The sequence below is a fragment of the Pseudomonas sp. TZ252 genome (assembly GCF_056110345.1).
In genome coordinates, this window is sequence record NZ_CM148566.1 from 4,947,538 (window position 1) to 5,003,403 (window position 55,866).

Genomic DNA, 55,866 nt, shown 5'->3' on the forward strand with positions numbered 1-55,866 from the left:
GCGAAGGCCTGGTGGCGGTCGAGCAGGCGGTCCACCACCTGCAACTCGACGAAGTGATTGCCGGAACCGGTGGTACCCAGGCCGGGATCGCGGATCAGGCTGCGGCGGCGATCGCGCAAGGCCTCGGGGGCATACTCGAGACGCCCGCCGAATTCATCCAGGCCGATGCAGCCCTGTAACTCGCGGAACAGCCGCGCCTGGTCGACCTCGGCCCACAGGCCGTCTTCGCTGAGACGCTCCAGGCAGTGCCCGGGGCTTTCGGCGAACAGCGCTTCGAACGCCTGGACCCGCAATGGTACGTCGCGACCGTTACGCAGCAGGACGTGGGTCAGGCCGGCGACCAGGGCTTGCCTGTGCTCCTCGGCGCTGGACAGGGTCAGGCCGGTACGCAGCAGGCGCATGCCGCAATTGATGTCGGTGCCGATGGCAGCGGGAATGACGAAGTCCGCCGTACTGGCGACGATGGAGCCGACCGGGGCGATGCTGCCGGGATGGAAGTCCGGCGTGGCGCAGGCCTTGCAGACGTGCCCGGTGTCGCCGGGTGCCTGGACCGAGGCGAAGTCGAGCAACTGGCGCACGGCCTTTTCCTCCAGCGCGAAGCTGGCGGGCAGCAGGACCTGGGCCGAAGTACCGTCGTGACGACGGGTGAGGGTGACGATGTCCTGCTGGCGGTCGACGAGGATGCCGCTGCGCAGGAAGGCTTTTTCAAGCCGGGAATGTTTGGACATGACAGTGCCGCTCTACAGACAATGCGAAGCCGTCCGGTGGAAACCGGAGGCTGGCGTCTTTCCGCTCAGCAGCACAGGCGGGAAGGGAGCGCGGACTCTAAGGTCCGCGCGCGCCGCTGTCAACCGGCGGCGGACCTCGGCTTGAGCGCGCAGGTGGCGAGGAAGGTCGGCATGAAGCGGTCGATGACGAAGCGCGGGTGCGGTTGCCAGTCTTCGTAGAAATCCTGCAGCAGCAGGCCGGCGGTGAGCTGGCCGGCGATCTGCTGGGTCAGGCTATGGCCGAACACCAGGGCTTCGCCTTTCTCGCGCTTTGCCGCGAGGGCTTCGGCGGAGAGGCTTTCCAGGTCGGAGTAGGGCAGGCGATGTCGCGGCCGGATCAGGCCCTGCTCTGCCAGTTCCGGCGAGCGGTCCTCGATGAACAGCGCCGGGTTGTAGAAGCTCGCCAGCAGCTTGCCGCCCGGCCGCAGCACCCGCGCGCATTCGCGCCAGACCGGCAGGACATCGTCGACGTAGAGATTGGAGATGGGATTGAAGACCAGGTCGAAGGAGGCATCGGCGAAGGTCGAGAGGTCGCGCATGTCGCCCTGCACGCAGGCCAGTTCGAGGCGGTCGCGGGCGGCGACCTGGCGGTCCTTGTCCAGCTGTCCCGCCGAGGCGTCGAACAGCGTGACCCGTGCGCCGGCGGCGGCAAGGATCGGCGCCTGCTGGCCGCCGGCCGAGGCCAGGCAGAGGATCTCGCGGCCGCGTACGTCGCCCAGCCAGTGAGCGGGTAACGCGCCCGGGGTCAGCTTCACCGCCCAGTCGCCGCGGCGTGCGGCGGCGACCTCTTCGGCGCTGACCGGTCGCGACCATTCGCAGTCCCGGGCGGCCTGGGCGTCCCAACTGGCGCTGTTGTGTCGCAGGACGTCGATATCGTGGAAGGTGGGCATGAGGCCTCCGGGTTCATCCATGGAGCGCGGAGCATGCCACGGCAGCGGGGCAGGGTGCGTGGGGCGGGCCAAAGAAAAACCCCGCCGAGGCGGGGTTTTCGTGGAGCGGGCGACTCAGCCGGCGAGGGCCAGGCCGGAATGCTGGAGGATTTCCAGCAGCGGCTGCGGGTAGACGCCGAGGAAGAACGCCAGCAGGGCGATGGCCACCAGCATGATGCCGCCGGCGCGCTGGCCCCAGTTGAACGGTGCGTCGTGCTGGCGGATGCCGGGCTCGACCAGGAACAGGGTGACCATGACCCGCAGGTAGTAGTACAGGCCGATGGCGCTGCCCAGCACCAGGGCGCCGATCAGCCACCACAGGTGCGACTCGACGCCGACCGCGATCACGTAGAACTTGCCGATGAAGCCGGCGGTCAGCGGGATGCCTGCCAGCGACAGCATCATCACGGTCATCACCGCGGTCAGTACCGGCCGGCGCCAGAACAGGCCGCGGTACTCGAACAGCGCATCGGCGTCGCGGCCGCTGTACGGGGTGGACATCAGGGTGATCACGCCGAACGCGCCGAGGGAGGTCAGTACGTAGGTGGCCAGGTAGACGCCGACCGCTTCCACGGCCATGCCCTTGCTGGCGATCAGGGCGACCAGCAGGTAGCCCAGGTGGGCGATGGACGAGTAGCCGAGCAGGCGCTTGATGTTGCTCTGGGTCAGTGCCAGCAGGTTGCCGAAGAGGATCGAGGCGACCGCGATGACGCTCAGGGAGATGTTCAGCAGTTGGTTGTCCAGGGCCGCAGGGGCGATCTGGAACAGCCGCAGCAGCACGGCGAACACCGCGACCTTGCTGGCGGTGGCGAGGAACGCCGAGACCGGCGCCGGGGCGCCTTCGTAGACATCCGGGGTCCACAGGTGGAAGGGCACCAGCGACAGCTTGAAGCCCAGGCCGACCAGCATCATGCCTACGCCAACGCTGACCAGCGGACCGCTCAGCACGTGCTCGGCGACCTTGGCGCCAAGGCCGGCGAAGCCCAGGGTACCGGACTCGGCGTAGAGCAGGGCCATGCCGAACAGCAGGAAGGCGGAGCCGGCGGCCGAGAGCACGGTGTACTTGATGCCGGCTTCCAGCGAGCGCTTGTTGAAGAAGGCGTAGGCGACCATCCCGTAGACCGGGACCGAGAGCAGCTCCAGGCCGATGAACAGGCTGGCCAGGTGCTGCGCGCTGACCAGCACCAGGCCGCCGGCGGTGGCCAGCAGCAGGAGCAGGTACAGCTCTTCGCGGTTACCCGGATAGCTTTCCATGTAGGCGTGGGCGAGGGTCACGCAGGCCAGGGCGGAGACCAGCACCAGGGCCATGTAGAAGCAGGCGTAGTTGTCCACCAGCACCAGCGGTGTCACCTCGATCGGGGTGACGCCGAGGACCGGCAGCAGCGACAGCAGGGCCAGGTTGAGGCCGATCACCGAGAGGGTGGCGGTGAACGAGTGATTGCGTTTCCAGGCTACCGCCAGCATCACCACCACCAGGGTGGCGCTGGTGATCAGCAGTGGCAGGAGCGCGATGAAGTGTTGGATCGTAAAGGTCATTTCGCGACTACCGTCCTGCAAGGGTGGAAAGGGCTGCGCCCAGCCATTGCTGCACGCCGTGCATGCTGGCCGCGGAGATGTCCAGCACTGGCTGCGGGTAGACCCCGAGCAGGACCAGCAGGACCGCCAGGCCGAGCACCATGCTCAGTTCGCGGGCATCGAGGCCGAGGATCGGCTCGTCGGACTGGCTGGGGCCGAAGTAGGCGCGGTGGATCATGATCAGCGAGTAGACCGAGGCGAAGACCAGGCCGAAGGTGGCGATCACGATGATCACCGGGACCACCTTGAAGGCGCCGATCAGGATCAGGAACTCCCCGACGAAGTTGCCGGTGCCGGGCAGGCCCAGCGACGCCGAGGCGAAGAACAGGCTGATCGCCGGCAGGTAGGGCATGCGCGACCACAGGCCGCCCATCTTGCGCATGTCGCGGGTATGCAGGCGCTCGTAGAGCTGGCCGCAGAGGATGAACAGCGCCGCGGCGGAGAGGCCGTGGGCGATCATCTGCACCACCACGCCCTGCAGCGCGACCTGGCTGCCGGAGTAGATGCCGATCATCACGAAGCCCATGTGCGAAACGCTGGAGTAGGCGACCAGGCGCTTGATGTCGGTCTGCGCGAAGGACAGCAGGGCACCGTAGAAGATGCCGATGATGCCGAGCCACATGGCGATCGGCGCGAATTCCGCCGAGGCGTTGGGGAACAGCGGCAGGGCGAAGCGGATCAGGCCGTAGGCGGCGGTCTTCAGGAGGATGCCAGCGAGGTCCACGGAGCCGGCGGTGGGCGCCTGGGCGTGGGCGTCCGGCAGCCAGGAATGCACCGGCACCACCGGCATCTTCACCGCGAAGGCGACGAAGAAGCCGAGCATCAGCAGCCATTCCACGTGGGGGCTCAGCTGGGTCTTCAGCAGGGTGGCGTAGTCGAAGGTGATCACGCCGGTGGCGTTGAAGTTGACGAACACCAGGCCGAGGATCGCCACCAGCATCACCAGGCCGCTGGCCTGGGTGAAGATGAAGAACTTGGTGGCGGCGTAGATGCGGGTCTTCTTGCCGTCATCGGAACTGTGTCCCCACAGCGCGATGAGGAAGTACATCGGCACCAGCATCATTTCCCAGAAGAAGAAGAACAGGAACAGGTCGATGGCGAGGAACACGCCGATCACACCGCCCAGGATCCACAGCAGGTTCAGATGGAAGAAGCCGATGCGGCGCTGGATCTCGTTCCAGGAGCAGAGGACCGAGAGCACGCCGAGCAGGCCGGTGAGGGCGACCATCAGCAGCGACAGGCCATCCATCGCCAGGTGGATGCTGATGCCGAGACGCTCGATCCACAGCACCTTGAATTGCAGGGTCCATTCCGGCTCGCCGCCGGGCGCGGGCGCCAGCTGGAAGTCGCCGGTGGCCCAGATCCACAGGCTCAGGATCAGGACCAGGGTCATCGAAAGCAGCGCGATCCAGCGGGGCAGGGTCTTGCTGCTGTGTTCGGCGATCCAGCAGAGGAAACCGCCGATGAAGGGGATCAGGATTAGCCAGGGCAGAATCATGACAGGCTCAGTCTCTCCGTGAATTCGTTAGGCCAGCAGCAGCGCGCCGAGCAGGATGGCGGCGCCACCCACCAGGGAAGCGGCGTACCAGCGCAGGCGGCCGTTCTCGGTGAGGCTGAGGAGGTTGTGTCCGCCGCGCACGCTGAACGGAACGACGCCCAGGGTACGGTCGATGGGGTCGCGCCCCAGCAGTTGGCAGAGCAGCAGGTAGGGTTTCACGAACAGCTTGTCGTACAGCCAGTCGAAGCCCCAGGCGTGGTACCACCAGGTACCGAAGAAGCGACCCGGGGCGCTCTTCGCCAGGGCGCTGACGAAGCGGCGCTGGCCGAGGAAGAGCAGGGCGGCCAGCAGGATACCGGCGATGGCGATGGCACCCGAGGCCAGTTCCAGGCTGTGCTTGGCTTCGCCACCGGCGTGGCCGACGCTTTCCGGCAGGACGCCAGCCAGCGGCGGGGTGATCAGGGCGCCGACGAAGGTCGACAGGACGATCAGCACGCTGAGCGGCAACCAGTGGGAAATCCCGTGGCCGGCGTGGGCTTCGGTCTTCGGCTCGCCGTGGAAGGCGACGAAGATCAGGCGGAAGGTGTAGATCGAGGTCAGGAACGCACCCACCAGGCCGGCGATCAGCAGTTCGCGATGGCCGCTGGCGAAGGCCTCCCAGAGGATCTCGTCCTTGGAGTAGAAGCCCGCGGTGAGGAAGGGCAGGGCGGCCAGCGCCGCACCGCCGACCACGAAGCTGGCGTAGGCCAGCGGCAGCTTCTTCCACAAGCCGCCCATCTTGAAGATGTTCTGCTCGTGGTGGCAGGCGACGATCACCGCGCCCGAGGCAAGGAACAGCAGGGCCTTGAAGAAGGCGTGGGTCATCAGGTGGAAGATCGCCGCGTCCCAGGCGCCGACGCCGAGGGCGAGGAACATGTAGCCGATCTGGCTCATGGTCGAGTAGGCGAGGATGCGCTTGATATCGGTCTGTACCAGGGCGGCGAAGCCGGCCAGGACCAAGGTCACCGCGCCGACGATGCCGACCAGTTCGAGGATGTCCGGGGCCAGGGTGAACAGGCCGTGGCAACGGGCGATCAGGTAGACGCCGGCGGTCACCATGGTGGCGGCGTGGATCAGCGCGGAGACCGGGGTCGGGCCGGCCATGGCGTCGGCCAGCCAGGTCTGCAGCGGCAGCTGGGCGGACTTGCCGACCGCGCCGCCGAGCAGGGCCAGGGTCGCCAGGGTCAGCCAGAGGTTGCCTTCCGGGAACTTCTGCGGCGCCAGCACCAGCAGCTCCTGGATGTTCAGGGTGCCGAACTGCTGGAACAGGATGAACAGGCCGAAAGCCATGAACACGTCGCCGACGCGGGTGACGATGAATGCCTTGAGCGCCGCGTTACCGTTGTTGCGATTGCTGTAGTAGAAGCCGATCAGCAGGTAGCTGCACAGGCCCACGCCTTCCCAGCCGAAGTAGAGGAACAGCAGGTTGTCGCCCAGCACCAGGAACAGCATGCTGGCGATGAACAGGTTGGTGTAGGCGAAGAAGCGCGAATAGCCGGTTTCGCCACGCATGTACCAGGAGGCGAACAGGTGGATCAGGAAGCCGACGCCGGTAACCACGCCGAGCATGGTTACCGAGAGGCCGTCCAGGTACAGGGTGAAGTTGGTGCTGAAGTCGCCGGCCGCCATCCACTGCCACAGCACCAGGCTGTAGGCACCGCCTTCCGGCGGACTGCTGTGGAAGCTGAAGATGGCCCAGGCCGCGCTTAGGGCGGAGAGGCCGACCGAGCCGACGCCGACCAGCGCCGAAAGGTTTTCCGACCACCTGCCGCGGGAGAACGACAGCAGCAGGAAGCCGACCAGGGGGAACAGGAAGGTAAGAGGTAGAAGGTTCATCCGCGCATCTCGCTGGCAGCGTCGATATCGAGGGTGTGGAAGCGGCGATACAGTTGCAGCAGGATCGCCAGGCCGATGCTCGCTTCGGCGGCCGCGAGGCTCAGCACCAGGATGAACATCACCTGGCCGTCGGGTTGGCCCCAGCGGCTGCCGGCGACCACGAAGGCGAGGGCGGCGGCGTTCATCATCACTTCCAGGCTCATCAGTACGAACAGGATGTTGCGTCGCACCATCAAGCCGACCAGTCCGAGGGCGAACAGGACGCTGGCGAGGGCCAGGCCGTGTTCCAGTGGTATTGCGTTCATAGCGTTACGTTCCCTTGGGGCGGGCGCAGGGCGCCCGCCGAACCTTTATTGTTTGGCGTCTTGACGACCCAGGTGATAGGCAGCGACCAGGGCCGCGAGCAACAGCATGGAGGCCAGTTCGACCACCAGCAGGTACGGGCCGTAGAGGCTGATGCCGACCGCCTTGGCGTCTACCGTGGTATGGCCGATGCCGGCACCGCTCGGGGTGCGGGCGAGGACCACCAGCAGTTCCACCAGCAGGACCAGGGCCAGGGCCGAAGGCCCGACCCAGATGCCGGGCGTGAGCCACTTGCGCTCCTGCTCGACCACGGCCGGGCCGAGGTTGAGCATCATCACCACGAAGACGAACAGAACCATGATGGCGCCAGCGTAGACGATGATCTCCAGGGCACCGGCGAAGGGTGCGCCGAGGCTGAAGAAGGTCATCGAGATGGCCAGCAGGGAAATGATCAGGTAGAGCAGGGCATGCACCGGGTTGCTGTTGGTGATGACCCGCAGCGTGGCCAGTACGGCGACGCCGGCAGCGAAATAGAAAGCGAATTCCACGCGACGTCTCCTTATGGCAGCAGGCTTTTCACGTTGATCGGTTCGGCTTCGTTCTGCGCGGCGCCTTTCGGCTTGCCGGCGATCGCCATCCCCGCAACGCGGTAGTAGTTGTAGTCCGGGTTCTTGCCCGGCCCGGAGATCAGCAGGTCGTGCTTCTCGTAGACCAGGTCCTGGCGCTTGAACTCGCCCATCTCGAAGTCCGGGGTGAGCTGGATCGCGGTGGTCGGGCAGGCTTCCTCGCACAGGCCGCAGAAGATGCAGCGCGAGAAGTTGATGCGGAAGAACTCCGGATACCAGCGACCGTCCTCGGTCTCGGCCTTCTGCAGGGAGATGCAGCCAACCGGACAGGCCACGGCGCACAGGTTGCAGGCTACGCAGCGTTCCTCGCCGTCGGGGTCGCGGGTCAGGACGATCCGGCCACGATAGCGCGGCGGCAGGTAGACCGGCTCTTCGGGGTATTGCAGGGTGTCGCGCTTGCGGAAGGCATGGCCGAAGATCATCACCAGGCTGCGAAGCTGGGTGAAGGTGCCATGCACGACGTTGATGATTTCTTTGATCACGGTGGTTCTCCTTACTGGGCCGCGGCCAGCACGAGCGCGCCGGTCACCAGCAGGTTGATCAGGGTCAGCGGCAGGCACACCTTCCAGCTGAACGCCATCACCTGGTCATAGCGCGGACGCGGCAGCGAGGCGCGGATCAGGATGAAGAGCATGATGAAGAAGCCGGTCTTGGCGGCGAAGTAGAAGAACGACAGCCAGGGCAGGGTGTCCAGGAACGGACCGTGCCAGCCGCCGAAGAACAGGGTCGCCAGCAGCGCCGAGACCAGTACGATGCCGATGTACTCGCCGACGAAGAACATGCCCCATTTCATCCCGGCGTACTCGATGTGGTAGCCGTCCGCCAGTTCCTGCTCCGCTTCCGGCTGGTCGAACGGGTGACGGTGGGTCACGGCGACGCCGGCGATGATGAAGGTGCAGAAGCCGAAGAACTGCGGAATGATGAACCAGACGTTGTCGATCTGGTACTGGACGATGTCGCGCATGTTGAACGAGCCGACCTGGGCGACGATGCCCATCAGCGACAGGGCCAGGAACACCTCGTAGGAGATGGTCTGGGCCGAGGCGCGCAGGCTGCCGAGCAGGGCGAACTTGTTGTTGCTCGACCAGCCGGCGAACAGCACGGCGTACACCGTCAGGCCGGCCATGGCGAAGAAGAACAGGATGCCGATGTTCAGGTCCGCCACGCCCCAGGTGGGGGTGATCGGCACGATGGCGAAGGCGACGAGCAGGGCGCCCATCGCGATTACCGGGGCCAGGGTGAAGATCATCTTGTCGGCGAAGGGCGGGGTCCAGTCCTCCTTGAAGAACATCTTGACCATGTCCGCGCCGAGCTGGAACGCACCGAACGGACCGACCCGGTTGGGGCCGTAGCGGTCCTGCCAGAGGCCGAGCAGGCGGCGCTCGACCCAGCTTAGCAGGGCGCCGCAGATGACCACGGCGAGCAGCACCACGATGGCCTTGACCACGGTGAGGATGATGGTGACCAGAGCGGGAGTCAGCCAACTCATTGTGCAGCCTCCTGCAGACCTTCCACGGAGCAGCCGGCGATCGCCGCCGGGATGCCGGCGAAGCCGACCGGCAGGCCGATCAGGCCGGCGCCGAGTTGTTCATCGATACGCAGCGGCAGGCGCAGGGCCTGGCCCTTGAGCTGGAAGCCGAGGGTCGCGCCGTCGTTGACGCCGAGGCGGTCCGCGTCTTCCTTGGACAGGGCGACGTAGGTCTCCGGGATGCGCTGCTGGATCGGCGCGGCCCGCGAGCTGTTTTCCTCGCTGCCGAACAGGTGGTACAGCGGCACTACCTTCCAGCTGTCGGCCTTGGCGCTGAACGGCACCGGCACGGCCTGGAACCAGTCGAGGCCTTCGCCCTTCGGTTCGATCAGGCGCACGCCGGGGTCGCCGGCGCGCAGGTGGCCGCCGACCTCGTCCTGGAACTTGTTCCAGGCCTGCGGCGAGTTCCAGCCCGGCGACCAGGCGAACGGGATCTGCTGACGGTCTTCCTGGCTGCCGGAGTAGCCTTCCATGGAGAAGGCGAACGCCGAGTCGATGTCCTGCGGGGTGCGCGGCTCGTGCACGCTGATATTGGCGCGCATGGCGGTACGCCCGCTGTAGCGGTGCGGTTCGCGGGCCAGCTTGAGGCCCTTGATGCGGAACGAGGCGGCCGGTGCGGCGTCGCGGATGCCGGCCAGGATCGGCTTGGCCTCGGCCACGGCTTCGGTGACGTGGTCCAACTGGGTCCAGTCGACGCGCTTGCCTTGCAGGGTGCTGTGGATCGCATGCAGCCAGCGCCAGCCCTCGCGGACCATGTTCCTGGCGTCGTAGTAGGTCGGGTCGAACACCTGGAAGAAGCGCTGGGCGCGACCTTCCTGGCTGACCAGGGTGCCGTCGCCTTCGGCGAAGCTGGCCGCCGGCAGCACCAGGTGCGCCTTGGCGGTGGTGGCGGTCTGCTGGTGATCGGCGACGATCACCACCTTGGCCGCCGCCAGGGCCGCGTCGACACGGGCGGCGTCGGTGCGGCGATAGAGATCGTTCTCCAGCACCACCACGGCGTCGGCCTGTCCGGAGGTCAGTCGCTCGAGCGCGGCTTCCACGGAGTCGCCGCCGAAGAGCGCCAGGCCGAGGCTGTTGGCTTCGCCGACCACCAGGCTGATGGAACCGTTCTTCTCGCGCTGCTTGAGGGCCTTGGCGATGTTCGCCGCGGCTTCGATCAATGCCTTGTTGCCCAGCGAGTTGCCGGACACTACCAGCGGACGCTTGGCCGCCAGCAGGGCATCGGCGATGCGCTGGGCGAAGGCCTGGGCCTGCGGGTCGAGGTCGGCCACGGACGGGGCGCTTGGGTCGATCGCGTGGGCCACGGCGAAGCCGAGGCGAGCGAGATCGTCCGGCGCGGCGTGGACGGTTTCCTCGGCCACGTCGTCGAGGCGGGTCGCGCTGACGCTGGCGATGAACAGCGGGTTCTGCGCATGCTGGGCGATGTTCTTCACCGCGGCGTCGAGCCACGGCTGGACCTTCATGTCGGCGGCCATCTCGACGGCCTTGCCCTTCACCGACTGGCGCAGGGCTAGGGCGATGCGGGCGGCGGTCTGGGTCAGGTCCTCGCCGAGGACGAAGACCGCGTCGTGGTCCTCGATGTCGCGGATGCTCGGCACCGGCAGCGGGCCTTCCTGCATGACCTGCAGGATCAGGCGCAGGCGGTCGAGCTCGCCTTCGTTGATGCCGCTGTAGAAGTTGCCTTCGCCAACCAGCTCGCGCAGGGCGAAGTTGCTTTCCAGGCTGGCGCGCGGCGAACCGATGCCGACCACCTTGCGCTCCTTCAGCAGGGCGGCGGCCTGGTCGAGGGCGCCGTCCAGGCTCAGCTTCTGCTTGCTCAGCACCAGCAGCGGCTGGCGCGGACGGTCTTCGCGGTTGACGTAGCCGTAGCCGAAGCGACCGCGGTCGCAGAGGAAGTAGTGGTTGACCGAGCCGTTGTAGCGGTTCTCGATGCGGCGGATCTCGCCGTAGCGCTCGCCGGGGCTGATGTTGCAGCCGCTGGAGCAGCCGTGGCAGATGCTCGGGGCGAACTGCATGTCCCACTTGCGGTTGTAGCGCTCGGAGTGGGTCTTGTCGGTGAACACGCCGGTGGGGCAGACCTCGGTGAGGTTGCCGGAGAACTCGCTTTCCAGTACGCCGTCCTCGACCCGTCCGAAGTAGACGTTGTCGTGGGCGCCGTAGACGCCGAGGTCGGTGCCGCCGGCGTAGTCCTTGTAGTAGCGCACGCAGCGGTAGCAGGCGATACAGCGGTTCATCTCATGGGCGATGAACGGGCCGAGTTCCTGGTTCTGGTGGGTGCGCTTGGTGAAGCGGTACCGGCGCTCGTTGTGGCCGGTCATCACCGTCATGTCCTGCAGGTGGCAGTGACCGCCTTCCTCGCACACCGGGCAGTCGTGCGGGTGGTTGGTCATCAGCCATTCGACGACGCTGGCGCGGAACTGCTTGGCCTCTTCGTCTTCGATGGAGATCCAGGTGTTGTCGGTGGCGGGGGTCATGCAGGACATGACGAGGCGACCACGCTTGTCGTTCTCGTCGGTGTACTGCTTCACCGCGCACTGGCGGCAGGCGCCGACGCTACCGAGCGCCGGGTGCCAGCAGAAGTAGGGAATGTCGAGACCGAGGGACAGACAGGCCTGCAGGAGGTTGTCTGCACCATCGACTTCGAGCGTCTTGCCGTCTACGTGGATAGTGGCCATGGTTCAAGTCTTCGTTGGCCCGTTGTCAGCGGGCGTGGCTAATAGAAACTCACGGTTCCGTCGGGCCTGCGGCCGGGCCGCGGCACGACGACGAAACATCGCCGGACGGCTGGCCGTCCGGCTGCAAAGCATCAGGCGCCGACCGTTGCCGGGCGCGGCGCGGCCGAAGGCTGGCGGGAGATGCCCGCCTCGAATTCGGCACGGAAATACTTGAGGGCGCTGCCCAGCGGCTCGACGGCTCCCGGCGCGTGGGCGCAGAAGGTCTTGCCTGGGCCGAGGAAGTTGACCAGCTGCTCGAGGGTCTCGAGGTCGCCGGGCTGGCCTTCGCCCCGCTCCAGGGCGCGCAGCAGCTTCACGCTCCACGGCAGGCCATCGCGGCAGGGGGTGCACCAGCCGCAGGACTCGCGGGCGAAGAACTCTTCCATGTTGCGCAGCAGGGAAACCATGTTGATGCTGTCGTCCACCGCCATGGCCAGGCCGGTGCCCATCCGGGTGCCGACCTTGGCGATGCCGCCGGCGAACATCTGCGCATCCAGGTGCTCCGGGAGCAGGAAGCCGGTACCGGCGCCGCCGGGCTGCCAGGCCTTGAGCTGGAAGCCGTCGCGCATGCCGCCGGCGTAGTCCTCGAACAGCTCGCGGGCGCTGACGCCGAACGGCAGTTCCCACAGGCCGGGGTTCTTCACCTTGCCGGAGAAGCCCATCAGCTTGGTGCCCATGTCTTCGCTGCCGGGGCGGGCCAGGGTCTTGTACCAGTCCACGCCGTTGCCGACGATGGCCGGCACGTTGCACAGCGTCTCCACGTTGTTCACGCAGGTCGGCTTGCCCCAGACGCCGACGGCGGCAGGGAAGGGCGGTTTGGAACGCGGGTTGGCGCGGCGGCCTTCCAGCGAGTTGATCAGCGCGGTCTCTTCGCCGCAGATGTAGCGGCCGGCACCGGTGTGGACGAACAGCTCGAAATCGAAGCCGCTGCCGAGGATGTTCTTGCCGAGCAGGCCGGCGGCCTTGGCTTCGTCGATGGCGCGGTTGAGGTTGCGCGCCGCGTCGACGTATTCGCCGCGCAGGAAGATGTAGCCGCGGTAGGCCTTCAGCGCGCGCGCGGAAATCAGCATGCCTTCCACCAGCAGGTGCGGCAGCTGCTCCATGAGCATGCGGTCCTTCCAGGTGTTCGGCTCCATCTCGTCCGCGTTGCACAGCAGGTAGCGGATGTTCAGCGACTCGTCCTTCGGCATCAGGCCCCACTTCACGCCGGTGGGGAAGCCCGCGCCGCCGCGGCCCTTGAGGCCGGAGTCCTTGACGGTCTGGACGATGTCGTCCTGGGCCATCTGGGTCAGCGCCTTGCGCGCCGCGGCATAGCCGTCCTTGCTCTGGTATTCCTCGAGCCAGACGGGCTGGGCGTCTTCGCGCAGGCGCCAGGTCAGCGGATGGGTTTCCGCCGAACGCGCCATGCGGTTGGCCGGACCAATGGAGGTAAGGGTCATACGTAGGCCTCCAGCAGTTTGGCGACACCGTCGGGACGCACGTCGCCATGGGTGTCGTCGTCGATCATCAGCGCCGGGGCCTTGTCGCAGTTGCCCAGGCAGCAGACCGGGAGCAGGGTGAAGCGTCCGTCGGCGGTAGTCTGGCCGAGACCGATGCCGAGTTGCTTCTGGATCTCGCCGACCACCGACTCGTGGCCGCCGATGTAGCAGACCATGCTGTCGCAGACGCGGATGATGTGGCGGCCCACCGGCTGGCGGAATATCTGACTATAGAAGGTGGCGACGCCTTCGACGTCGCTGGCCGGGATCCCCAGCACCTCGCCGATCGCCGGGATGGCGCCGTCCGGCACCCAGCCGCGCTGTTTCTGGACGATCTTCAGGGCTTCGATGGACGCCGCGCGCGGGTCCTCGTAGTGATGCATTTCATGCTCGATGGACGAGCGCTCGGTTTCGCTGAGGACGAAACGGTCGGTCTGAATCAGGTTGCTCTGGCTCATGTCAGCGGTCCACGTCAGCCATAACGAAATCGATGCTACCCAGGTAGGCGATCAGGTCCGCGATCATGCTGCCGTTGATCACCGAGGGGATCTGTTGCAGGTGCGCGAAGCTGGGCGTCCGGATACGCGTGCGGTAGCTCATGGTGCTGCCGTCGCTGGTCAGGTAGTAGCTGTTGATACCCTTGGTCGCCTCGATCATCTGGAAGGCTTCGTTGGCCGGCATGACCGGGCCCCAGGAAACCTGCAGGAAGTGGGTGATCAGGGTTTCGATGTGTTGCAGCGTGCGTTCTTTCGGCGGCGGTGTGGTCAGCGGATGGTCGGCCTTGTAAGGGCCTTCCGGCATGTTCTTCAGGCACTGTTCGATGATCCGCAGGCTCTGGCGCATCTCGCCCATCTTGACCATGCAGCGGTCGTAGGCGTCGCCGTTGTGGGCCAGCGGTACCTCGAACTCGAAGTTCTCGTAGCCGGAGTAGGGGCGGGCCTTGCGCAGGTCGAAGTCGCAACCGGTGGCGCGCAGGCCGGCGCCGGTGGTGCCCCACTCGAGGGCTTCCTTGGTGTTGTACTGGGCGACGCCGATGGTCCGGCCGCGCAGGATGCTGTTCTTCAGGGCCGCGGTCTCGTACTCGTCGAGGCGCTTGGGCATCCAGTCGAGGAACTCGCGGACCAGCTTGTCCCAGCCGCGCGGCAGGTCGTGGGCGACGCCACCGATGCGGTACCAGGCCGGGTGCAGGCGGAAGCCGGTGATGGCCTCGACCACCTTGTAGGCGCGCTGGCGGTCGGTGAAGGTGAAGAACACCGGGGTCATGGCGCCGACGTCCTGGATATAGGTGCCCAGGTACAGCAGGTGGTTCAGGATACGGAAGAACTCCGCCATCATGATCCGGATCACGTCGACCCGCTGCGGCACCTTGATCCCGGCGAGCTTCTCCACCGAGAGTACGTAGGGCAGGTTGTTCATCACCCCGCCGAGGTAGTCGATGCGGTCGGTGTAGGGAATGAAACTGTGCCAGGACTGGCGCTCGGCCATCTTCTCGGCGCCGCGGTGGTGGTAGCCGATCTCCGGGACGCAGTCGATGATCTCCTCGCCGTCCAGCTGCAGGATGATGCGGAACGCGCCGTGGGCGGACGGGTGGTTCGGGCCGAGGTTGAGGAACATGTAGTCCTCGTTCTCGCCGTGGCGCTTCATGCCCCAGTCTTCCGGCTTGAAGCGCAGGGCTTCCTGCTCCAGGTCCTGCTTGGCGGCGGACAGGGAGTAGGGATCGAACTCGGTGGCGCGCGCCGGGTAGTCCTTGCGCAGCGGATGGCCCTGCCAGGTCGGCGGCATCAGCATGCGGGTCAGGTGCGGGTGGCCGGTGAAGGTGATGCCGTACATGTCCCACACTTCGCGCTCGTACCAGTTGGCGTTGGGCCAGATACGGGTGGCGGTGGGCAGGTTGAGGTCGCGCTCGGACAAGGCGACCTTGATCATCACGTCACTATTACGCTCCAGCGACATCAGGTGGTAGAACACGCTGAAGTCGGCGCTCGGCAGGCCGCGGCGATGGGTGCGCAGCCGCTCGTCGACGCCGTGCAGGTCGTAGAGCATCACGTAGGGCTTGGGTACCTGACGGAGGAAGGTCAGGACTTCGATCAGTCTTTCGCGCGGAACCCAGAGCACCGGCATGCCGGTACGGGTGGGCTGGACGGTGAAGGTCTCGGCGCCAAAGCGGGAATTCAGTTCGACGACGATATCCTGGTCGTCTGCCTTGTAAGGCGGGATGTACAGAGCGGAGTCTGCAGTCATGGTCTCGGTCGCTTTCGGTCAACGGTGGGGTGAACGCGGCTGGTCTCGGCCGGCCAGCGGGGCTGGCCGGGAGTTCCGGATCACACTTCGTCGGGGCTGCGCAGGTTGGTCACCTGGATGCGCTGCTCGCGTTTCAGGTCTTTCTGGGCCGGCATTTCGGCGCGGTAGACCCCCTGGTCGCCAACGACCCAGGACAGCGGGCGGCGCTCCTGGCCGATGGATTCCTGCAACAGCATCAGGCCTTGCAGGAACGCCTCCGGACGGGGCGGGCAGCCGGGGATGTAGACGTCCACGGGGAGGAACTTGTCGACCCCCTGGACCACCGAATAGATGTCGTACATGCCGCCGGAATTGGCGCACGAGCCCATGGAGATGACCCACTTGGGTTCGAGCATCTGCTCGTAGAGGCGCTGGATGACCGGGGCCATCTTGATGAAGCAGGTGCCGGCGATGACCATGAAGTCGGCCTGGCGCGGCGACGCCCGGATCACTTCGGCGCCGAAGCGGGCGATATCGTGCGGCGCGGTGAAGGCGGTGGTCATCTCCACGTAGCAGCACGACAGCCCGAAGTTATAGGGCCAGAGCGAGTTCTTGCGACCCCAGTTGACGGTGGAGTTCAGCACATCCTCGAGCTTGCCCATGAAGATGTTCTTGTGAACCTGGCCCTCGACCAGCGGGTCGGCTACGGTTTCCCGTTCGCCTATCGGGTATTGGTCGTTGGCCGCATCGGGATCGATCCGGGTAAGTTTGTATTGCATCGCCAAAGCCTCATTGTTTTAGCTTCGCCTGCCGCTTGCGACGGCTTTCGGGAGCCCAATCGAGCGCACCGATCCGCCAAAGATAGACAAGACCCGCCAACAGAATTGCTATGAAAATGGTTGCCTCGATCAGGCCGGCCCAGCCGCTTTCGCGAACCGACACCGACCAGGCGAAGAGGAAGAGGGCTTCGACGTCGAAGATCACGAAGAGCATCGCGACCAGATAGAATTTTGCCGAGAGACGCAGGCGTGCGCCTCCGGTGGGGACGATCCCGGATTCGAAGGGTTCGTTCTTGCTGCGACCAAATGCCTTGCTGCCAAGCAGGGACGAAACCCCTAGCATGAAGGCGAGAAGGCCAACGACCCCTAGAAGGAAGGCAGCGAATCCCCAGTGATGAGCTGCAAGTTCAGCTGGGTTTGGCATGCTGATACTCCTTCTGTACCGGATATATAAGATCGTGGGTTCTGGGCGCAATGCCCGACTTCTTGTGCAACCCGCTGCGTAGTGAGCTAAGGGTTGTATGTATCTTTCCGATTTTATGCCCAAAGCGCCGGACAAGTAAATTTTTCTAACACAAACAGACGCTTCTCTGCTTTTTCCAGCGCTTTGGTTAATCCCCGAAACCCTCGTGAATGCTGTCTTTGCGAGAAATGGCGCGGCCTGGCTGGCTTTTGGTCGTATTGCCGCGAAGCGTGGTGGAGGGCTCTTTGCAAGGCTTCAAACGATAATGAATATCGTTTGCAATGTCGCATCCGTATAACTTCGCTACATATATTCTTCGCCGCGTTACTATTGTTTACCCTTTTATTGGTAATTACTCTCGCCCAATCCGTTATTGCATTAAACCGGGAATATTCTCCGGGCCGGGCGCATGGCGGTTTTTCTTCTTTCCGCACCATGGCAACCCGGCTGCGGCGCCGCCTGGGGCTGCGCCCGCGGTTCTTCGTGACGGATGCGAAGGCGCTGGGCAAGGTTTGCGGCGGTTCGCTTCGCAGCGTAGATGTAGTCGCTCCGGAGGTGCGCTACCTGGGGGCTGCGGTAGCGACCCGGGGTTTCTTGCCGACCCAGGCCCAGACCATTTCGCAGGCGATCGGCTGGTTGCCGTTCTCGTCGCTGACCAACACCGCCACGCGGACCTCGCCCTTGTCCTGTTGCCGTATCTGCTCGATCTGTCCGGCCTCCAGCGTCGCGATGGCGGTCAGGTCGCCCTGGGCGCGCTTGAGATAGTCGATCTTCATGGTCTTGATCAGCGGCAGCTTGTCGTCCGGTACGTTCATTCCGACCAGGAAGCCGCTGGCCGACTCGGCGAGCAAGGCCATCGCCGCGGCATGGATACCTTTTATGTGGTTCTGCACCGGTCGACGGTTCTTCAGGCTGAGGATGGCGCGCTCCTGCCCCAGTTCATGGATGCGCACCCTCGCCGTGCCGGCGAAGCGCACTTGGGAGCCCAGCAGCAGCGTCAGGCTGCGGCTGCGCAGGCGGCGGGGGAGGAGGTTGATGGCGCCGACGGCGCGGCTGAGACGATTGCGCTTGGGCATGCTGGCGTCCTTCCATAGAGAGGGGAGCCTGCATTCCACCCGCTTTGCCCGGGCTTGCCCACGGCTGTAGCGGCGACCTGCGCCGGCATTCCGGCCAACGCAGGTCGTCGTGGCGCGTCAGAGCAGGCGTCGGCCGTCTTCGCGGGTGATCACCACGGTGGCCGAGCGTGGCCGGCGGCCCGGCCCGCCCGGCCAGGTGCTGAGGAGGTTATCGGCGGTCGAGCCTTCCCCCGGGTGCTGGATGTTGATGAACAGCGTACGGAAGTCCGGCGTCGCGGCAATGCCGGTCACCTCGCAACCCAGCGGACCGGTGAGGAAGCGCTTCAGTTCGCCGGTGCGCGGGTCGGCCACCAGCATCTGGTTGTTGCCGAACGGGCCGCTGCTCAACTGGCTGCCGCTCATGTCGGTCTGGATCCACAGGCGGCCTTCCGGGTCGAACCAGAGGCCGTCGGGGCTGGCCAGGATATTGTCCTGGTTCAGCGGCTTGCCGTCCGGGCCGCGGCTGTCTTCGCCGGGACCGGCGAGCATGAACAGGTCCCAGGTGAAGCGTTGCCCGGCATAGTCGCGGCTGCGTTCGCGCCAGCGGATGATATGGCCGTAGGCGTTCTTCACCCGTGGGTTGGCCGCGTCGGCGACGGTGCGCGACGTGTTGTTGGTGAGGGTGAAGTAGACGTCGCCGTTGTCCGGGTTGACCGCGCCCCACTCCGGGCGATCCATCTTGGTCGCGCCGAGGACATCGGCGGCCAGGCGGGTGTTGATCAGCACTTCGCCCTGGTCGGCGAAGCTCACCCCGGCCTTGCGACAGGCCGCGCGGAAGTTGCCGTCGGCGATGTCCAGCGGCAGCCACTGGCCGCTGCCATCGGCGTTGAAGCGGGCGACGTAGAGGGTGCCTTCGTCGAGCAGGCGAGCGTTGCTGCGACCCGGACGGAACTTGTCGCGGCTGACGTACTTGTAGATGTACTCGTTCTGCGAGTCGTCGCCGGAGTAGCAGACTACCTGGCGGCCCGGCTTGACCGGGGCGAAGACCAGGCCTTCGTGGGCGAAGCGGCCGAGAGCGGTGCGCTTGACCGGCACCGATTGCGGGTCGAACGGGTCGATCTCGACGATCCAGCCGAAGTTGTTCGGTTCGTTGCGGTAGTCGTCCTGGGCCTGTTTGCCCTTGCGGGTGGCGTCGAAGCGTTCGAACTCGTCGCCCGCCAGGGTTTCCCAGCCGAAACGGCTGGTGTTGCGAATGCCGTAGCGGGTCAGTTCGCGCGGCAGTTCGCTGTCCTGGGTGGAGAAATAGCCGACCCAGTTCTCCTCGCAGGTGAGGTAGGTGCCCCAGGGGGTGAAACCGTTGGAACAGTTGTTATGGGTGCCGCGGGTGCGGGTGCCGTCCGGACTGTGGCGGGTGCGCAGCAGTTCGTGGCCGCGCGCCGGGCCGGCGATACGCATCGGCGTGGCGGCGGTGATCCGGCGATTTCGTTGCGACGGCACGACATTCCACTCGCCACGCACGTTGCGACGGATCTCCACGACGGAAACGCCATGGGCGTTGATTTCCTTGCGCACTTCATCGGCGACGGTGCGCTTGCCATCGACCACGGTCGGGCCATTGGTGTGCAGCAGCGGCGCGTCGATGTATTCATGGTTGAGCACCAGCAGGCCATGGTTGCTGATGTGTCCGCCGCCGAAGCCGAACTGCGCGTCGATCGGGAAGAAGTGCATGCCGTCGTGGTGCATGCCGATCTGTTCGGCCTGGTCCTGGGCGCTGTTGCTGGCGTCGTCGAGGAAGCCCGGATAACTGCCGCTGATCGGGGTGCCCCAGGGTATGAAGGGCGTCGCCTTGTAGCCGGCGGGCACCCGGATGGTATCGGCACGGCCGCTGGCGATGGCTTCGAAGGGCAAGCGGTTGCGGCGTTTGAAAGGCAAGCCGCGCAGGCCTTCCGCGGCGGGCACCTGCGCTTCGGCGGGAGCGGCGCTGGCGGGGAGCGCGACGCCGAGGAAGGCGAGGGCGCCGAGCGCCGCGCCGCCGGCCAGGACCTGGCGGCGGCCGAGGCCGGCGATCAGGTCGTTCATGTGCGGGTTGTTCGAATGGTTGCTGGGCAACTCGTCGCCATCACCGAACAGGATGGCATCTTTTTTCTCCAGGCTCACGGACGTGCTCCTTGTGGGCTGATCGACGGAGCATTGACGCTAACCGCTGAAAGCGACGGGACGATGACAGGCACTCGAGGCCTTTTGCCATGATCCGGAAATGAAAAACCCCGGCCGGAGCCGGGGTTTTCGCGAGGCGGGCCGGGCAGATCGTGGCTGCCCGGCTGGCCCCTGTTCCTTAGTGGAACTGGTTCATGGTGTTGTCTTTGCCGCTGGCCTTCAGAGCGGCTTCGCCAGCGAAGTACTCTTTATGGTTGTCGCCGATGTCGGAGCCCGCCATGTTCTGGTGCTTGACGCAGGCGATGCCCTGGCGCAGTTCCTGGCGCTGCACGCCCTTCACGTAGGCCAGCATGCCTTCGTCGGCGAAGTAGCCCTTGGCCAGGTTGTCGGTGGACAGCGCGGCGGTGTGGTAGGTCGGCAGGGTGATCAGGTGGTGGAAGATGCCGGCGTGGGCCGAGCCATCGCGCTGGAAGGTGCGGATCTTCTCGTCGGCGACCTTGGCCAGCTCGGTGTCGTCGTACTCGACGCTCATCAGCTTGTTGCGGTCGTAGGCGGAAACGTCCTTGCCTTCGGCGACGAACGCATCGAACACCTGCTGGCGGAAGTTCAGGGTCCAGTTGAAGGACGGGCTGTTGTTGTAGACCAGCTTGGCGTTCGGAATCACTTCGCGGATGCGATCGACCATTGCCTTGATCTGGCCGACGTGCGGCTTCTCGGTTTCGATCCAGAGCAGGTCGGCGCCGTTCTGCAGCGAGGTGATGCAGTCCAGGACGCAGCGATCTTCGCCGGTGCCCTTGCGGAACTGGAACAGGTTGGAAGCCAGGCGCTTCGGACGCAGCAGCTTGCCTTCGCGCTTGATCACGACGTCGCCGTTGCCCAGCTCGGCCTCGGAGATTTCTTCGCAATCCAGGAAGGAGTTGTACAGGTCGCCCAGGTCGCCCGGCTCGTTGGTCACGGCGATCTGCTTGGTCAGGCCGGCGCCCAGGGAGTCGGTACGGGCGACGATCACGCCATCGTCCACGCCCAGCTCGAGGAAGGCGTAGCGTACGGCATTGATCTTGGCGAGGAAGTCGATGTGCGGAACGGTGACCTTGCCGTCCTGGTGGCCGCACTGCTTCTCGTCGGACACCTGGTTCTCGATCTGGATGCAGCAGGCGCCGGCTTCGATCATCTTCTTGGCCAGCAGGTAGGTCGCCTCGGCGTTGCCGAAGCCGGCGTCGATGTCGGCGATGATCGGCACCACGTGGGTTTCGAAGTTGTCGATCTGGGCCAGCAGCTCGGCTTCCTTGGCCTTGTCGCCAGCGGCGCGGGCAGCGTCCAGGCCGGTGAACAGCAGGTCCAGCTCGCGGGCGTCAGCCTGGCGCAGGAAGGTGTACAGCTCTTCGATCAGGCCGGAAACCGCGGTTTTCTCGTGCATGGACTGGTCCGGCAGCGGGCCGAAGTCGGAGCGCAGCGCGGCGACCATCCAACCGGACAGGTAGAGGTAGCGCTTGTTGGTGGTCTTCAGGTGCTTCTTGATCGAGATCAGCTTCTGCTGCCCGATGAAGCCGTGCCAGCAACCCAGCGACTGGGTGTAGACGGAGGAGTCCGCATCGTATTCGGCCATGTCCTTGCGCATGATGGCCGCGGTGTACTTGGCGATATCCAGGCCGGTCTTGAAGCGGTTCTGGATACGCATGCGAGCTGCGTACTCGGGGTTGATCGCGCTCCAGCTGCTGCCGTTCTTCTCTTTCAGCGCGGCAACTGCCTTGATCTCGTTCTGATATGCGGACATGGTCAATCCTTCAAGAAATGTATTGGTTGAGCACCGACTGACCCACTCAAAACCTGCTGGTGAAGGTTGTCTTGCGGGTGGCTCACCGCTGCATGGCGAGAGAATGACCGTGGCGAAGAATGACGCCGAGGAGGGGGTGGAGACGAACAGTTCGCGGACCGTGCTTCTCGACTGTATCAAGTGCCGTTCGGCTCGTGGTTGCCGGTGGGCGACTCGCTGTCGAGTCTTTCGATCTGGCTGATACGTAAACGCTTCCCCGTCCCTCAGGACAACTTCGTTCCAGTCGCAATCTCGTCAAGCCGCCTTGTGGGCAGATCAACACGGTGGAGGCCGAGGGCGTATCGGCGCAGGCACCGGGAGCTCGTCGTTTCAGAGCCCCTGATTAGCGGGAGCGGGGCCATCATGCTCTGGAAAAAATCCGTCGTCAAACGTTTTGTAGTGTTTTTTCAAGACTACTACACGAAGGTCTAAGAGTGACCGGATGGTCTTGTCTGGTCGAGATGTTTCCGTTTGCATCGAAAATGCCCGCAAAAGCCCGCGCCCCGCGGCTTTGCCGGAGCGGGAGGCAATTCGCGCTGGAAAGAGCGCCGTCGGTCAGTCGAGGGTTTCGACTTTCAGGCGCAGGCTGGTGTCGTCGCGTCCCTGGGTCGAGTAGCGACGCACGAAGCCGTGCTGGTCGGCCTGGTTCTGTTCGCTGACGCCGCCCAGGGTGATCCACTCGCCGAGCTTGCCGCTGACCCGGGTGTCGGTGCTCTGGGTATCGATGACGCCGGGATGGCTCTGGCTGAGGCGGTCATTGCTGGAACTGATGGTGACGTGCACCAGGTTGCCGGTCAGCGTCGCGGTGACGTAGAAGCCGCGGTTGACGTTGCGGTATTCGGTCTGGCTGTAGATCTGCCCGTAGGGACCGGTGGCGGTGCTGGTGATGGGGACGCTCTGGCCGACCTGGATCAGCGCCGGGTAGCCCTCGGTGGCCTGGACCTGCTGGCTGCCGCCGGAACGGCTGTCGGTGGAGCGACGGATGATGCGGACTCGATCCTTGCCGTTGACCTCGCCGCGGCCGCTCTGGATCTCGATGTTGCCGGCGCTGGTCGAACCATCCACCGAATAGCCGCGGCTGTCCTGTTGCAGGTTCTCGCTGGTATCCACGGTGATCAGCAGGCGATGCGGGCGCGAGTCGATCTGCTGCAGGACCGATTGCAACTCGCGGATCTTCGCCGGCTCGGCATTGACGATCAACTGGTTGCCATAGGCGGTGACCTTGCCTTCGCTGCCGATGACCGACTGGGCCACCGCCATCACGTCGTCGGCGGTGCGGTAGTTGAGCGGGATCACTTCGGTGCGCGGGGCGGCCGAGGCGCCGAGAACGACTGTCGCCAACAGCGAGGAGAGCAGGGTGGTGCGCAACAGGGTCACAGGAGGAAGCTCCGCAGGTCCGGGTCGGAAAGACTGGTGTCCCAGGCCTGCTCGAAGCGGGCCTGGAGTTGACGCACCCGCCCGGCGGCACGGTAGCAGGCATAGCCCGCCGGTTGCGCCGGTTTCGGGCGCAGCAGCAGGCCCTGGTCGTCGGCCAGGAGGAAGGCGTCGTCCTCTTTAGGGTAGTCCGGGTTGAGCCGGCGGATCAGGCAGTTGCTCGACAGGCGGCGCGAAAGGTTGATCAGGCGGTGGCCGTTGCGCACGGCCTGGGCGCTGTCGCCAACGAGGATACGCAGGCGATTGCGTGGATTGGCCAGGAGAAAACGGGTGCAGGCTTCCTGGATGCTGCTGTGGTGATAGAGCCAGCTTTCCAGGTCGGGACTGTGCAGGCAGAGTGAGCGGCGGGCCTGCTGCAGGAGGGCCAGGGCATGGGCGCGGGCTTCCTGCGGATGCTCGAAGCGCTCCAGCGGCTCATGTTCGCCGAGGCGGAATGGCGCTGGTTCCCAGCGTTCCGCAGGCAGCGCGGCGCTGGCCGGGTTGCGTACCGCAAAGCACCCCGGAGAGCTGAATTCGATGGCCGGCAGGTCGGCCGGCGAGGTCTCCGGGGCGTCGCTCATCGGGCCTCAGTCGCTGTCGCGAACCATGTCGACATGGGGCAGGCCGGCGTCGAGGAACTCGCCGCTGTCGACCTTGAAGCCCAGTCGCTCGTAGAAGGGTATGGCATAGACCTGCGCGGTCAGCAGTTGGCGCTTCAGGCCGCGTCGCTCGGCTTCCTCGATGGCCGCGCGCATCAGCGCGTCGCCGACCTTCAGGCCGCGCCAGTCCTTGAGTACCGAGACCCTGCCGATGTGCCCGTCGCCCAGCAGGCGCGCGGTGCCGATCGCGTATTCGCCTTCATAGGCGAGAAAATGCACGGCTTCGTCGTCTTCGGCGTCCCACTCCAGTTCCGGCGGAACCGACTGTTCGGCAATGAAGACCGCTTCGCGGATGCGGCGCAGCTCGGCATTGTCCTTCTGCCAGTCGGCTACGCGTACGCGGATCTTATTCATCTGCAAACTCCAAACTGCCCTGTTTGACCAACTCCGCCAACAGCTTACGCGCATCGTCATCGGCCAGCCATTGGCCGAGGTTTTCCAGATGCAACGCATCGGCCGAGCAGACCAGCTTCAGCAGTTCCTTGAGCTGGCCGGGCAGGAGTACGCTCTGGCCGCTGGCGAACAGCACCAGGCCGATGTCGATCTCGCTCCAGGCCAGGCGGGCGCTGGGGTTGCGCACCAGCAGCGCGCCATCCTCGAGGGCGCCGAATAGCTCCTCTTCGGGGATATCCTCGCCGGCAACCAGTTCAGGATAGCGCGGCTCGGTCATGAACTGGCCGAACCAGGTCAGCAGCAGGCGCTCGTCGCTCATGTGCTCCTGGATCAGGCCCTGCAGGCGCTCCAGAGCGTCGCGCTGGATCTGGTGCGGATCGTCGCCTACCGGTTGCAGGCCGGCATCGGTGTAGCGCTCCTCGTCGGAGAGGAACTGGCCGAGGAAGTCGGTGAAATGGGTCAGCACTTCGGCGGCGCTGGGCGCGCGGAAGCCGATCGAGTAGGTCATGCACTCGTCTTCGGCAATGCCGTAGTGGGCGAGGCGCGGGGGCAGGTAGAGCATGTCGCCGGGCTCCAGGACCCACTCGTCGCTCTGTTCGAAGTCGGCGAGGATGCGCAGGTCGGCGTGCTCGCGCAGCGGGCTGTCGCTGCTGCACATCTGTCCGACTTTCCAGCGCCGGCGTCCGTGGCCCTGAAGCAGGAATACGTCGTAGTTGTCGAAGTGCGGACCGACGCCGCCGCCGGGAGCGGCGTAGCTGATCATTACGTCGTCGATCCGCCAGCTGGGCAGGAAGCGGAATTGCTCCAGCAGTTGGGCGACTTCCGGGACGAACTGGTCGACCGCCTGGACCAGCAGGGTCCAGTCCTGTTCCGGCAGGTGCTGGTAGTCCTCCTCCTGGAACGGGCCACGGCGCATTTCCCACGGGGTTTTCCCGTGTTCGAGGACGATGCGCGATTCCACCGACTCCTCCAGCGACAACCCGGCCAGCTCGTCGGCGGACAGCGGGCTTTCGAAGTCCGGGATCGCCTGGCGGACCAGCAGCGGTTTGCGCTGCCAGTAGTCGCGGAGGAATTCGGCAGCGGTCAGTCCGCCCAGAAGTTGCAGGGGAGTATCAGCATTCATGGTTAAGTCCTTGAAACAAAAACGCCCGGCGCAGCCGGGCGTGCAAAAGGGTTGCGTGCTCAGATGCGCTTGGCCTGGGCGGCGGCATTGCCGACGTAGCCGGCCGGGGTCAGCTTCTTCAGCTCGACCTTGGCCTCGGCGGGAATCGCCAGCTCTTCGATGAAAGTCTGCAAGGCTTCGGCGCTGATGCCTTTGCCGCGGGTCAGTTCCTTCAGCTTCTCGTAGGGGTTTTCCACGCCATAGCGACGCATCACGGTCTGCACCGGCTCGGCGAGGACTTCCCAGCAGGCGTCCAGGTCCTCGGCGATGCGCTGGGCGTTCAGCTCCAGCTTGCCGATGCCCTTCAGGCTGGCCTCGTAGGCGATGACGCTGTGGGCGATGCCGACGCCGAGGTTGCGCAGCACGGTGGAGTCGGTCAGGTCGCGCTGCCAGCGCGAGATCGGCAGCTTGCTGGCCAGGTGCTGGAACAGCGCGTTGGCGATGCCGAGGTTGCCCTCGGAGTTCTCGAAGTCGATCGGGTTGACCTTGTGCGGCATGGTCGAGGAGCCGATCTCGCCGGCCACGGTCTTCTGCTTGAAATAGCCGAGGGAGATGTAGCCCCAGACGTCGCGGTCGAAGTCGATGAGGATGGTGTTGAAGCGGGCGATCGCATCGAACAGCTCGGCGATGTAGTCGTGCGGCTCGATCTGAGTGGTGTAGGGGTTGAAGGTCAGGCCGAGGTCGCCTTCGATGAACTGGCGCGCGTTGGCTTCCCAGTCGACTTCGGGATAGGCGGACAGGTGGGCGTTGTAGTTGCCCACGGCACCGTTGATCTTGCCCAGCAATTCGATGCCGGCGACCTGCTTGATCTGCCGCTCCAGGCGGTAGACGACGTTGGCCAGTTCCTTGCCCAGGGTGGTCGGCGAGGCAGGCTGGCCGTGGGTGCGGGAGAGCATCGGCACGTCGGCGAGTTTCACCGCCAGTTCGCGGATGGCCTCGGCGATCTGGCGCATCAGCGGCAGCAGCACGCTGTCGCGACCCTCGCGGAGCATCAGGGCGTGGGACAGGTTGTTGATGTCCTCGGAGGTGCAGGCGAAGTGGATGAACTCGCTGACCGCGGCCAGCTCCGGAAGCTTGGCGGCCTGTTCCTTGAGCAGGTACTCCACGGCTTTCACGTCGTGGTTGGTGGTGCGCTCGATTTCCTTGATGCGTTCGGCGTGTTCCAGCTGGAAGTCGCTGGCCAGGCTGTCGAGCAGGGCGTTGGCTTCGGCGGAGAACGGCGCGACCTCGGGAATCCCGGCGTGGGCGGCGAGGCGCTGCAGCCAGCGGACTTCCACCATGACGCGGAAACGGATCAGGCCGTATTCGCTGAAGATCGGACGCAGGCTGCTGGTTTTGCCGGCATAGCGGCCATCGACGGGGGATACCGCGGTGAGCGAGGAAAGCTGCATGAGACGTTCTCGTGGCTGGAAGTCAACGAAAAAGGGGCGCATATCATACATGAAAGGTGCGCCCCGGTGGGGCATTCAGCGGGGCCTTTCGGCGGGGCGGTTGCCCAGCAGGGGGATCAGGCTGGCGGCGAAGATCAGGGCGGCGCCGAGCAGCGACGTGTGGCTGGGCAGTTCGTCCCAGCGCAGCCAGGCGATCACCCCGGCGAAAACGATGGCCATGTAGGCGATCGGTCCGATCACTCCCGGGGAGGCCAGGGCATAGGCCTGCGACATGGTCAGTTGGCCGAGGCTGGCGAACAGTCCGGCGCCGAGCAGCAGGAGCAGTTCCTGGCCGTTCAGCGGCTGCCAGGCCCAGGCCAGCGGCACGGCGGAGAACAGGGTGCCGAACAGGGCGAAGTAGAACACGATGCGATAGGCTGGCTCGCTGTCGCTCATTTCGCGGATCGAGACGAAGGCACAGGCGGCCATCAGGCTGGAAGCGATGCCGACCAGGGCGATCGGCGCCACTACCGCGCCGCTGGGCCTGGCCACCAGCAGCACGCCGAGGAAGCCGACCAGGGTGGCGACCATCATGCGGCGGGTCAGCGGCTCCTTGATCCACAGGTGTGCGATCAGCGGCGTGAACACCGGCGCGGCATAGCTGAACAGCATGGCGTCGGTCAGCGGCAGGTGGGCGAGGGCGTAGAAGTAGCAGTACATGCCGCCCAGGCCGTAGGTGGTGCGCAGCAGGTGCGATAGCGGGCGGCGGGTGCGCAGCGGGCCGATGCCGCGAGTCAGCGCCAGGGGCAGGAAGAACAGCACGCCGACGAGGTTGCGGAAGAACACCACGGTTTCGTTGTTGACGGTGCTGGAGGCCTCGCGGATCAGGCCGCCCATCAGGGCGAAGAACAGCGCCGAAAGAGCCAGCATGGCGGCGCCCTGGGTCGGGCTGTTGCGCCGTTGCGGCTGGCTCCCGGCCATGGCCATGGCTAGCCGCGCAGCAGGGGATAGAGTTCGTTGAGCAGCCGGCGCCGGCTGAATACCATCTGCCAGCGGCTGCCGCCCAGTTGCCGCCAGAGCCGCGCCGAGCGGATGCCGGCGAGCAGCAGGGCGCGGATCCGCGCGGCGTTGCTGCTGACCTGCAGGTGGCGCATGTCGCCGTGTACCTGGATGCGCTGGCGGAAGGTGCTGAGGGTGTCCTGGTAGATGCTGGCGAACGAGGCGATGACGTTCTCGTGGACCAGGCCGAAGTGCTGGACCTGCTGTTCGACCTGGTCGAGGCGCTGGCCGATCAGGTCGAGCATATCGCCGCGCTTGTCCAGTTGCCGTTCCAGGGTCAGCATCGCCAGGGCGTAGCGCAGCGGTTCGCGCTGCAGGCTGCCGGGCTTGCGCTCCAGGGCGCTGGCCAGGGCCTTGAAGCCGTCGCGCAGGTTGAGGCTGTCGCCACCGTAGACGTCCAGGGTGCTGGCCGGGTTGCGCGCCAGCAGGCTGCCGAGCATGCAGCCCAGCGGGGCTTCGCTGATCTGTCCGGTGCGTGCCAGCTTGTCGACCAGGGCTGCGGATTCGAAGACGGCGCCGAGGGCAATCAGTTGCTGTCGCGGATCGCTCACGGGCGTCCTCCGAAATCCCAGGCTTCCGCCGTTTCGATCACGCCGCCGCCGAGGCAGACGTCGCCGTCGTAGAACACCACCGATTGCCCCGGGGTCACTGCGCGCTGCGGTTCGTCGAACACCGCGCGGTAGCCTTCGGCGGTTTTCTCCAGGACGCAGTCCTGGTCGCTCTGCCGGTAGCGCACCTTGGCCCGCAGGCGGCGCGGCCGCTCCAGTTCGACCGAGTTGACCCAGTAGATTCGCGAGGCCAGCAGGGCGCGGGAGAACAGCAGCGGGTGGTCGTTGCCCTGGCCGACCAGCAGCACGTTGCGTTGCAGGTCCTTGCCGAGCACGTACCAGGGATCGTCGCCGGCTTCCTTGAGACCGCCGATGCCGAGGCCCTGGCGCTGGCCGATGGTGTGGTACATCAGGCCGCTGTGGCGACCGATGACCTTGCCTTCGGTGGTCTCGATGTCGCCCGGCTGGGCCGGCAGGTACTGCTTGAGGAAATCGGTGAAGCGTCGCTCGCCAATGAAGCAGATGCCCGTGGAGTCCTTCTTCTTCGCCGTGGCGAGGCCATGCTTCTCGGCGATGGCGCGGACTTCCGGCTTCTCCAGTTCGCCGACGGGGAACAGGCTGCGGGCGATCTGCTCGCAGCCCACCGCGTGCAGGAAGTAGCTCTGGTCCTTGTTCGGGTCCAGGCCCTTGAGCAGCTCGGTGCGCCCGTCGCGGTCGCGGCGCCGCACATAGTGGCCGGTGGCGATCAGGTCCGCGCCGAGCATCAGCGCGTAGTCGAGGAACGCCTTGAACTTGATTTCGCGGTTGCAGAGGATGTCCGGGTTCGGCGTACGGCCGGCCTTGTACTCGGCAAGGAAGTGCTCGAACACGTTATCCCAGTATTCCGCGGCGAAGTTCGCCGTGTGCAGCTTGATGCCGATCCGGTCGCAGACGGCCTGGGCGTCGGCTAGGTCCTCGCGGGCGGTACAGTATTCGGTGCCGTCGTCCTCGTCCCAGTTCTTCATGAACAGGCCTTCGACCTGATAGCCCTGCTGCAACAGGAGCAGGGCGGAGACGGACGAGTCGACGCCGCCGGACATGCCGACGATCACGCGCTCGCGGCGTGGGGTGGGGGCGGATTCAGACATAGCGATCAGGCGTCACGGGCGAATTCGTAAAACGCGGATTCTATCAGGCCTGGGGTAGGGAGGGCGACACGTGGGTGTCGCGGATCAGCGCCAGGGGATAGCGGCCGCCGGCCAGGTAGTCGTCGATGCAGCGCAGCACCAGGTGGCTGCGCCAGCGCTGCGGCTGGGCGGCCAGTTCGTCGCGGCTCAGCCAGCGCGGGCCGATGATGCCGTCGTCGAGGGCGCGCTCGGGGTGGTGGCGCACGGGGCGGGCGGCGAAGCATACGCGCTGATAGGTGACACCGTTGGACGGCGCGGTGTACAGGTAGATGCCGGTGACGGCGCTCAGCTCGACCTCCCAGCCGGTTTCCTCGAGGGTTTCGCGCAGGGCGGCCTCGAGCAGGCTTTCGGCGGGCTCCAGGTGCCCGGCGGGCTGGTTCAGCACCTCGCGGCCGTCGGCCTGTTCCTCGACCAGCAGGAAGCGGCCCTGGTCCTCGACGATGGTCGCTACGGTGACATGGGGATGCCAGCTCATGGATGTCTCCTCGGTACGGAAAAGGCCTCGATAAAAAGAAACCCCGAGCGTAGGCTCGGGGTTTCTGCTTCGTCAGCGTGACGCCATCAGGCCAGGCTGTCGATCGCCGCGTTGAAGGTGGCGCTGGGGCGCATCACCTTGCTGGTCAGCTCCGGGTTGGAGCGATAGTAGCCGCCGATCTCGGCCGGCTTGCCCTGGACCGCATTGAGTTCGGCGACGATGGTCGCTTCCTGCTCGGTCAGGGCCTTGGCCAGCGGTGCGAAGTGCGCTTTCAGTTCGGCGTCTTCGTCCTGGGCGGCCAGGGCCTGGGCCCAGTACATCGCCAGGTAGAAGTGGCTGCCGCGGTTGTCGATGTCGCCGACCTTGCGCGACGGCGACTTGTTGTTGTCCAGCAGCTTGCCGGTGGCTTCGTCCAGCGCCTTGCCGAGCAGCTTGGCCTTGGCGTTGCCGGTCTTGATCCCGGTTTCCTCCAGGGACACGGCCAGGGCCAGGAACTCGCCCAGGGAGTCCCAGCGCAGGTAGTTCTCTTCCACCAGTTGCTGGACGTGCTTGGGTGCCGAGCCGCCGGCGCCGGTTTCGTACATGCCGCCGCCCGCCATCAGCGGAACGATGGAGAGCATCTTGGCCGAGGTGCCCAGTTCCATGATCGGGAACAGGTCGGTCAGGTAGTCGCGCAGGACGTTGCCGGTCACCGAGATGGTGTCCTTGCCGCGGATCAGGCGTTCCATGCTGACGCGAATGGCCTCGTTGTAGCCCATGATGCTGATGTCGAGACCGGTCAGGTCGTGGTCCTTGAGGTACAGTTCGACCTTCTTGCGCAGTTCGCGGTCGTGGGCGCGCTCCGGGTCCAGCCAGAAGATCGCCGGGGTATCGGACTGGCGTGCGCGGGTGACGGCCAGCTTGACCCAGTCGCGGATCGGTGCGTCCTTGGTCTGGCAGGCGCGCCAGATGTCGCCGGTCTCCACGTCGTGCTGCATCAGCACGCTGCCGTCGGCCAGGACCACGCGCATGGTGCCGTCGGCGGTCATTTCGAAGGTCTTGTCGTGGGAGCCGTATTCCTCGGCCTTCTGCGCCATCAGGCCGACGTTCGGCACGCTGCCCATGGTGGTCGGGTCGAAGGCGCCGTTGGTCTTGCAGAAGTTGATCATCTCCTGGTAGATGCGGGCGTAGGTGCTTTCCGGCATTACCGCCTTGGTGTCTTTCTGCTTGCCGTCCTTGCCCCACATCTGGCCGGAGTTGCGGATCATCGCCGGCATCGAGGCGTCGACGATGACGTCGCTCGGAATGTGCAGGTTGGTGATGCCTTTCACGGAGTCGACCATCGCCATTTCCGGGCGGTGGCTGTACACCTCGTGGATGTCGTGGAGGATCTCTTCCTGCTGGGAGGCGGGCAGCGACTTGATCTTGTCGTAGACGCTGGAGATACCGTTGTTCGGGTTCACGCCGAGCTCTTCGAAGAGTTGGCCCCACTTGTCGAAGACGTCCTTGTAGTAGACGCTCACCGCATGTCCGAAGACGATCGGGTGGGAAATCTTCATCATGGTCGCCTTGACGTGCAGGGACCACATGACGCCGGTTTCCTTGCAGTCCTGCAGGGTCTTCTCGAAGAAGTCGCGCAGCTTGCCGCAGCTCATGAACATGCTGTCGAGCACTTCGCCTTCCTGCAGGCTCAGTTGCTTCTTGACCTCGACCTTGCCGTCCTTGCCGACGAATTCGATGCGCACGTCACCGGCCTTGGCCATGGTGATGGACTGTTCGCTGGAGAAGAAGTCGCCGCCGCGCATGTAGTCGGCGTGGGAGCGCGAGGCCATGCTCCACTTGCCCATGGAGTGCGGGTGCTTGCGGGCGTAGGCCTTCACTGCGGCAGGCGCGCGACGGTCGGAATTGCCTTCGCGCAGGACCGGGTTCACGGCGCTGCCGAGGATCTTCGCGTAGCGTGCGCGAACCTCTTTCTCTTCGTCGGTCTGCGGGTCTTCCGGGAAGTCGGGAACCTTGTAGCCCAGGCCCTGCAGCTCGGCGATCGCGCCTTTCAGCTGGGGCACCGAGGCGCTGATGTTGGGCAGCTTGATGATATTGGCGTCGGGCGAGGTGGCCAGGACCGCCAGGCGGGCGAGGTCGTCTTCGATACGCTGGTCGGCTTCGAGGCGGTCGGCGAAGTTGGCCAGGATGCGTCCTGCAAGAGAGATGTCGCTGGTCTCGACGTCGATGCCGGCGGAAGCGGCAAAGGCCTTGACGATGGGGAGGAGCGAGTAGGTGGCGAGCGCGGGTGCTTCGTCGGTGAAGGTGTAGGTGATCTTCGAGCGGATGGACATCTACGGTAACTCTCTTTTTTGCTGGGCGCGCACAGAGTCTCGATACGCGTTGGTGGACGCGATGCCTTCGCTCAACATCGGGTTGAATCGAAATCGAGATATGCCGCGGGATATAGGGGCGCCAGTAGAGCGTTGTACGGCGGGTTCATGGTGGCGAACCCGACGCTGCGAGGGGAGAGGGTCTGGTCCCAGACTGCTCGGACCTCGATGACTGCGAAGTCATGGCGCGCAGTATACCACCCTCTCGCCGGGCTGATGCGCTCGCCTGTTTAGACTAAGGAAGATGTGGTTTCCGGGCGGACAACTGGGCTACCCTAGAAGGCTGCAACAGGGTTTTAACCACAACACGGAGTTCAGCATGGGATACCAAAAGATCCAGGTGCCGGCGACCGGTGACAAAATCACTGTGAATGCCGACATGTCCTTGAGCGTACCGAAGAACCCGATCATCCCGTTCATCGAGGGTGATGGCATCGGCGTCGATATCAGCCCGGTCATGATCAAGGTTGTCGACGCTGCAGTGGAAAAAGCATACAAGGGCGAGCGCAAGATCGCCTGGATGGAAGTCTACGCCGGCGAGAAGGCCACCCAGGTCTATGACCAGGACACCTGGCTGCCCCAGGAAACCCTGGACGCCGTACGCGACTACGTGGTTTCCATCAAGGGCCCGCTGACCACCCCGGTCGGTGGCGGCATCCGCTCCCTGAACGTGGCCCTGCGCCAGCAACTCGATCTCTACGTCTGCCAGCGCCCGGTACGCTGGTTCGAAGGCGTGCCCAGCCCGGTGAAGAAGCCCGGCGACGTGGACATGGTGATCTTCCGCGAGAACTCCGAGGACATCTATGCCGGCGTCGAGTGGAAGGCCGGTTCGCCGGAAGCGGAGAAGGTCATCAAGTTCCTCACCGAGGAAATGGGCGTCAAGAAGATCCGCTTCACCGAGAACTGCGGCATCGGCATCAAGCCGGTTTCCCAGGAAGGCACCAAGCGCCTGGTGCGCAAGGCACTGCAATACGCCGTCGACAACGACCGCAGTTCGGTGACCCTGGTGCACAAGGGCAACATCATGAAGTTCACCGAGGGTGCCTTCAAGGATTGGGGCTACGAAGTCGCGCGCGATGAATTCGGCGCCGAGCTGCTGGACGGCGGTCCGTGGATGCAGTTCAAGAATCCGAAGACCGGCAAGAACGTCGTGGTCAAGGACGTGATCGCCGACGCCATGTTGCAGCAGATCCTGCTGCGCCCCGCCGAGTACGACGTGATCGCCACCCTGAACCTGAACGGCGACTATCTCTCCGACGCCCTGGCGGCCGAGGTCGGCGGCATCGGCATCGCGCCCGGCGCCAACCTGTCCGATTCGGTGGCCATGTTCGAGGCGACCCACGGCACCGCGCCGAAGTACGCCGGCCAGGACAAGGTCAACCCGGGTTCGCTGATCCTCTCCGCGGAGATGATGCTGCGCCACATGGGTTGGACCGAGGCGGCCGACCTGATCATCAAGGGCACCAACGGGGCGATCGCCGCCAAGACCGTGACCTATGACTTCGAACGCCTGATGGACGGCGCGACCCTGCTGTCCTGCTCGGAGTTCGGCGATGCGATGATTGCCAAGATGTAGGAAGGGCTAGCGCCCGAACGAGAAAAAGGCCGGTTCGCACCGGCCTTTTTCATTTCCGCATCCGCGCTGGGGTCAGGCTTCGATGGGCGTCGCCTGCGGCTCTTCCTGCGGGGCGGGGGCGGAGGGTGCGGCGGTTGTCGCGGTGGCGGGGCTGATGTTGATGGCATGCAGTCCCTTCGGTCCCTGGATGATCTCGAAATTGACCGGCTGGCCCGCCTTGAGTGTCTTGTAACCGTCCATCTGAATGGCCGAGTAATGGGCGAACAGGTCCTCATCTCGGCCCTCGGCCAGGATGAACCCGTAGCCCTTGGCGTTGTTGAACCACTTGACCTTACCGCTGAGCATGCTCATATCCCTCTGCAAAGGACTCCAACGCTGGAGTATCATCCACTACGATCCCGCGTCCGACCTGGGTCGAGACGGGTGCGGAACCCCTGATACCCTGTAGGGGTATTCCATTGTTTGTAACACCCTTTTGCAGTTAGTCAAGGCGCTGAACCATACGCCTGAGAAACGGATCAACATCATGTCGGTCCATAACTTTCCAGAAAGGCAAAGCTTTTTTTCCTCATGCATGCACCTAGCCAGATTCGACTAACATTCAATCAGGACCATCCCGAGCCTCATGAGCACGAGGACGAAGGGGCGGGGCTCGCGGTACAGGAGTCGAAGCCTGTATTACAGCCGCCACCGTTGTATAAGGTGGTACTGTTCAACGACGATTACACGCCGATGGACTTTGTTGTTGAAGTGCTGGAAGTGTTCTTCAACATGGACCGGGAAAAAGCCACCAAGATCATGTTGACGGTACATACTCAGGGTAAGGCGGTCTGCGGCTTGTTTACCCGGGACGTGGCCGAAACCAAGGCGATGCAGGTCAATCAGTATGCACGGGAGAGCCAGCATCCATTGCTCTGCGAGATAGAGAAAGACAGTTGATCGGATGTTTGGGAGCGAGGTGAAGCCATGTTGAATCGAGAGCTCGAAGTCACCCTCAATCTCGCCTTCAAGGAGGCGAGGGCCAAACGCCATGAATTCATGACGGTTGAGCACCTGCTGCTGGCCTTGCTGGACAATGAGGCGGCGGCAACGGTATTGCGTGCGTGCGGTGCCAACCTGGACAAGCTGCGGCGCGACCTGCAGGAATTCATCGATTCCACCACGCCGCTGATCCCGCAGCACGACGACGAGCGCGAAACCCAGCCGACGCTGGGCTTCCAGCGCGTCCTGCAGCGTGCGGTGTTCCACGTGCAGAGTTCCGGCAAGCGCGAAGTGACCGGGGCCAATGTCCTGGTGGCGATCTTCAGCGAACAGGAAAGCCAGGCGGTGTTCCTGCTCAAGCAGCAGAGCATCGCGCGTATCGATGTGGTGAACTACATCGCCCATGGTATCTCCAAGGTGCCCGGGCATGCCGAACATCCGCAGGATGGGGAGCAGGATATGCAGGATGAGGAAGGTGGCGAGTCGGCCACGTCCAACCATCCGCTGGACGCCTATGCCAGCAACCTCAACGAGCTGGCTCGCCAGGGGCGGATCGACCCGCTGGTGGGGCGTGAGCATGAAGTCGAGCGGGTGGCGCAGATCCTTGCCCGCCGGCGCAAGAACAACCCGCTGCTGGTAGGCGAGGCGGGGGTCGGCAAGACGGCCATCGCCGAGGGCCTGGCCAAACGCATCGTCGATGGCCAGGTGCCGGACCTGCTGGCCGACAGCGTGGTCTACTCCCTCGACCTGGGTGCCTTGCTCGCGGGTACCAAGTACCGCGGCGACTTCGAGAAGCGCTTCAAGGCCTTGCTCAACGAGTTGCGCAAGCGCCCGCACGCGGTGCTGTTCATCGACGAGATCCATACCATCATCGGCGCCGGTGCGGCATCCGGCGGGGTAATGGACGCCTCCAACCTGCTCAAGCCGGTTCTGTCCTCGGGCGAGATCCGCTGCATCGGCTCGACCACCTTCCAGGAGTTCCGCGGCATCTTCGAGAAGGACCGGGCCTTGGCGCGGCGCTTCCAGAAGGTCGACGTGACCGAGCCGTCGGTGGAAGACACCTATGGCATCCTCAAGGGCCTCAAGGGGCGCTTCGAGCAGCATCACCACATCGAGTACAGCGACGAGGCGCTGCGCGCCGCGGCCGAGCTGGCGGCGCGCTACATCAACGACCGGCACATGCCGGACAAGGCCATCGACGTCATCGACGAGGCGGGCGCCTACCAGCGCCTGCAGCCGGAAGAGAAGCGCGTGAAGCGCATCGAGGTGGCGCAGGTCGAGGATATCGTGGCGAAGATTGCGCGGATCCCGCCGAAACACGTCACCACCTCCGACAAGGAGTTGCTGCGCAACCTCGAACGCGACCTCAAGCTGACCGTGTTCGGCCAGGACGACGCCATCGAGTCGCTGTCCACGGCGATCAAGCTGTCCCGGGCCGGGCTCAAGGCGCCGGACAAGCCGGTCGGCTCGTTCCTCTTCGCCGGTCCCACCGGCGTGGGCAAGACCGAGGTGGCGCGGCAGTTGGCGAAGGCCTTGGGTGTGGAGCTGGTGCGCTTCGACATGTCCGAGTACATGGAGCGGCATACCGTGTCGCGGCTGATCGGTGCGCCTCCGGGCTACGTCGGCTTCGACCAGGGCGGCCTGCTCACCGAGGCGATCACCAAGACCCCGCACTGCGTGTTGCTGCTCGACGAGATCGAGAAGGCTCACCCGGAGGTCTTCAACCTGCTGCTGCAGGTGATGGACCACGGCACCCTGACCGACAACAACGGGCGCAAGGCGGACTTCCGCAACATCATCCTGATCATGACCACCAACGCCGGCGCGGAAGTGGCGGCGCGCGCGTCGATCGGCTTCAACCAGCAGGATCACACCACCGATGCGATGGAAGTGATCAAGAAGAGCTTCACCCCGGAGTTCCGCAACCGCCTGGATACCATCATCCAGTTCGGCCGCCTGAGCACCGAGACGATCAAGAGCGTGGTCGACAAGTTCCTCACCGAGCTGCAGGCGCAGCTGGAGGACAAGCGCGTCCAGCTCGAGGTCAGCGATGCGGCGCGCGGCTGGCTGGCGGAGAAGGGCTACGACGTGCAGATGGGTGCGCGACCGATGGCGCGGCTTATCCAGGACAAGATCAAGCGGCCGTTGGCCGAGGAGATCCTGTTCGGCGAGCTGGCCGAGCATGGCGGCCTGGTGCATGTCGACCTGAAGGGCGACGAGCTGGCCTTCGAGTTCGAGATCACGGCGGCGGAGCCCGCCTGATCCGAGCGCGGCAACGAAAACGCCCGGCAGATGCCGGGCGTTTTCTTTTGCAATCGGCGAGCCGCAGCGGCTCGTGTCGACTCAGCGGGCGCGGTAGGTGATGCGGCCCTTGCTCAGGTCGTAGGGCGTCAGTTCCACGCGGACCTTGTCGCCGGTGAGGATGCGGATGTAGTTCTTGCGCATTTTGCCGGAGATGTGCGCGGTGACGACGTGCCCATTTTCCAACTCCACACGGAACATGGTGTTGGGCAGGGTGTCGACGACAGTACCTTCCATTTCGAAGCTGTCTTCTTTCGACATGCAGTAGAGCCCTCGGTATCTATGGGTGGCCCTTTCAATGAGAGGTGGGCCGTGAAAAGCGGCGTGCATTGTGCCAGAAAATCGACAATAGCGCCACACGGCTATCAGGTGAGGGCGACCCAGCGCTGGTTGACGAACAGTTCGATGGGCCGGTACTGGGTCTTGTAGTTCATCTTGCGGCAATTCTTGATCCAGTAGCCCAGGTAGACGGCCTGCAGGCCCAGGCGTTCGGTCTCGGCGATCTGCCAGAGGATCGCGTAGCGTCCCAGGCTGCGCTGCTCTTCGTCGGGATCGTAGAAGGTATAGACGGCCGAGAGTCCGTTCGGCAGCACGTCCGTCACGGCTATGGCCAGCAGGCGGCCATGCAGGCGGAACTCGAAGAAGCAGCAGAAGGGCAGGTCGCGGACCAGGAAGGTGGCGAACTGGTCGCGGCTGGGCGGATACATGTCGCCGTCGGCGTGGCGTTGCTCGATGTAGCGCCGATAGAGGTCGTAGTACTCCTCGTTGAAGCTCGGTCGCTTGCGGATCACCTGCAGTTCCGCATTGCGCTTGAGGATGCGCCGCTGCTGGCGGTTCGGGCTGAAGCCGGCGACCGGTATGCGCGCGGCGATGCAGGCGGTGCAATGCTGGCAGTGCGGACGATAGAGATGGTCGCCGCTGCGGCGGAAGCCGACCTCCGACAGCGAGGCGTACAGCTGCGTGTCCATGGGCTGGCTGGGATCGAGGAACAGGGTGGTTGCCTGCTCCTCGGGCAGGTAGCTGCACGGGTGCGGTTGCGTCGCGTAGAATTTCAGTCGGGCGAGTTCGGTCATGGTGAACTCCAGCAGGGACCCATAAGCAAGTTTATGCCAGGCACGGAAACTCGCCTAAAAATCCAGGTCGCCGGTAGGAGGCTGGTCGCGATAGCGTTGCAGGTAGTCGGCGAATTCCCCCCGGCTGATGGCGCGGGCGCCCAGGCTGTGCAGGTGGCGGGTCGGCATCTGGCAGTCGATGAGGACGAAGCCGGCGTCGCGCAGATGGCGGACCAGCGTGACGAAGCCGACCTTGGAAGCGTTGTCGGCGCGGCTGAACATCGATTCGCCGAAGAACAGCCTGCCCATGGCCAGGCCGTAGAGGCCGCCGACCAGTTGTCGCTCCTGCCAGACTTCCACGGAGTGGGCAATTCCGCGCAGGTGCAGCTCCTGGTAGGCCAGTTGCATCGGCGTGGTGATCCAGGTGCCGTCGGCGTAGTCACGCGGCGCGGCACAAGCCTGGATCACCGCCCGGAAGTCACGGTTGAAAGTGACTTCGAAGCGTTGCTGGCGCAGGCACTTGGCCAGGCTGCGGGAAACGTGCAGTTCGTCGGGGAACAGGACGGTGCGCGGGTCGGGCGACCACCAGAGGATCGGCTGGCCATCCTGGTACCAGGGGAAGCAGCCGTGGCGATAGGCTGCGACCAGGCGTTGCGGATTGAGGTCGCCGCCGGCCGCGAGCAGCCCGTTGGGCTCCTGCAGGGCCTTGTCGAGGGGCGGAAAGTCGAAGTCGGTGCGGGAAAGCCAGGTCAGCATGGCGGGGTAGGGGAGGGCGGGCCTCCCCCGGGTCCGATCAATGGTCGTCGAGGTATTTTTCGGCATCCAGCGCGGCCATGCAGCCGGCGCCGGCGGAAGTGATGGCCTGGCGGTAGACGTGGTCGGCCACGTCGCCGGCGGCGAACACGCCTTCGATGCTGGTCTGGGTGGCATTGCCTTCGCTGCCGCCGTGGATCCGCAGGTAGCCGTCGCGCATTTCCAGTTGGCCCTGGAACAGGTCGGTGTTCGGCTTGTGGCCGATGGCGATGAACACGCCGGCCAGCGATAGCTCGCTGGTGCTGCCGTCGATGGTGCTCTTCAGGCGTACGCCGGTGACGCCGCTGGCGTCGCCCAGCACCTCGTCCAGGGTGGTGTTCCAGTGCAGGCGCACGTTGCCGTTCTCGGCCTTGTCGAACAGCTTGTCCTGGAGGATCTTCTCCGAGCGCAGCTTGTCGCGACGGTGGATCAGGTGGACTTCCTTGGCGATGTTGGCCAGATACAGCGCTTCCTCGACGGCGGTATTGCCGCCGCCGACCACGCAGACCACCTGGTTGCGGTAGAAGAAGCCGTCGCAGGTGGCGCAGGCGGAAACGCCCTTGCCCATGAAGGCTTCTTCCGACGACATGCCCAGGTATTGCGCGGAGGCACCGGTGGCAATGATCAATGCATCGCAGGTATAAGTGCCACTATCGCCCTTCAGTGTGAAGGGGCGCTGTTGCAACTCGGCGGTGTGGATGTGGTCGTAGACGATCTCGGTGTCGAAACGCTCGGCGTGCTGCTGCATGCGGGTCATCAGCGCCGGGCCGGTAAGGCCTTCGACGTCGCCCGGCCAGTTGTCGACTTCGGTGGTGGTGGTCAGCTGGCCGCCTGGCTGGATGCCGGTGATCACCACTGGCTTGAGATTGGCGCGTGCGGCGTACACGGCGGCGGTATAGCCGGCCGGACCGGAGCCCAGGATGATGAGGCGCGAATGCTTGACTTCACTCATAAAAAGACTCCATAAGCCTTTGTCACATAAGAAAATGCGTGCTCCAATGGAGCCGCCTGAAGAGTTCTGCCGGCTATGCTACACCTATCCGCAAAAGGCCGGCAAAACCCCGGGGCCGGGATCAGCCACGCACGGATTGCCGCTGATTTCGGGTGTGATTTTTCAGAGTTTCCCTAAAGCCGTACAATAGGCGCGTTTTGACCAAGACAGCTTCTAAAGCACCAGCCGTGCGCAGGAAAAATAGCGATTTGAAGGATTCGACCACCGCGAGCCATGCCGCCGCATGGCGTCAGCAACTGCATTCCCGCCTGAAGGAAGGGGTCCTGATCGCGCTGGGCGCGCTCTGCCTCTACTTGTGGATGGCTCTGCTCACCTATGACCCGGCCGATCCGAGCTGGAGTCACTCGAGCCAGGTTGACCAGGTGCAGAATGCCGCCGGTCGGCTCGGTGCGGTATCCGCCGATATCCTGTTCATGACGCTCGGCTACTTCGCCTACCTCTTTCCGCTGTTGCTGGGCATCAAGACCTGGCAGGTATTCCGCCGCCGCAACCTGCCGTGGGAATGGAACACCTGGCTGTTTTCCTGGCGCCTGGTCGGGCTGATCTTCCTGATCCTGGCCGGCTCGGCACTGGCCTACATCCATTTCCACGCCAGCGGCCACATGCCGGCCAGCGCCTCGGCCGGCGGCGCCATCGGCCAGAGCCTGGGCCGCGTCGCGGTGGATGCGCTGAACGTGCAGGGCAGCACGCTGGTGTTCTTCGCCCTGTTCCTCTTCGGCCTGACGGTGTTCGCCGACCTCTCCTGGTTCAAGGTGATGGATGTCACCGGCAAGATCACCCTGGACTTCTTCGAACTGATCCAGAACGCCTTCAATCGCTGGATGGGCGCGCGCGCCGAGCGCAAGCAACTGGTCGCGCAACTGCGCGAGGTCGACGAGCGCGTCGCCGAGGTGGTGGCGCCGAGCGTGCCGGACCGCCGCGAACAGTCCAAGGCCAAGGAGCGCCTGCTGGAACGCGAAGAGGCCCTGGCCAAGCACATGAGCGAGCGGGAGAAGCGCCCGCCGCCGAAGATCGATCCGCCACCGCCGCCGAAGGCCCCGGAGCCGAGCAAGCGCGTGCTGAAAGAGAAGCAGGCGCCGCTGTTCGTCGATACGGCGGTGGAGGGCACCCTGCCGCCGCTGTCGCTGCTCGATCCGGCGGAAGTGAAGCAGAAGAGCTACTCGCCCGAGTCGCTGGAGGCGATGTCGCGCCTGCTGGAGATCAAGCTGAAGGAGTTCGGCGTCGAGGTCAGCGTGGATTCGGTGCATCCGGGCCCCGTGATCACCCGTTTCGAGATCCAGCCCGCGGCGGGGGTCAAGGTCAGCCGCATTTCCAACCTGGCCAAGGACCTGGCGCGCTCGCTGGCGGTGATCAGCGTGCGGGTGGTGGAAGTGATTCCCGGCAAGACCACCGTCGGCATCGAGATTCCCAACGAAGACCGGCAGATGGTGCGCTTCTCCGAAGTGCTGTCGTCGCCGGAGTACGACGAGCACAAGTCCACCGTGCCGCTGGCCCTGGGCCACGACATCGGCGGTCGGCCGATCATTACCGACCTGGCGAAGATGCCGCACCTGCTGGTGGCCGGTACCACCGGCTCCGGTAAGTCGGTGGGGGTCAACGCCATGCTCCTGTCGATCCTGTTCAAGTCCACGCCGAGCGAGGCGCGACTGATCATGATCGACCCGAAGATGCTCGAACTGTCGATCTACGAAGGGATCCCGCACCTGCTCTGCCCGGTGGTCACCGACATGAAGGAAGCCGCCAACGCCCTGCGCTGGAGCGTGGCGGAGATGGAGCGGCGCTACCGCCTGATGGCGGCCATGGGTGTGCGCAACCTGGCTGGCTTCAACCGCAAGGTGAAGGACGCCGAGGAGGCTGGCACGCCGCTGACCGACCCGCTGTTCCGTCGCGAAAGCCCGGACGACGAGCCGCCGCAGCTGAGCACCCTGCCGACCATCGTGGTGGTGGTCGACGAATTCGCCGACATGATGATGATCGTCGGCAAGAAGGTCGAGGAGCTTATCGCCCGTATCGCGCAGAAGGCGCGGGCGGCCGGTATCCACCTGATCCTGGCGACCCAGCGGCCGTCGGTGGACGTGATCACCGGCCTGATCAAGGCCAACATCCCGACCCGGATCGCCTTCCAGGTCTCCAGCAAGATCGACTCGCGCACCATCCTCGACCAGGGTGGCGCCGAACAACTTCTCGGCCACGGCGACATGCTCTACCTGCCGCCGGGCACAGGCCTGCCGATTCGCGTGCACGGCGCCTTCGTTTCCGACGACGAGGTGCACCGGGTGGTCGAGGCCTGGAAGCTGCGCGGCGCGCCCGACTACATCGAGGACATCCTCGCTGGCGTCGACGAAGGCGGCAGCGGTGGCGGTTCCTTCGATGGCGGCGACGGCTCCGGCGAAGGCAGCGAGGACGACCCGCTCTACGACGAGGCGGTACGTTTCGTCACCGAGAGTCGCCGGGCATCGATCTCCGCCGTGCAACGCAAGCTGAAGATCGGCTACAACCGTGCCGCGCGGATGATCGAGGCGATGGAGATGGCCGGCGTGGTCACCCCGATGAATACCAACGGCTCCCGCGAAGTCATCGCGCCGGCGCCGGTTCGTGATTGAACCCGACAGGTTTTAGAGGATTCCGATGCGACTGATCCGCACGTTGTTCGTTGCCGCCCTGGCCATGGGCGCTTCGCTGGCCCATGCCGACGACAGCGCCGCTGTCCAGCGCCTGACCGGCCTGCTGAACAAGGCCCAGACCCTGACCGCGCGTTTTTCCCAACTGACCCTGGACGGTAGCGGCACGCGCCTGCAGGAAACCGCCGGCCAACTGAGCCTGAAGCGGCCGGGACTGTTCCGCTGGCATACCGATGCGCCGAACGAGCAATTGCTCATTTCCAACGGCGAGAAGGTCTGGCTGTACGACCCGGACCTGGAGCAGGTGACCATCCAGAAGCTCGATCAGCGCCTGACCCAGACGCCGGCGCTGCTGCTCTCCGGCGACATCTCGAAGATCAGCGAAAGCTTCGCCATCACCTACAAGGAAGGCGGCAACGTAGTCGATTTCGTGCTCAAGCCGAAGACCAAGGACACCCTCTTCGACACCTTGCGTCTGTCGTTCCGCAGCGGCAAGGTGAACGACATGCAGATGATCGATGGCGTCGGCCAGCGCACCAACATCCTGTTCTTCGACGTGAAGATGAACGAGGCGCTGGATGCCAAGCAATTCACCTTCGACGTTCCGCCGGGCGTCGACGTGATCCAGGAGTAAGCGCAAGCCGTGGATCTGTTCCGCAGCGAGCCCGTCGCGCAGCCCCTGGCGGCACGGCTGAGGCCCGCAAACCTGGACGAGTACGTGGGGCAGGAACACCTGCTGGCCCGCGGCAAGCCCTTGCGCGAGGCGCTGGAGCAGGGCGCGCTGCACTCGATGATCTTCTGGGGCCCGCCGGGAGTCGGCAAGACTACCCTGGCGCGGCTGCTGGCGCAGGTGTCGGACGCCCATTTCGAGACCATTTCCGCGGTGCTGTCGGGGGTCAAGGAGATCCGCCAGGCGGTCGAGGTGGCCAAGCAGCACGCGGCGCAATACGGGCGCCGGACCATCCTGTTCGTCGATGAGGTGCACCGCTTCAACAAGAGCCAGCAGGATGCCTTCCTGCCCTATGTGGAAGACGGCACGCTGATCTTCATTGGCGCGACCACCGAGAACCCGTCCTTCGAGTTGAACAATGCGCTGCTCTCGCGGGCTCGCGTGTATGTCCTCAAGAGCCTCGACGAAGCCGCCCTGCGCAAGCTGGTGGGCCGCGCGCTGAACGAGGACAAGGGCCTCGGCAAGCGCAAGCTGAGGCTGCCGGAGGAGAGCTTCCAGGTTCTCCTGGCCGCCGCCGACGGCGATGGGCGGCGCCTGCTGAACCTGCTGGAGAACGCTGCCGACCTCGCCGAGGACGGCAGCGAGATCAGCCCCGAGCTGCTGCAGAATCTGCTCGGCGATACCCGCCGACGTTTCGACAAGGGCGGCGAGGCGTTCTACGACCAGATCAGCGCGCTGCACAAGTCGGTGCGCGGCTCCAATCCCGACGCGGCACTCTATTGGTTCGCGCGTATGCTCGACGGCGGCTGCGATCCCCTGTACATCGCCCGGCGGGTGGTGCGCATGGCCAGCGAGGAGGTTGGCAACGCCGATCCTCGCGCCCTCGGCCTATGCCTGTCGGCCTGGGACGTGCAGGAGCGCCTGGGCAGCCCCGAAGGCGAGCTGGCGGTGGCCCAGGCCATCGTCTACCTGGCCTGTGCGCCGAAGAGCAATGCGGTGTACAGCGCGTTCAACGCGGCGATGCGCGACGTCGCCGAAAGCGGCTCGCGGGAAGTGCCATTGCACTTGCGCAACGCGCCGACCAAATTGATGAAGAGCCTCGGCTATGGCGAGGAATACCGCTACGCCCACGACGAGCCGGATGCCTATGCCGCCGGAGAGGATTATTTCCCCGAGGATCTGGAGCCGCGGCGTTACTATCAACCGGTGCCGAGGGGCCTGGAACTGAAGATCCGCGACAAGCTGGAACACCTGGCCGAGCTGGATCGCACCAGTCCCCGCCAACGCAGAAAATCCTGAGCGGTATGGGCTCGGCGGAGCTAGCCAGGCTTCCGCGACGGCGTCGATGACGTCGCCGGGGCCGGCGAAGCGCCAACCGGGCCACGAACCGCCGATAACCGACACGAGACGAGAAAAGAGCATGCTCGATCCCAAACTGGTACGCACCCAGCCGCAAGAAGTGGCTGCCCGCCTGGCCACCCGTGGCTTCCAACTGGATGTCGCACGCATCGAAGCGCTGGAAGAGCAGCGCAAGTCGGTACAGACCCGTACCGAGCAGCTGCAAGCCGAGCGCAACGCGCGTTCCAAGGCGATCGGCCAGGCCAAGCAGCGTGGCGAGGACATCGCGCCGCTGCTGGCCGATGTCGATCGCATGGGCTCCGAGCTGGAGGAAGGCAAGCGCCAGCTGGACGCCATCCAGGGCGAACTGGATGCCATGCTGCTGGGCATTCCCAACCTGCCGCACGAGTCGGTGCCGGTCGGTGCCGACGAGGACGCCAACGTCGAAGTGCGTCGCTGGGGCACGCCGAAGACCTTCGATTTCGAGGTCAAGGACCATGTCGCCCTCGGTGAACGGTACGGCTGGCTGGATTTCGAGACCGCTGCCAAGCTTTCCGGCGCGCGCTTCGCCCTCATGCGCGGCCCGATCGCCCGCCTGCATCGCGCCCTGGCGCAGTTCATGATCAACCTGCATACCGCCGAGCATGGCTACGAGGAGGCCTACACCCCCTATCTCGTCCAGGCTCCGGCGCTGCAAGGCACCGGCCAGTTGCCGAAGTTCGAGGAGGACCTGTTCAAGATCGGCCGCGACGGCGAAGCTGACCTCTACCTGATCCCGACCGCCGAGGTTTCGCTGACCAACATCGTCTCCGGGCAGATCCTCGACGCCAAGCAATTGCCGCTGAAGTTCGTCGCCCATACCCCGTGCTTCCGCAGCGAGGCCGGTGCCTCCGGGCGCGATACCCGCGGCATGATCCGTCAGCATCAGTTCGACAAGGTGGAGATGGTGCAGATCGTCGATCCGGCCACTTCCTACGAGGCGCTGGAAGGCCTGACCGCCAACGCCGAGCGCGTCCTGCAACTGCTCGAGTTGCCGTATCGGGTGCTGGCGCTGTGCACCGGCGACATGGGCTTCGGTGCGACCAAGACCTACGACCTGGAAGTCTGGGTTCCCAGCCAGGACAAGTACCGCGAGATTTCCTCCTGCTCCAACTGCGGCGACTTCCAGGCCCGGCGCATGCAGGCCCGCTACCGCAATCCGGAAACCGGCAAGCCCGAGCTGGTGCACACCCTTAACGGCTCCGGCCTGGCCGTCGGCCGCACCTTGGTGGCGGTACTGGAGAACTACCAGCAGGCGGACGGCTCGATCCGTGTGCCGGAAGTCCTCAAGCCCTACATGGCTGGCATCGAGGTGATCGGCTGACATGGATTTCCTGCCGCTGTTCCACTCCTTGCAAGGGCGCCTCGCGCTGGTGGTCGGTGGCGGCGAAGTCGCCCTGCGCAAGGCGCGCCTGCTGGCCGACGCCGGCGCGCGCCTGCGCGTGGTCGCGCCGCAGATCCACATCGAACTGCGGCATCTGGTGGAGCAGGGCGGCGGCGAGCTGCTTGAACGCGACTACCAGGACGGCGACCAGCCCGGCTGCGTCCTGATCATCGCCGCCACCGACGACGAACCGCTGAACGCCGAGGTGTCGCGAGCGGCCAATGCGCGCGGGATACCGGTCAACGTGGTGGACGCGCCGGCCCTGTGCAGCGTGATCTTCCCGGCCATCGTCGACCGTTCGCCGCTGGTGGTGGCGGTCTCCAGCGGCGGCGATGCGCCCGTGCTGGCGCGGCTGATCCGGGCCAAACTGGAAACCTGGATTCCCTCGACCTACGGGCAACTGGCCGGACTCGCCAGCCGCTTCCGCCACCGGGTCAAGGAATTGCTACCCGACCTGCAGCAGCGCCGGGTGTTCTGGGAAAACCTGTTCCAGGGCGAGATCGCCGAGCGTGTCCTGGCCGGCCGTCCGGCGGAAGCCGAGCGTCTCCTGGAAGAGCGCCTGGCCGGCGGCCTCGCGCACATAGCCACGGGCGAGGTATATCTGGTCGGGGCCGGGCCGGGGGATCCGGACCTGCTGACGTTCCGTGCCCTGCGCCTGATGCAGCAGGCCGACGTGGTGCTCTACGATCGCCTGGTGGCGCCGTCGATCCTCGAATTATGCCGCCGCGATGCCGAACGCCTGTACGTCGGCAAGCGCCGCGCCGAACATGCGGTGCCGCAGGATCGGATCAACCGCCTGCTGGTGGAGCTGGCCAGCCAGGGCAAGCGCGTGCTGCGCCTGAAGGGTGGCGACCCGTTCATCTTCGGCCGCGGCGGTGAGGAAATCGACGAACTGGCTGCCCACGGCATACCTTTCCAGGTCGTGCCGGGAATCACCGCGGCCAGCGGCTGCGCGGCCTACGCCGGGATTCCACTGACTCATCGCGATCATGCGCAATCGGTTCGTTTCGTCACCGGTCATCTGAAGGACGGCACCACCGACCTGCCGTGGCAGGACCTGGTAGCGCCTGGCCAGACCCTGGTGTTCTACATGGGCCTGGTGGGATTGCCGGTGATCTGCGAGCAACTGGTCGCCCACGGTCGCTCCGCACAGACCCCGGCGGCGCTGATCCAGCAGGGGACCACCGCCCAGCAGCGGGTATTCACCGGAACCCTGGAAAACCTGCCGCAACTGGTGGCTGAGCACGAAGTGCATGCGCCGACCCTGGTGATCGTCGGCGAAGTCGTGCAACTGCGCGACAAGCTGGCCTGGTTCGAAGGCGCCCGCGAGGACGCCTGAGCCTTCAGCCTTCTCCCCAGATGCCCTTGCCGGGAAGTCGTTCCCGGCCTGGCGCGCGCGCCAGGTCGAGACGCGGGCCCAGCGGTACTATCCCGGTCGGGTTGATGGTGCGGTGGCTGGCGTAGTAGTGCCCCTTGATATGTTCGAAGTCCACTGTCTCGCCGATGCCCGGGCGTTGGTACAGCTCGCGCAACCAGCCGGAGAGATTCGGGTAGTCTTCGATGCGCCGCAGGTTGCACTTGAAGTGTCCGTGGTACACCGCATCGAAGCGCACCAGGGTGGTGAACAGGCGGATATCGGCCTCGGTCAGGTATTCGCCGGCCAGGTAGCGGCGTTCGCCGAGCAAGCCTTCCAGGTAGTCCAGCTCCTCGAACAACTGGACGAAGGCCTCCTCGTAGGCGTCCTGGCGAGTGGCGAAGCCAGCACGGTACACGCCGTTGTTGACCGCAGGATAGATGCGTCCGTTGAGGCGTTCGATCTCCTCGCGCAGCGGCTCCGGGTAGAAGTCCAGCGCGTTGGCGCCGATGGCGTCGAAGGCGCTGTTGAAGATGCGGACGATATCGGCTGATTCGTTGTTGACGATCTTCTGCGCCTGCTTGTCCCACAGCAGCGGCACCGTGACCCGGCCGCTGTAGTGCGGGTCGTCGCGGGTGTAGCGCTGGTGCAGAAAGGCCAGGCCGTCGAGGCGATCGCCGGTGGAGCCGTGGGCGGGGTCGAAGGTCCAGCCGTTCTCGCGCATCAGCCAACTGACCACCGAAACATCGACCAGCGACTCCAGCCCCTTCAGCTTGCGCACGATCAGGGTCCGATGGGCCCAGGGGCAGGCCAGCGAGACATAGAGATGGTAGCGCCCGCCCTCGGCGGGGAACGCCGGCTCGCCCAGCCAATGGCGGCGCTGGGCGTTTTCGCGCTGGAAGCGGCCGTCTTTCTGTGTGTCATACCACTGGTCGTGCCAGCGGCCATCGATCAACTGTCCCATGAGCGGGTTCCTCCATACGTCGTTGGAGGAACAGTCTAGTGTCGGGCGATCGATAAATTTATATAAATAAAGGGCTATTCGTATCGATCAGATCGATTCGTTTCGGGTCGCCCAGTAGTGTGCGGCTTCCTTGAAGGCTTCTTCGCGATTCTTGCCAAGGGCCCGTAGCGCCAGGGCCATGCTGGAGAGCACCGCCAGGTGGCCATAGGCGTCGCCTTCGCGGCCGTCCCAGACGGCCCGAAGGAAACCCGGGTCGAGCTGTTCCGGCTTCATGTGCCGGTGCGTCGACAATGCCGGCCATTCCTCGTCCCAGGCTTCGCCCTGGTCGCAACCATACAGGTGGGCGACGACGTCCGGGTTGACTTCGATCTCGCCGCCTTCGCCCTTGATGACGATGGCCCGGTCGCCGAGCAGGCGGCTGGCCTCGCGGTGGGTTTCCTGGTAACCGGGGTGGAAGATGCTCTGCAGGATGCAATCCGCATTCAGGGGGTTGAGCAGGCGAACCAGCGAATGGATCGGCGAGCGCAGGCCGAGGGTATTGCGCAGATCGATCATGCGTTGCAGCACCGGCATCCAGGCACCGAGCGGAATGAACGCCAGGTGGCCGCGCTCCAGGGCCTGTTCTACCTGCAGCCAGTCGTGGCAGAGCGGGATCTCCAGCGCCGCCAGCAACTGTTCGCTGTACAGGCGTCCGGCGGTATGCGCGCCGCCGCCGTGCATGAGGATGCGCACGCCATGGCCGGCCAGGCACTTGGCGGCCAGCAGGTACCAGGGCAGGTGGCGCTTCTTGCCGGCGTAACTGGGCCAGTCGAGGTCGACGCGCAAGGACGGGACTTGCAGGCGCTCGCGCACCGCCTCGGTGAAACCGGCCAGTTCCTCGCTGCTTTCCTCCTTGTGCCGCAGGAGCATGAGGAAGGCGCCCAGCTGGGTGTCCTCGACCCTGCCGTCGAGGATCATGCCGAGGGCCTCGCGGGCTTCCTCCCGGGTCAGGCTGCGCGCTCCGCGCTTGCCTTTGCCGAGGATGCGGACGAACTGGGCGAACGGATGTTCGGCGGGAGTCGAGAGAGTCATAGACAGTTGCTCGGTTTCGGCAGGCCGGCCAGCTTCGCGCCAAGCTTGGCCGGGGCGCCCTTGAACAGGTGGTTGAGGTGCAGGCTGTTGCCCTTGTCCGGACCCAGTCGCTGGGCGACGTACTTGATCAGCGGGCGGTTGGCCGGAGACAGCTGGAACTCCGCATAGAACTCGCGGAGCAGTTGGAGAATCTCCCAGTGCTCGGCGGTCAGGGCCAGCTCCTCGCGGGCGGCCAGGGCTTCCGCCACCGGCTCCGACCAATCGTCGAGGGCGGCGAGGTAGCCGTCCTTGTCCAGCCGGATTTCCCGGCCTTCCAGCATAAGGAGCGTCATAGCCAACTGTTGACCTTGTCGAAGCGGGTGGCGAGTTCGACGAAGCCGGAGTAGTCCACCGCCACCAGGCGAGCGGGGACGTCCTCGATACCGCGCGCCTGGAGGTCTTCCAGCAGGGCGAACAGTTCGATTTCCGCCGGCATCAGTTCCAGGGCCTGGCAGGCGTGGCTGCCGGCCAGCAGGGCGTGCACGGCGTCGCCGCAGAGCAGCAGGCCGTCGCCGGGGTTGAGCAGGTACAGGCAACTGCCCAGGCGGCCGTCATTGAACGGCGAGCGGGACAGTACGTGGAGGGTCGTGGCCATCAGAGGGTAATCACCTGGTCGTAGCGTTGCAGCAGGTCGCGCAGGGCCTGGTCGTCGAGCACCTCGACCGCGAGGGCCAGGCGCTCTTCAGCCAGGCCACGCTCGCGCAGGCTACGGGCCGAGACGTAGAGGTCGTCCACGCCGAACATCGGCAGGGCCTGCAGGTTGGCCTGCAGGTCCTTCTGCTGCAGGTGCGCAGGATGCTGGCCGGGAGCCAGCTGGAACGCGCCGTCGTCGAGGAACAGCATGCCGACCGGTAGATCGAAGGCGCCGCCGGCCAGGGCTATGTCCAGCGCCTCGCGGGCGCTCGGGCCGGACCAGGGCGACTGGCGGCTGATGATCAGCAGCGACTGGCTCATCGGTCGCCTCCGAAGCAGACCAGGCGGTCCGCGCTTTGCGCCGCCTCGTGCAACTGGCCGAGTCCGGACAGTTCCCATGGTGCGCCAAGGTTGGCGCCGGGACGGCCGTAGCGTTCGGCTTCCTCGGCGTTCAGCACGCCGCGGCGCAGGGCGGCGGCGATGCAGACCACGGCGTCCAGGCCGTTGCGCTCGACCAACTCGCGCCAGGCGGCGGGCAGGTCGAACTCGTCCTGGCCGCTCACGACGTTGGCCGAGGCGCTGTGCACGCCGTCCTGGTAGAAGAACAGGCGGACGATTTCGTGTCCGCCGGCCAGCGCGGCTTCGCTGAAGCGCAGCGCGCGGCGGGCGGCGGGGGAGTGGGGAGGGTCGAATAGGGCGATGGCGAATTTCATGCTGCGATACGCGAAGGATTTCTTCGAATGATAAACCAATGCCTGTGTTTTGCCGGTCCGCAAATGAAAAAGCCCGTCGCGGGGACGGGCTTTTCCGGAGGCGCTTTCTATCAGTCGTCGCCGCCGGCGATGCCGAAGATCTGCAACAGGCTGATGAACAGGTTGTAGATCGACACGTACAGGCTGATGGTGGCCATGATGTAGTTGCGTTCGCCGCCGTGGATGATCGCGCTGGTCTGGTAGAGGATCATCGCCGAGGAGAACAGGACGAAGCCGGCGCTGATCGCCAGTTGCAGGCCACTGATCTGGAAGAACAGCGATACCAGCACGGCGCCCAGCAGGACGAAGAAGCCGGCGGTGATGAAGCCGGACAGGAAGCTCATGTCCTTGCGGGTGGTCAGCACATAGGCGGACAGGCCGAAGAACACCAGGGCGGTCATGGCGAACGCCGAAGTGATGACGCTGCCGCCGTTGGGCAGGCCGAGGTACATGTTGAGGATCGGGCCGAGCGTGTAGCCCATGAAGCCGGTCAGGGCGAAAGTGCTGACCAGGCCCCAGGCGCTGTTGCGCAGCTTCACGGTGAGGAAGAACAGGCCGTAGAAGCCGATCAGCACCACGAACACGTTCGGATAGGGCAGGAGCATCTGCTGCGAAACGTAGGCCACCAGGCCGCTGAAGGCCAGGGTGAGTGCCAGCAGGCCGTAGGTATTGCGCAGAACGCCGCTGACTTCACGCTGTTCCGCGACGGCGGAGTTCAGCTGATATTGCTGTTCTTGCATGGTGTGGGTACTCCTTAACGGGAACGGGTCCATGACGTACTGATGGGCATGATAGCAAAGCCTCTGCCAGGGCCAATCGATAGAGTTTGACAGTGTGTTGCTATCCGGTACTATGGCGCCCCGCGATGCGGAGGTGTGGCCGAGTGGTTTAAGGCAACGGTCTTGAAAACCGTCGATGGGGAGACCTGTCCTAGAGTTCGAATCTCTACACCTCCGCCATTTCATCGCTGAAAGCCCCGTGAGCCGGGGCTTTTGCATTTCTGGATCGTCTCCCTACCGCTGCGCGGAGACGTTGACCATTTCCGCAACATCCCTGTCATTTCCGCAACTCTTCCTTACTTCGTTGGCTCCACGATCTCGCCGACGCGACGATACGGTCTCGGTGATGCGCTTGTCGGTGTGTCCAAGCAGCCTGGATGCCCGGCCCAGGTCAGCAATTTCTGAGGCTGCTTTCGGGCGGATGTCCCGGAACTGGAACTGACGGATTGCGGTGGCCAGAGTCTCGTCGAGGTCATCAAGCGCCGCGCCGGCGGCGGCCGACCGTGCCTCGTCAAAGCGAATGCGCAGCATGGAGGATGTCATCCGGCGCCCATCGGGCGTTGTGATCAGGTACGGGCCGGCTACGCCCCGCTGGCGCCGCTGCTCGCACAGCCGCGCAACGAGTTGTCCAAGCGCTGTCGGGCTGCCGTCGACATCGAGCATGATGCGCAACTTCTTCGACGTCTTGCCCTGGGCGATCTGCAGGTGCCCATCCTGAATGTCCGCCTCCCGAATGATCAGTACGTCGCTCGGCCGCTGGGCGGTGAGATAAGCGAGGTCCATGGCGTCGCGGAGTTCCGGTGGCGCCGCGCCGTATACCGCGTTCCAAACCTCGGCCCTGGCGTAGAAGTCGCGCGGCGTCTCGCGGTTCTTGTGCACCCCCTTCACCGGGTTTTCAGCCGTGACGATTGTAGCGGTCTACTGATCCCGGACACCGATTTAGGCGAAAACCCTCGCCGTGAGAGAGGTGTCTGATGAGCAAGCAACGACGTACGTTTTCCGCCGAGTTCAAACGAGAGGCCGCGGCCCTGGTGTTGGACCAAGGCTACAGCCATATCGACGCCTGCCGTTCGCTGGGGGTGGTGGATTCGGCCTTGCGCCGTTGGGTGAAGCAGCTCGAGGCGGAGCGCCAGGGTGTGACCCCGAAGAGCAAGGCGTTGACGCCTGAGCAGCAAAAGATCCAGGAGCTGGAAGCCCGGATCAACCGGCTGGAGCGGGAGAAAGCGTTATTAAAAAAGGCTACCGCTCTCTTGATGTCGGACGAACTCGATCGTACGCGCTGATAGACCAGTTGAGTGAGCAGGAGTCGGTGGAAGTGGTCTGTTCAGCTTTCGATGTGGCGCGGTCTTGCTACTACGTCCACCGTCTTCGACGGCGGCGTGTCGATGCTCGCCGCGTGGCGCTGCGTAGCCAGGTCAACCAGTTGTTCAGCCAGAGTCGGGGCTCGGCCGGCAGCCGCAGCATCCTGGGCATGCTGCGCGAAGAGGGCGTGACCATCGGCCGTTTCCGAGTGCGTAGGTTGATGCGTGAGCTGGGCCTGGTCAGCAAGCAACCGGGCTCGCACGCCTACAAACAGGCCACGGTTGAGCGGCCGGATATCCCGAATCGGCTGAACCGCGAATTCGCGACCGAGCATCCCAATCAGGTGTGGTGTGGCGACATCACCTACGTCTGGGCGCAAGGCCGTTGGCACTACCTGGCCGCGGTGCTGGATCTGCATACCCGGCGGGTGACTGGCTGGGCGTTCTCGGCCAAGCCGGATGCCGAACTGGTGATCAAGGCCCTGGACATGGCCTACAAACAGCGCGGCAAGCCACAGCAGGTGCTGTTCCATTCAGACCAGGGCAGCCAGTACGCCAGCCGCCTGTTTCGGCAACGGCTCTGGCGCTATCGGATGCAGCAGAGCATGAGTCGCCGAGGGAATTGCTGGGATAACTCGCCGATGGAGCGCCTGTTCCGCAGTCTGAAGTCGGAGTGGGTCCCGTCAACGGGTTACCTGACGGCGCAGGAGGCCCAACGGGACATCAGTCATTACCTGATGCACCGCTACAACTGGATCAGCCCGCATCAATTCAACGACGGGTTACCACCTGCGGTGGCCGAAGAAAAACTCAACCCACTGTCCGGGATGGGTTGACCACTACAGAGCGCAGGGCGTCAATCTGGAAGGCGCAGGGGGATTCGGAAGAGGCCTGGCAGCATGTGCTGGAGGAGTTGGCCGAAACCGATGGACTCGAGATGTCGCTGGGGGAGGATGGAGTGGTTACGCTCACCTGGGAGGCGGGAGACGAGGAGGGCGTTGAAGTGGTCGATGGGATTGAACTGGTGCAGGAGCTGGACATGGTGGTTCAGCGTCTACATGAGGAGAGGATCTAGCGGAAGGAGAGCCCGCGCGTAGCGGGCTCCGAATCGCTATCGGTCGTAGGTACGACTGAGAGCGCTGTGCGCTGACGAGACCAAATCATCTACATAGAGCCCGGCTACAACGATGCGGCCAAGTCGTTTCTTGATAGTCATCAATCTGCGCGTCTTGGCAATGTCGTCGCATGAGTGGATAGGATGAGTACGCGGCATCGCATCAAGCAGGGTAAGCGTTCGGGGAGGGCATACTGCGATGCGCTAAGCTGTAATCCTTTAGGATTGAGGTATCAACATGGAATGCCACGTTCGTCCCGCTACGAGCAGAGATGCAGCAGCAATAAGCCGCGTAGTTATAGCCGCCCTGCGTGAGTCAAATTCACAGGACTATCCACCTGACGTGATCGCTCAGGTTGAGCAGAGCTTTTCTCCTGAAGCCATTACTACGCAGCTTACGAAGCGTAGGGTCTTCGTTGCCTTACTGGGCGAAAACATTATTGGCACTGCCGGTCTCGACGGTGATGTCGTCAGAAGTGTTTTTGTTGACCCATCTCACCAGAGAGGCGGTATCGGGCGGCACTTGATGGATGTAATTCATACGACTGCTGCCAGCGCAGGAATTGAAGCTGTACGTGTGCCATCGTCGATTACAGCTGAAAGGTTTTATACCGTGCTGGGTTATCAGAAAATCCGCGACGAGTTTCATGGGGCGGAGCGCACCATCATTATGGAGAAGCGGCTGTAGGATTGTAACCGTCTGGCTAACACACCTGACTTTTTGCTACGGCTATTAACTGTGGCGCCCATCACATTCAAGTGGACGCCATTTGCAGCCCTACCAAGCGGACCCCACCCGCTAACGAAACTTTTACTCACGCCTTTCAGCGTTTCAGTGAGCAGACGCGTAGCAGGTCTTTCGGCAAAAATTTTAAAGCAGCACGTTAGACAAGTCGTTTCTGGAAAAAGAAACGCTTATGCTGTGGTGGGAAATCATCGAGATGACCGAACTCGGTGAAACCATGTCGTTGGTAGAAAGCTGGTGCTTGGAAGTCAAAGGTATCGAGCCAGATTCCAACGCAGCCCTTTTCACGCGCGACGTCTTCCGCCATATTCATTAGGCGTGAGCCCGTGCCTTGCCCCCTCGTTTCCTCGGGTATGGCTAGCAACTCGATAAATAACCAACGATAAAATATCTCACCGTAAAGCCCCCCAATGATGTCGTTGGTTTGCTCATCGCGGACTAGCAGAGCGATTGACTCCGATTTTGGATCACCCGCTTTAGAAAAATCATGAGCCCGTAAGGGTTTAAGGATAGCCGAGCGTTCATTTTCTCCTGGGTTGACCGTGATTTCGATACGAGCATTCATTCGCTAATCCTTGATATCTATACTGGTAGTAAGCGTACGGCCAATACACCTTTACTTAGGTTGAGCCGTATCAGCAAAAGAATCGTTTCATATGTGTGAGATACCGCCTCATGCACATTGGCTTTTGTATCGACATCTACTCGGAGACCCTCGTGCCTTGGTGAAATACCATGTGCCAACCATCTTCGTAGGTTTTCCAAATAGAGCTACGCATTGATAACGACTCATCGCCATTAGCATTTTGATGACGGCATCGGTACGTTGCTAACGCGACACCATCTGCAAGCACACGCAGTTTGAAATCCTCGATTGTCCTTTTGATCCAAGTCTGGGATTTTAGTCCCACGATCACCTCCGCTTTCGTCCAGCTTTTGCCGACAGCTCCAAATTCAACGAAGTCTTCGGCA

General features: G+C 64.5%; 54 protein-coding genes and 1 tRNA gene (2 of these 55 cut by a window edge). 12 read left to right on the forward strand and 43 right to left on the reverse strand.

All coding sequences use genetic code 11. The features are described from left to right. The 28 genes from ACYAF3_RS23130 to ACYAF3_RS23265 all read right to left on the reverse strand — a co-directional run. Positions 1–728, reverse strand: partial view of an RtcB family protein gene (locus tag ACYAF3_RS23130; RefSeq protein WP_003116715.1) — the 5' portion only. It extends 676 nt beyond the left edge of the window; only the first 728 of its 1,404 coding nucleotides appear in the window; its start codon is at positions 726–728; its stop codon lies off the left edge, out of view. Between the two features lie 119 nt (positions 729–847). Continuing rightward, positions 848–1,657, reverse strand: coding sequence for a class I SAM-dependent methyltransferase (locus ACYAF3_RS23135; protein ID WP_024928924.1), 810 nt, complete (start codon positions 1,655–1,657; stop codon positions 848–850). 114 nt (positions 1,658–1,771) lie between these two features. Then, entirely contained in the window at positions 1,772–3,232 is a 1,461-nt protein-coding gene (nuoN, locus tag ACYAF3_RS23140) for an NADH-quinone oxidoreductase subunit NuoN (protein WP_003090482.1), read from the reverse strand. 7 nt (positions 3,233–3,239) lie between these two features. Then, positions 3,240–4,769 carry an NADH-quinone oxidoreductase subunit M gene (nuoM, locus tag ACYAF3_RS23145; protein WP_003097684.1) on the reverse strand — a complete coding sequence of 510 codons (1,530 nt, stop codon included), beginning with the start codon at positions 4,767–4,769 and terminating at the stop codon, positions 3,240–3,242. 27 nt (positions 4,770–4,796) lie between these two features. After that, on the reverse strand, positions 4,797–6,644 hold the full coding sequence (nuoL, locus tag ACYAF3_RS23150; RefSeq protein ID WP_003097681.1) for an NADH-quinone oxidoreductase subunit L: 1,848 nt from the start codon (positions 6,642–6,644) through the stop codon (positions 4,797–4,799). After that, on the reverse strand, positions 6,641–6,949 hold the full coding sequence (gene nuoK / locus ACYAF3_RS23155; protein WP_003090475.1) for an NADH-quinone oxidoreductase subunit NuoK: 309 nt from the start codon (positions 6,947–6,949) through the stop codon (positions 6,641–6,643). Before nuoK ends, nuoL begins: the two co-directional genes overlap by 4 nt. Before the next feature lie 45 nt (positions 6,950–6,994). Then, entirely contained in the window at positions 6,995–7,495 is a 501-nt protein-coding gene (gene nuoJ, locus ACYAF3_RS23160) for an NADH-quinone oxidoreductase subunit J (RefSeq protein WP_003090473.1), read from the reverse strand. Between the two features lie 11 nt (positions 7,496–7,506). After that, positions 7,507–8,055 (reverse strand): NADH-quinone oxidoreductase subunit NuoI, encoded by a 549-nt coding sequence (nuoI, locus tag ACYAF3_RS23165; RefSeq protein WP_003090467.1) that lies wholly within the window; start codon positions 8,053–8,055, stop codon positions 7,507–7,509. An 11-nt stretch (positions 8,056–8,066) separates the two neighbouring features. After that, the gene (gene nuoH, locus ACYAF3_RS23170; RefSeq protein WP_003090465.1) at positions 8,067–9,062 is read right to left on the reverse strand and encodes an NADH-quinone oxidoreductase subunit NuoH; all 996 of its coding nucleotides are present in this window, start codon (positions 9,060–9,062) and stop codon (positions 8,067–8,069) included. Further along, on the reverse strand, positions 9,059–11,776 hold the full coding sequence (nuoG, locus tag ACYAF3_RS23175; protein ID WP_003122603.1) for an NADH-quinone oxidoreductase subunit NuoG: 2,718 nt from the start codon (positions 11,774–11,776) through the stop codon (positions 9,059–9,061). Before nuoG ends, nuoH begins: the two co-directional genes overlap by 4 nt. Before the next feature lie 131 nt (positions 11,777–11,907). After that, on the reverse strand, positions 11,908–13,254 hold the full coding sequence (gene nuoF / locus ACYAF3_RS23180; RefSeq protein ID WP_003097674.1) for an NADH-quinone oxidoreductase subunit NuoF: 1,347 nt from the start codon (positions 13,252–13,254) through the stop codon (positions 11,908–11,910). Beyond that, the gene (gene nuoE / locus ACYAF3_RS23185; RefSeq protein ID WP_003090460.1) at positions 13,251–13,751 is read right to left on the reverse strand and encodes an NADH-quinone oxidoreductase subunit NuoE; all 501 of its coding nucleotides are present in this window, start codon (positions 13,749–13,751) and stop codon (positions 13,251–13,253) included. The genes nuoF and nuoE overlap by 4 nt, the downstream gene beginning before the upstream one ends. A gap of 1 nt (position 13,752) precedes the next feature. After that, positions 13,753–15,534 (reverse strand): NADH-quinone oxidoreductase subunit C/D, encoded by a 1,782-nt coding sequence (nuoC, locus tag ACYAF3_RS23190; RefSeq protein ID WP_003090458.1) that lies wholly within the window; start codon positions 15,532–15,534, stop codon positions 13,753–13,755. A gap of 80 nt (positions 15,535–15,614) precedes the next feature. Continuing rightward, the gene (locus tag ACYAF3_RS23195) at positions 15,615–16,292 is read right to left on the reverse strand and encodes a NuoB/complex I 20 kDa subunit family protein (protein WP_003090455.1); all 678 of its coding nucleotides are present in this window, start codon (positions 16,290–16,292) and stop codon (positions 15,615–15,617) included. 10 nt (positions 16,293–16,302) lie between these two features. Next, positions 16,303–16,716, reverse strand: coding sequence for an NADH-quinone oxidoreductase subunit A (locus tag ACYAF3_RS23200; RefSeq protein ID WP_003090452.1), 414 nt, complete (start codon positions 16,714–16,716; stop codon positions 16,303–16,305). 599 nt (positions 16,717–17,315) lie between these two features. After that, complete coding sequence (locus ACYAF3_RS23205; RefSeq protein ID WP_003143818.1) at positions 17,316–17,870, reverse strand: DUF4442 domain-containing protein; 555 nt, start codon at positions 17,868–17,870, stop codon at positions 17,316–17,318. 78 nt (positions 17,871–17,948) lie between these two features. Further along, complete coding sequence (locus ACYAF3_RS23210; protein ID WP_031755628.1) at positions 17,949–19,967, reverse strand: PhoX family protein; 2,019 nt, start codon at positions 19,965–19,967, stop codon at positions 17,949–17,951. 178 nt (positions 19,968–20,145) lie between these two features. Beyond that, on the reverse strand, positions 20,146–21,741 hold the full coding sequence (locus tag ACYAF3_RS23215; protein ID WP_003090447.1) for an isocitrate lyase: 1,596 nt from the start codon (positions 21,739–21,741) through the stop codon (positions 20,146–20,148). A 594-nt stretch (positions 21,742–22,335) separates the two neighbouring features. After that, positions 22,336–23,157 carry a secretin N-terminal domain-containing protein gene (locus ACYAF3_RS23220; protein WP_003097665.1) on the reverse strand — a complete coding sequence of 274 codons (822 nt, stop codon included), beginning with the start codon at positions 23,155–23,157 and terminating at the stop codon, positions 22,336–22,338. Continuing rightward, positions 23,154–23,774: a DUF7931 domain-containing protein gene (locus ACYAF3_RS23225; protein WP_003097664.1), complete on the reverse strand. Its 621-nt coding sequence runs from the start codon at positions 23,772–23,774 to the stop codon at positions 23,154–23,156. Before ACYAF3_RS23225 ends, ACYAF3_RS23220 begins: the two co-directional genes overlap by 4 nt. Positions 23,775–23,780: 6 nt before the next feature. After that, complete coding sequence (locus tag ACYAF3_RS23230; protein ID WP_003090444.1) at positions 23,781–24,206, reverse strand: GNAT family N-acetyltransferase; 426 nt, start codon at positions 24,204–24,206, stop codon at positions 23,781–23,783. Then, the gene (locus ACYAF3_RS23235; protein ID WP_003090443.1) at positions 24,199–25,368 is read right to left on the reverse strand and encodes a ribosomal protein uL16 3-hydroxylase; all 1,170 of its coding nucleotides are present in this window, start codon (positions 25,366–25,368) and stop codon (positions 24,199–24,201) included. The genes ACYAF3_RS23230 and ACYAF3_RS23235 overlap by 8 nt, the downstream gene beginning before the upstream one ends. A 59-nt stretch (positions 25,369–25,427) precedes the next feature. Then, on the reverse strand, positions 25,428–26,798 hold the full coding sequence (gene purB / locus ACYAF3_RS23240; RefSeq protein ID WP_003097660.1) for an adenylosuccinate lyase: 1,371 nt from the start codon (positions 26,796–26,798) through the stop codon (positions 25,428–25,430). 75 nt (positions 26,799–26,873) lie between these two features. Next, the gene (locus ACYAF3_RS23245) at positions 26,874–27,764 is read right to left on the reverse strand and encodes a DMT family transporter (protein ID WP_003097658.1); all 891 of its coding nucleotides are present in this window, start codon (positions 27,762–27,764) and stop codon (positions 26,874–26,876) included. A gap of 2 nt (positions 27,765–27,766) precedes the next feature. Next, complete coding sequence (gene hflD, locus ACYAF3_RS23250) at positions 27,767–28,387, reverse strand: high frequency lysogenization protein HflD (protein ID WP_003090440.1); 621 nt, start codon at positions 28,385–28,387, stop codon at positions 27,767–27,769. Further along, positions 28,384–29,511, reverse strand: a complete 1,128-nt coding sequence (gene mnmA / locus ACYAF3_RS23255) for a tRNA 2-thiouridine(34) synthase MnmA (protein ID WP_116350036.1) — start codon at positions 29,509–29,511, stop codon at positions 28,384–28,386. The genes hflD and mnmA overlap by 4 nt, the downstream gene beginning before the upstream one ends. Before the next feature lie 43 nt (positions 29,512–29,554). Continuing rightward, positions 29,555–30,025: an NUDIX hydrolase gene (locus tag ACYAF3_RS23260; protein ID WP_003090438.1), complete on the reverse strand. Its 471-nt coding sequence runs from the start codon at positions 30,023–30,025 to the stop codon at positions 29,555–29,557. Between the two features lie 86 nt (positions 30,026–30,111). Beyond that, positions 30,112–32,337 carry an NADP-dependent isocitrate dehydrogenase gene (locus ACYAF3_RS23265; RefSeq protein WP_003116719.1) on the reverse strand — a complete coding sequence of 742 codons (2,226 nt, stop codon included), beginning with the start codon at positions 32,335–32,337 and terminating at the stop codon, positions 30,112–30,114. 358 nt (positions 32,338–32,695) lie between these two features. On the opposite strand from ACYAF3_RS23265, the gene icd reads away from it, so the two are divergent. After that, the gene (gene icd / locus ACYAF3_RS23270; RefSeq protein ID WP_003090436.1) at positions 32,696–33,952 is read left to right on the forward strand and encodes an NADP-dependent isocitrate dehydrogenase; all 1,257 of its coding nucleotides are present in this window, start codon (positions 32,696–32,698) and stop codon (positions 33,950–33,952) included. 72 nt (positions 33,953–34,024) lie between these two features. Here the strand turns inward: icd and cspD are convergent, their stop codons facing one another. Further along, the gene (gene cspD / locus ACYAF3_RS23275) at positions 34,025–34,297 is read right to left on the reverse strand and encodes a cold shock domain-containing protein CspD (protein WP_003090435.1); all 273 of its coding nucleotides are present in this window, start codon (positions 34,295–34,297) and stop codon (positions 34,025–34,027) included. Between the two features lie 225 nt (positions 34,298–34,522). On the opposite strand from cspD, the gene clpS reads away from it, so the two are divergent. Both clpS and clpA read left to right on the forward strand, forming a co-directional pair. Next, complete coding sequence (gene clpS / locus ACYAF3_RS23280; RefSeq protein WP_003097649.1) at positions 34,523–34,891, forward strand: ATP-dependent Clp protease adapter ClpS; 369 nt, start codon at positions 34,523–34,525, stop codon at positions 34,889–34,891. A 27-nt stretch (positions 34,892–34,918) separates the two neighbouring features. After that, entirely contained in the window at positions 34,919–37,195 is a 2,277-nt protein-coding gene (gene clpA / locus ACYAF3_RS23285) for an ATP-dependent Clp protease ATP-binding subunit ClpA (RefSeq protein WP_003090432.1), read from the forward strand. A gap of 81 nt (positions 37,196–37,276) precedes the next feature. Here the strand turns inward: clpA and infA are convergent, their stop codons facing one another. The 4 genes from infA to trxB form a co-directional block, all read right to left on the reverse strand. Next, complete coding sequence (gene infA, locus ACYAF3_RS23290) at positions 37,277–37,495, reverse strand: translation initiation factor IF-1 (protein WP_002553999.1); 219 nt, start codon at positions 37,493–37,495, stop codon at positions 37,277–37,279. Positions 37,496–37,599: 104 nt separating this feature from the next. Further along, entirely contained in the window at positions 37,600–38,307 is a 708-nt protein-coding gene (locus tag ACYAF3_RS23295) for an arginyltransferase (protein WP_003097644.1), read from the reverse strand. 54 nt (positions 38,308–38,361) lie between these two features. Then, positions 38,362–39,042: a leucyl/phenylalanyl-tRNA--protein transferase gene (aat, locus tag ACYAF3_RS23300; protein ID WP_003108768.1), complete on the reverse strand. Its 681-nt coding sequence runs from the start codon at positions 39,040–39,042 to the stop codon at positions 38,362–38,364. 37 nt (positions 39,043–39,079) lie between these two features. After that, complete coding sequence (gene trxB, locus ACYAF3_RS23305; RefSeq protein WP_003090421.1) at positions 39,080–40,030, reverse strand: thioredoxin-disulfide reductase; 951 nt, start codon at positions 40,028–40,030, stop codon at positions 39,080–39,082. Positions 40,031–40,257: 227 nt separating this feature from the next. On the opposite strand from trxB, the gene ftsK reads away from it, so the two are divergent. The 5 genes from ftsK to cysG all read left to right on the forward strand — a co-directional run bounded on the left by ftsK (position 40,258) and on the right by cysG (position 47,481). Further along, the gene (gene ftsK / locus ACYAF3_RS23310; RefSeq protein ID WP_003119977.1) at positions 40,258–42,693 is read left to right on the forward strand and encodes a DNA translocase FtsK; all 2,436 of its coding nucleotides are present in this window, start codon (positions 40,258–40,260) and stop codon (positions 42,691–42,693) included. A gap of 25 nt (positions 42,694–42,718) precedes the next feature. Beyond that, entirely contained in the window at positions 42,719–43,345 is a 627-nt protein-coding gene (lolA, locus tag ACYAF3_RS23315; protein WP_003090414.1) for an outer membrane lipoprotein periplasmic chaperone LolA, read from the forward strand. Positions 43,346–43,354: 9 nt separating this feature from the next. Continuing rightward, positions 43,355–44,680 (forward strand): replication-associated recombination protein A, encoded by a 1,326-nt coding sequence (locus ACYAF3_RS23320; RefSeq protein ID WP_003097632.1) that lies wholly within the window; start codon positions 43,355–43,357, stop codon positions 44,678–44,680. A gap of 121 nt (positions 44,681–44,801) precedes the next feature. After that, positions 44,802–46,082 carry a serine--tRNA ligase gene (gene serS / locus ACYAF3_RS23325; protein WP_003160440.1) on the forward strand — a complete coding sequence of 427 codons (1,281 nt, stop codon included), beginning with the start codon at positions 44,802–44,804 and terminating at the stop codon, positions 46,080–46,082. 1 nt (position 46,083) lies between these two features. Then, positions 46,084–47,481 carry a siroheme synthase CysG gene (gene cysG / locus ACYAF3_RS23330; protein WP_031755626.1) on the forward strand — a complete coding sequence of 466 codons (1,398 nt, stop codon included), beginning with the start codon at positions 46,084–46,086 and terminating at the stop codon, positions 47,479–47,481. A 4-nt stretch (positions 47,482–47,485) separates the two neighbouring features. Here cysG and ACYAF3_RS23335 read toward each other — a convergent pair whose 3' ends face one another. From ACYAF3_RS23335 to ACYAF3_RS23365, 7 genes are all read right to left on the reverse strand, one after another. Further along, positions 47,486–48,460 (reverse strand): glutathione S-transferase family protein, encoded by a 975-nt coding sequence (locus tag ACYAF3_RS23335; protein WP_003097628.1) that lies wholly within the window; start codon positions 48,458–48,460, stop codon positions 47,486–47,488. Positions 48,461–48,547: 87 nt separating this feature from the next. After that, positions 48,548–49,531, reverse strand: a complete 984-nt coding sequence (locus ACYAF3_RS23340; protein WP_003108776.1) for a glycosyl transferase family protein — start codon at positions 49,529–49,531, stop codon at positions 48,548–48,550. After that, entirely contained in the window at positions 49,528–49,863 is a 336-nt protein-coding gene (locus ACYAF3_RS23345) for a TusE/DsrC/DsvC family sulfur relay protein (RefSeq protein WP_003119979.1), read from the reverse strand. The genes ACYAF3_RS23340 and ACYAF3_RS23345 overlap by 4 nt, the downstream gene beginning before the upstream one ends. Further along, positions 49,860–50,165, reverse strand: coding sequence for a sulfurtransferase complex subunit TusB (tusB, locus tag ACYAF3_RS23350; protein WP_009876640.1), 306 nt, complete (start codon positions 50,163–50,165; stop codon positions 49,860–49,862). The genes ACYAF3_RS23345 and tusB overlap by 4 nt, the downstream gene beginning before the upstream one ends. Continuing rightward, positions 50,165–50,524: a sulfurtransferase complex subunit TusC gene (gene tusC / locus ACYAF3_RS23355; protein ID WP_003090389.1), complete on the reverse strand. Its 360-nt coding sequence runs from the start codon at positions 50,522–50,524 to the stop codon at positions 50,165–50,167. The genes tusB and tusC overlap by 1 nt, the downstream gene beginning before the upstream one ends. Beyond that, on the reverse strand, positions 50,521–50,916 hold the full coding sequence (gene tusD / locus ACYAF3_RS23360; protein WP_003090387.1) for a sulfurtransferase complex subunit TusD: 396 nt from the start codon (positions 50,914–50,916) through the stop codon (positions 50,521–50,523). Before tusD ends, tusC begins: the two co-directional genes overlap by 4 nt. A 110-nt stretch (positions 50,917–51,026) precedes the next feature. Then, complete coding sequence (locus ACYAF3_RS23365; RefSeq protein WP_031755625.1) at positions 51,027–51,695, reverse strand: Bax inhibitor-1/YccA family protein; 669 nt, start codon at positions 51,693–51,695, stop codon at positions 51,027–51,029. A gap of 129 nt (positions 51,696–51,824) precedes the next feature. On the opposite strand from ACYAF3_RS23365, the gene ACYAF3_RS23370 reads away from it, so the two are divergent. Beyond that, positions 51,825–51,914 (forward strand) — tRNA-Ser (locus ACYAF3_RS23370). A 54-nt stretch (positions 51,915–51,968) separates the two neighbouring features. Here ACYAF3_RS23370 and ACYAF3_RS23375 read toward each other — a convergent pair. Further along, positions 51,969–52,613, reverse strand: a complete 645-nt coding sequence (locus tag ACYAF3_RS23375; RefSeq protein WP_419183206.1) for a tyrosine-type recombinase/integrase — start codon at positions 52,611–52,613, stop codon at positions 51,969–51,971. Between the two features lie 95 nt (positions 52,614–52,708). Between ACYAF3_RS23375 and ACYAF3_RS23380 the strand changes: the two genes are divergently transcribed. The 3 genes from ACYAF3_RS23380 to ACYAF3_RS23390 all read left to right on the forward strand — a co-directional run bounded on the left by ACYAF3_RS23380 (position 52,709) and on the right by ACYAF3_RS23390 (position 54,837). Further along, a protein-coding gene (locus ACYAF3_RS23380; RefSeq protein WP_125728828.1) for an IS3 family transposase occupies positions 52,709–53,871 on the forward strand; the annotation gives its coding sequence in 2 pieces (ribosomal slippage) (positions 52,709–52,961 and positions 52,961–53,871; 1,164 coding nt in all). Further along, complete coding sequence (locus tag ACYAF3_RS23385) at positions 53,868–54,110, forward strand: DUF1654 domain-containing protein (protein WP_223697257.1); 243 nt, start codon at positions 53,868–53,870, stop codon at positions 54,108–54,110. Before ACYAF3_RS23380 ends, ACYAF3_RS23385 begins: the two co-directional genes overlap by 4 nt. 277 nt (positions 54,111–54,387) lie before the next feature. After that, complete coding sequence (locus ACYAF3_RS23390) at positions 54,388–54,837, forward strand: GNAT family N-acetyltransferase (RefSeq protein WP_031300117.1); 450 nt, start codon at positions 54,388–54,390, stop codon at positions 54,835–54,837. A 196-nt stretch (positions 54,838–55,033) separates the two neighbouring features. Here ACYAF3_RS23390 and ACYAF3_RS23395 read toward each other — a convergent pair whose 3' ends face one another. Together ACYAF3_RS23395 and ACYAF3_RS23400 are read right to left on the reverse strand one after the other, a co-directional pair. After that, a complete protein-coding gene (locus tag ACYAF3_RS23395) occupies positions 55,034–55,459 on the reverse strand; it encodes a GNAT family N-acetyltransferase (protein ID WP_071557658.1) in 426 nt (141 codons plus the stop codon). A gap of 136 nt (positions 55,460–55,595) precedes the next feature. Next, positions 55,596–55,866: the 3' portion of a nuclear transport factor 2 family protein gene (locus tag ACYAF3_RS23400; protein WP_071536349.1), read on the reverse strand. It continues 89 nt past the right edge of the window; the window shows 271 of its 360 coding nt (coding positions 90–360); the start codon falls outside the window, past its right edge; its stop codon occupies positions 55,596–55,598.

Excerpts from the sequence above, each read along its gene's own strand:
- aat (WP_003108768.1), bottom strand. The coding sequence starts at position 39,042 with ATGCTGACCTGGCTTTCCCGCACCGACTTCGACTTTCCGCCCCTCGAC.
- ACYAF3_RS23340 (WP_003108776.1), bottom strand. The coding sequence starts at position 49,531 with ATGACTCTCTCGACTCCCGCCGAACATCCGTTCGCCCAGTTCGTCCGC.
- infA (WP_002553999.1), bottom strand. The coding sequence starts at position 37,495 with ATGTCGAAAGAAGACAGCTTCGAAATGGAAGGTACTGTCGTCGACACC.
- ACYAF3_RS23135 (WP_024928924.1), bottom strand. The coding sequence starts at position 1,657 with ATGCCCACCTTCCACGATATCGACGTCCTGCGACACAACAGCGCCAGT.
- ACYAF3_RS23395 (WP_071557658.1), bottom strand. The coding sequence starts at position 55,459 with ATGAATGCTCGTATCGAAATCACGGTCAACCCAGGAGAAAATGAACGC.
- ACYAF3_RS23230 (WP_003090444.1), bottom strand. The coding sequence starts at position 24,206 with ATGAATAAGATCCGCGTACGCGTAGCCGACTGGCAGAAGGACAATGCC.
- ACYAF3_RS23195 (WP_003090455.1), bottom strand. The coding sequence starts at position 16,292 with ATGCAATACAAACTTACCCGGATCGATCCCGATGCGGCCAACGACCAA.
- tusC (WP_003090389.1), bottom strand. The coding sequence starts at position 50,524 with ATGAGCCAGTCGCTGCTGATCATCAGCCGCCAGTCGCCCTGGTCCGGC.
- lolA (WP_003090414.1), top strand. The coding sequence starts at position 42,719 with ATGCGACTGATCCGCACGTTGTTCGTTGCCGCCCTGGCCATGGGCGCT.
- ACYAF3_RS23365 (WP_031755625.1), bottom strand. The coding sequence starts at position 51,695 with ATGCAAGAACAGCAATATCAGCTGAACTCCGCCGTCGCGGAACAGCGT.
- mnmA (WP_116350036.1), bottom strand. The coding sequence starts at position 29,511 with ATGTCTGAATCCGCCCCCACCCCACGCCGCGAGCGCGTGATCGTCGGC.
- trxB (WP_003090421.1), bottom strand. The coding sequence starts at position 40,030 with ATGAGTGAAGTCAAGCATTCGCGCCTCATCATCCTGGGCTCCGGTCCG.
- ACYAF3_RS23200 (WP_003090452.1), bottom strand. The coding sequence starts at position 16,716 with ATGCCAAACCCAGCTGAACTTGCAGCTCATCACTGGGGATTCGCTGCC.
- ACYAF3_RS23260 (WP_003090438.1), bottom strand. The coding sequence starts at position 30,025 with ATGAGCTGGCATCCCCATGTCACCGTAGCGACCATCGTCGAGGACCAG.
- nuoE (WP_003090460.1), bottom strand. The coding sequence starts at position 13,751 with ATGAGCCAGAGCAACCTGATTCAGACCGACCGTTTCGTCCTCAGCGAA.
- nuoN (WP_003090482.1), bottom strand. The coding sequence starts at position 3,232 with ATGACCTTTACGATCCAACACTTCATCGCGCTCCTGCCACTGCTGATC.
- nuoF (WP_003097674.1), bottom strand. The coding sequence starts at position 13,254 with ATGACCCTTACCTCCATTGGTCCGGCCAACCGCATGGCGCGTTCGGCG.
- ACYAF3_RS23215 (WP_003090447.1), bottom strand. The coding sequence starts at position 21,741 with ATGTCCGCATATCAGAACGAGATCAAGGCAGTTGCCGCGCTGAAAGAG.
- ACYAF3_RS23245 (WP_003097658.1), bottom strand. The coding sequence starts at position 27,764 with ATGGCCATGGCCGGGAGCCAGCCGCAACGGCGCAACAGCCCGACCCAG.
- nuoG (WP_003122603.1), bottom strand. The coding sequence starts at position 11,776 with ATGGCCACTATCCACGTAGACGGCAAGACGCTCGAAGTCGATGGTGCA.
- ACYAF3_RS23295 (WP_003097644.1), bottom strand. The coding sequence starts at position 38,307 with ATGACCGAACTCGCCCGACTGAAATTCTACGCGACGCAACCGCACCCG.
- clpA (WP_003090432.1), top strand. The coding sequence starts at position 34,919 with ATGTTGAATCGAGAGCTCGAAGTCACCCTCAATCTCGCCTTCAAGGAG.
- nuoK (WP_003090475.1), bottom strand. The coding sequence starts at position 6,949 with ATGAACGCAATACCACTGGAACACGGCCTGGCCCTCGCCAGCGTCCTG.
- tusB (WP_009876640.1), bottom strand. The coding sequence starts at position 50,165 with ATGGCCACGACCCTCCACGTACTGTCCCGCTCGCCGTTCAATGACGGC.
- purB (WP_003097660.1), bottom strand. The coding sequence starts at position 26,798 with ATGCAGCTTTCCTCGCTCACCGCGGTATCCCCCGTCGATGGCCGCTAT.
- nuoL (WP_003097681.1), bottom strand. The coding sequence starts at position 6,644 with ATGAACCTTCTACCTCTTACCTTCCTGTTCCCCCTGGTCGGCTTCCTG.
- nuoC (WP_003090458.1), bottom strand. The coding sequence starts at position 15,534 with ATGACTGCAGACTCCGCTCTGTACATCCCGCCTTACAAGGCAGACGAC.
- cspD (WP_003090435.1), bottom strand. The coding sequence starts at position 34,297 with ATGCTCAGCGGTAAGGTCAAGTGGTTCAACAACGCCAAGGGCTACGGG.
- ACYAF3_RS23225 (WP_003097664.1), bottom strand. The coding sequence starts at position 23,774 with ATGAGCGACGCCCCGGAGACCTCGCCGGCCGACCTGCCGGCCATCGAA.
- tusD (WP_003090387.1), bottom strand. The coding sequence starts at position 50,916 with ATGAAATTCGCCATCGCCCTATTCGACCCTCCCCACTCCCCCGCCGCC.
- ACYAF3_RS23235 (WP_003090443.1), bottom strand. The coding sequence starts at position 25,368 with ATGAATGCTGATACTCCCCTGCAACTTCTGGGCGGACTGACCGCTGCC.
- ACYAF3_RS23390 (WP_031300117.1), top strand. The coding sequence starts at position 54,388 with ATGGAATGCCACGTTCGTCCCGCTACGAGCAGAGATGCAGCAGCAATA.
- icd (WP_003090436.1), top strand. The coding sequence starts at position 32,696 with ATGGGATACCAAAAGATCCAGGTGCCGGCGACCGGTGACAAAATCACT.
- clpS (WP_003097649.1), top strand. The coding sequence starts at position 34,523 with ATGCATGCACCTAGCCAGATTCGACTAACATTCAATCAGGACCATCCC.
- ACYAF3_RS23345 (WP_003119979.1), bottom strand. The coding sequence starts at position 49,863 with ATGACGCTCCTTATGCTGGAAGGCCGGGAAATCCGGCTGGACAAGGAC.
- ACYAF3_RS23265 (WP_003116719.1), bottom strand. The coding sequence starts at position 32,337 with ATGTCCATCCGCTCGAAGATCACCTACACCTTCACCGACGAAGCACCC.
- nuoM (WP_003097684.1), bottom strand. The coding sequence starts at position 4,769 with ATGATTCTGCCCTGGCTAATCCTGATCCCCTTCATCGGCGGTTTCCTC.
- ACYAF3_RS23335 (WP_003097628.1), bottom strand. The coding sequence starts at position 48,460 with ATGGGACAGTTGATCGATGGCCGCTGGCACGACCAGTGGTATGACACA.
- serS (WP_003160440.1), top strand. The coding sequence starts at position 44,802 with ATGCTCGATCCCAAACTGGTACGCACCCAGCCGCAAGAAGTGGCTGCC.
- cysG (WP_031755626.1), top strand. The coding sequence starts at position 46,084 with ATGGATTTCCTGCCGCTGTTCCACTCCTTGCAAGGGCGCCTCGCGCTG.
- nuoH (WP_003090465.1), bottom strand. The coding sequence starts at position 9,062 with ATGAGTTGGCTGACTCCCGCTCTGGTCACCATCATCCTCACCGTGGTC.